Annotated in this window: 56 protein-coding genes, 5 tRNA genes and 1 pseudogene (2 of these 62 only partly in view); 40 read left to right on the top strand and 22 right to left on the bottom strand. The window is 62.4% G+C overall.

Annotated features, from left to right (window positions below; all coding sequences use genetic code 11):
- Positions 1-1722, top strand: partial view of a PqiB family protein gene (locus NP552_RS13980; protein WP_213606315.1) — the 3' portion only. 579 nt of this gene lie to the left of the window's left edge; the window shows 1722 of its 2301 coding nt (coding positions 580-2301); its start codon lies off the left edge, out of view; the stop codon is at positions 1720-1722.
- Positions 1723-1865: 143 nt separating this feature from the next.
- On the opposite strand, the gene rpsT is transcribed toward NP552_RS13980, so the two are convergent.
- Complete coding sequence (rpsT, locus tag NP552_RS13975) at positions 1866-2144, bottom strand: 30S ribosomal protein S20 (RefSeq protein ID WP_043860304.1); 279 nt, start codon at positions 2142-2144, stop codon at positions 1866-1868.
- A gap of 251 nt (positions 2145-2395) precedes the next feature.
- Between rpsT and murJ the strand changes: the two genes are divergently transcribed.
- From murJ to ispH, 6 genes are all read left to right on the top strand, one after another.
- Entirely contained in the window at positions 2396-3934 is a 1539-nt protein-coding gene (gene murJ, locus NP552_RS13970; protein WP_043860305.1) for a murein biosynthesis integral membrane protein MurJ, read from the top strand.
- A 118-nt stretch (positions 3935-4052) separates the two neighbouring features.
- Positions 4053-5003, top strand: coding sequence for a bifunctional riboflavin kinase/FAD synthetase (gene ribF / locus NP552_RS13965; RefSeq protein ID WP_054914919.1), 951 nt, complete (start codon positions 4053-4055; stop codon positions 5001-5003).
- Positions 5000-7831 (top strand): isoleucine--tRNA ligase, encoded by a 2832-nt coding sequence (ileS, locus tag NP552_RS13960; protein ID WP_043860307.1) that lies wholly within the window; start codon positions 5000-5002, stop codon positions 7829-7831. The genes ribF and ileS overlap by 4 nt, the downstream gene beginning before the upstream one ends.
- Positions 7824-8339 (top strand): signal peptidase II, encoded by a 516-nt coding sequence (gene lspA / locus NP552_RS13955; RefSeq protein WP_043860308.1) that lies wholly within the window; start codon positions 7824-7826, stop codon positions 8337-8339. Before ileS ends, lspA begins: the two co-directional genes overlap by 8 nt.
- Complete coding sequence (gene fkpB, locus NP552_RS13950) at positions 8332-8769, top strand: FKBP-type peptidyl-prolyl cis-trans isomerase (RefSeq protein WP_054914918.1); 438 nt, start codon at positions 8332-8334, stop codon at positions 8767-8769. Before lspA ends, fkpB begins: the two co-directional genes overlap by 8 nt.
- A gap of 14 nt (positions 8770-8783) precedes the next feature.
- Entirely contained in the window at positions 8784-9731 is a 948-nt protein-coding gene (ispH, locus tag NP552_RS13945) for a 4-hydroxy-3-methylbut-2-enyl diphosphate reductase (RefSeq protein ID WP_043860310.1), read from the top strand.
- Here the strand turns inward: ispH and NP552_RS13940 are convergent.
- Positions 9720-10196, bottom strand: a complete 477-nt coding sequence (locus NP552_RS13940) for a GspH/FimT family pseudopilin (RefSeq protein WP_229589858.1) — start codon at positions 10194-10196, stop codon at positions 9720-9722. The two genes, ispH and NP552_RS13940, sit on opposite strands and share 12 nt — an antisense overlap.
- A 137-nt stretch (positions 10197-10333) precedes the next feature.
- Between NP552_RS13940 and NP552_RS13935 the strand changes: the two genes are divergently transcribed.
- Genes NP552_RS13935 through thiO form a run of 5 tightly spaced genes read left to right on the top strand, consistent with a single transcriptional unit; the run spans position 10334 to position 13440 of the window.
- Positions 10334-10681, top strand: a complete 348-nt coding sequence (locus tag NP552_RS13935; RefSeq protein ID WP_274096833.1) for a type IV pilus modification PilV family protein — start codon at positions 10334-10336, stop codon at positions 10679-10681.
- The gene (locus NP552_RS13930; protein WP_054914916.1) at positions 10678-11382 is read left to right on the top strand and encodes a PilW family protein; all 705 of its coding nucleotides are present in this window, start codon (positions 10678-10680) and stop codon (positions 11380-11382) included. The genes NP552_RS13935 and NP552_RS13930 overlap by 4 nt, the downstream gene beginning before the upstream one ends.
- A complete protein-coding gene (locus NP552_RS13925) occupies positions 11379-11891 on the top strand; it encodes a pilus assembly PilX family protein (protein ID WP_274096832.1) in 513 nt (170 codons plus the stop codon). The genes NP552_RS13930 and NP552_RS13925 overlap by 4 nt, the downstream gene beginning before the upstream one ends.
- An 11-nt stretch (positions 11892-11902) precedes the next feature.
- A complete protein-coding gene (locus NP552_RS13920) occupies positions 11903-12313 on the top strand; it encodes a type IV pilin protein (RefSeq protein WP_054914914.1) in 411 nt (136 codons plus the stop codon).
- A 29-nt stretch (positions 12314-12342) separates the two neighbouring features.
- Positions 12343-13440 carry a glycine oxidase ThiO gene (gene thiO / locus NP552_RS13915; protein ID WP_274096831.1) on the top strand — a complete coding sequence of 366 codons (1098 nt, stop codon included), beginning with the start codon at positions 12343-12345 and terminating at the stop codon, positions 13438-13440.
- Positions 13441-13480: 40 nt separating this feature from the next.
- Here thiO and NP552_RS13910 read toward each other — a convergent pair whose 3' ends face one another.
- Both NP552_RS13910 and NP552_RS13905 read right to left on the bottom strand, forming a co-directional pair.
- A complete protein-coding gene (locus NP552_RS13910) occupies positions 13481-13717 on the bottom strand; it encodes a PP0621 family protein (RefSeq protein ID WP_043860316.1) in 237 nt (78 codons plus the stop codon).
- Positions 13718-13815: 98 nt separating this feature from the next.
- Positions 13816-14838 carry an outer membrane protein assembly factor BamD gene (locus NP552_RS13905; RefSeq protein ID WP_043860317.1) on the bottom strand — a complete coding sequence of 341 codons (1023 nt, stop codon included), beginning with the start codon at positions 14836-14838 and terminating at the stop codon, positions 13816-13818.
- 150 nt (positions 14839-14988) lie between these two features.
- Here NP552_RS13905 and rluD point away from each other — a divergent pair, with 150 nt between their 5' ends.
- The 7 genes from rluD (at position 14989) to NP552_RS13870 (ending at position 20100) form a co-directional block, all read left to right on the top strand.
- Positions 14989-15951, top strand: coding sequence for a 23S rRNA pseudouridine(1911/1915/1917) synthase RluD (gene rluD, locus NP552_RS13900; protein ID WP_043860318.1), 963 nt, complete (start codon positions 14989-14991; stop codon positions 15949-15951).
- Positions 15948-16688: a peptidoglycan editing factor PgeF gene (gene pgeF, locus NP552_RS13895; RefSeq protein ID WP_274096830.1), complete on the top strand. Its 741-nt coding sequence runs from the start codon at positions 15948-15950 to the stop codon at positions 16686-16688. The genes rluD and pgeF overlap by 4 nt, the downstream gene beginning before the upstream one ends.
- A gap of 125 nt (positions 16689-16813) precedes the next feature.
- Positions 16814-19378: an ATP-dependent chaperone ClpB gene (clpB, locus tag NP552_RS13890; protein ID WP_043860320.1), complete on the top strand. Its 2565-nt coding sequence runs from the start codon at positions 16814-16816 to the stop codon at positions 19376-19378.
- Positions 19379-19680: 302 nt separating this feature from the next.
- A tRNA-Asn gene (locus NP552_RS13885) sits at positions 19681-19756 on the top strand.
- A gap of 10 nt (positions 19757-19766) precedes the next feature.
- Positions 19767-19843 (top strand) — tRNA-Pro (locus NP552_RS13880).
- A gap of 5 nt (positions 19844-19848) precedes the next feature.
- Positions 19849-19924: transfer RNA gene (locus NP552_RS13875), tRNA-Lys, on the top strand.
- 99 nt (positions 19925-20023) lie between these two features.
- Positions 20024-20100, top strand: a tRNA-Pro gene (locus tag NP552_RS13870).
- Between the two features lie 227 nt (positions 20101-20327).
- Here the strand turns inward: NP552_RS13870 and NP552_RS13865 are convergent.
- From NP552_RS13865 to NP552_RS13855, 3 genes are all read right to left on the bottom strand, one after another.
- The gene (locus NP552_RS13865) at positions 20328-21623 is read right to left on the bottom strand and encodes an NAD(P)/FAD-dependent oxidoreductase (protein ID WP_043860321.1); all 1296 of its coding nucleotides are present in this window, start codon (positions 21621-21623) and stop codon (positions 20328-20330) included.
- Positions 21624-21713: 90 nt separating this feature from the next.
- Positions 21714-21887, bottom strand: a complete 174-nt coding sequence (locus tag NP552_RS13860; protein ID WP_043860322.1) for a DUF3094 family protein — start codon at positions 21885-21887, stop codon at positions 21714-21716.
- Between the two features lie 168 nt (positions 21888-22055).
- Positions 22056-22685 carry a DUF1780 domain-containing protein gene (locus tag NP552_RS13855; RefSeq protein WP_043860323.1) on the bottom strand — a complete coding sequence of 210 codons (630 nt, stop codon included), beginning with the start codon at positions 22683-22685 and terminating at the stop codon, positions 22056-22058.
- 129 nt (positions 22686-22814) lie between these two features.
- On the opposite strand from NP552_RS13855, the gene NP552_RS13850 reads away from it, so the two are divergent.
- Complete coding sequence (locus NP552_RS13850) at positions 22815-23504, top strand: energy-coupling factor ABC transporter permease (protein WP_254996759.1); 690 nt, start codon at positions 22815-22817, stop codon at positions 23502-23504.
- On the opposite strand, the gene yacG is transcribed toward NP552_RS13850, so the two are convergent.
- From yacG to NP552_RS13830, 4 genes are read right to left on the bottom strand one after another with little or no spacing between them, the layout of a single operon-like run.
- Positions 23501-23704, bottom strand: a complete 204-nt coding sequence (gene yacG, locus NP552_RS13845) for a DNA gyrase inhibitor YacG (protein WP_043860325.1) — start codon at positions 23702-23704, stop codon at positions 23501-23503. The two genes, NP552_RS13850 and yacG, sit on opposite strands and share 4 nt — an antisense overlap.
- Positions 23701-24324: a dephospho-CoA kinase gene (coaE, locus tag NP552_RS13840; RefSeq protein WP_123752881.1), complete on the bottom strand. Its 624-nt coding sequence runs from the start codon at positions 24322-24324 to the stop codon at positions 23701-23703. The genes yacG and coaE overlap by 4 nt, the downstream gene beginning before the upstream one ends.
- Complete coding sequence (locus tag NP552_RS13835; RefSeq protein WP_236176795.1) at positions 24321-25190, bottom strand: prepilin peptidase; 870 nt, start codon at positions 25188-25190, stop codon at positions 24321-24323. Before NP552_RS13835 ends, coaE begins: the two co-directional genes overlap by 4 nt.
- A gap of 2 nt (positions 25191-25192) precedes the next feature.
- On the bottom strand, positions 25193-26401 hold the full coding sequence (locus NP552_RS13830; protein WP_254996752.1) for a type II secretion system F family protein: 1209 nt from the start codon (positions 26399-26401) through the stop codon (positions 25193-25195).
- Between the two features lie 228 nt (positions 26402-26629).
- Here NP552_RS13830 and NP552_RS13825 point away from each other — a divergent pair, with 228 nt between their 5' ends.
- From NP552_RS13825 to NP552_RS13815, 3 genes are all read left to right on the top strand, one after another.
- Entirely contained in the window at positions 26630-27058 is a 429-nt protein-coding gene (locus tag NP552_RS13825; protein ID WP_274096829.1) for a pilin, read from the top strand.
- A gap of 56 nt (positions 27059-27114) precedes the next feature.
- A tRNA-Thr gene (locus NP552_RS13820) sits at positions 27115-27190 on the top strand.
- Positions 27191-27316: 126 nt separating this feature from the next.
- The gene (locus NP552_RS13815; RefSeq protein WP_274096828.1) at positions 27317-28213 is read left to right on the top strand and encodes an FRG domain-containing protein; all 897 of its coding nucleotides are present in this window, start codon (positions 27317-27319) and stop codon (positions 28211-28213) included.
- Between the two features lie 62 nt (positions 28214-28275).
- On the opposite strand, the pseudogene NP552_RS13810 reads toward NP552_RS13815, so the two are convergent.
- A pseudogene (locus tag NP552_RS13810) lies at positions 28276-28942 on the bottom strand (transposase).
- A 140-nt stretch (positions 28943-29082) separates the two neighbouring features.
- Entirely contained in the window at positions 29083-29790 is a 708-nt protein-coding gene (locus NP552_RS13805) for a hypothetical protein (protein ID WP_274096827.1), read from the bottom strand.
- Positions 29791-30089: 299 nt separating this feature from the next.
- Between NP552_RS13805 and NP552_RS13800 the strand changes: the two genes are divergently transcribed.
- The 3 genes from NP552_RS13800 to NP552_RS13790 all read left to right on the top strand — a co-directional run bounded on the left by NP552_RS13800 (position 30090) and on the right by NP552_RS13790 (position 38841).
- Positions 30090-34016 (top strand): NACHT domain-containing protein, encoded by a 3927-nt coding sequence (locus tag NP552_RS13800; protein ID WP_274096826.1) that lies wholly within the window; start codon positions 30090-30092, stop codon positions 34014-34016.
- A gap of 263 nt (positions 34017-34279) precedes the next feature.
- The gene (locus NP552_RS13795; protein WP_274096825.1) at positions 34280-38050 is read left to right on the top strand and encodes a hypothetical protein; all 3771 of its coding nucleotides are present in this window, start codon (positions 34280-34282) and stop codon (positions 38048-38050) included.
- A gap of 530 nt (positions 38051-38580) precedes the next feature.
- Entirely contained in the window at positions 38581-38841 is a 261-nt protein-coding gene (locus tag NP552_RS13790) for a hypothetical protein (RefSeq protein ID WP_100633453.1), read from the top strand.
- A gap of 151 nt (positions 38842-38992) precedes the next feature.
- Here the strand turns inward: NP552_RS13790 and NP552_RS13785 are convergent, their stop codons facing one another.
- The gene (locus tag NP552_RS13785) at positions 38993-39238 is read right to left on the bottom strand and encodes a helix-turn-helix domain-containing protein (RefSeq protein ID WP_054914897.1); all 246 of its coding nucleotides are present in this window, start codon (positions 39236-39238) and stop codon (positions 38993-38995) included.
- 127 nt (positions 39239-39365) lie between these two features.
- Here NP552_RS13785 and NP552_RS13780 point away from each other — a divergent pair, with 127 nt between their 5' ends.
- The 10 genes from NP552_RS13780 (at position 39366) to arsH (ending at position 47474) form a co-directional block, all read left to right on the top strand.
- On the top strand, positions 39366-39578 hold the full coding sequence (locus tag NP552_RS13780) for a hypothetical protein (RefSeq protein ID WP_274096824.1): 213 nt from the start codon (positions 39366-39368) through the stop codon (positions 39576-39578).
- A 212-nt stretch (positions 39579-39790) separates the two neighbouring features.
- The gene (locus NP552_RS13775) at positions 39791-41236 is read left to right on the top strand and encodes a DUF6765 family protein (RefSeq protein ID WP_078479485.1); all 1446 of its coding nucleotides are present in this window, start codon (positions 39791-39793) and stop codon (positions 41234-41236) included.
- Positions 41237-41380: 144 nt separating this feature from the next.
- Positions 41381-41950 (top strand): TetR/AcrR family transcriptional regulator, encoded by a 570-nt coding sequence (locus NP552_RS13770; protein ID WP_043860443.1) that lies wholly within the window; start codon positions 41381-41383, stop codon positions 41948-41950.
- 58 nt (positions 41951-42008) lie between these two features.
- Positions 42009-42854 carry an SDR family NAD(P)-dependent oxidoreductase gene (locus NP552_RS13765; protein WP_274096823.1) on the top strand — a complete coding sequence of 282 codons (846 nt, stop codon included), beginning with the start codon at positions 42009-42011 and terminating at the stop codon, positions 42852-42854.
- 61 nt (positions 42855-42915) lie between these two features.
- Complete coding sequence (locus NP552_RS13760) at positions 42916-43773, top strand: SDR family NAD(P)-dependent oxidoreductase (protein ID WP_274096822.1); 858 nt, start codon at positions 42916-42918, stop codon at positions 43771-43773.
- Between the two features lie 41 nt (positions 43774-43814).
- Positions 43815-44513 (top strand): epimerase, encoded by a 699-nt coding sequence (locus NP552_RS13755; protein WP_274096821.1) that lies wholly within the window; start codon positions 43815-43817, stop codon positions 44511-44513.
- A 98-nt stretch (positions 44514-44611) separates the two neighbouring features.
- Positions 44612-44959, top strand: coding sequence for a metalloregulator ArsR/SmtB family transcription factor (locus NP552_RS13750; protein ID WP_043860440.1), 348 nt, complete (start codon positions 44612-44614; stop codon positions 44957-44959).
- Positions 44960-44974: 15 nt separating this feature from the next.
- Positions 44975-46258 (top strand): arsenic transporter, encoded by a 1284-nt coding sequence (locus tag NP552_RS13745; protein WP_274096820.1) that lies wholly within the window; start codon positions 44975-44977, stop codon positions 46256-46258.
- 31 nt (positions 46259-46289) lie between these two features.
- Positions 46290-46760 (top strand): arsenate reductase ArsC, encoded by a 471-nt coding sequence (locus tag NP552_RS13740; RefSeq protein ID WP_236176807.1) that lies wholly within the window; start codon positions 46290-46292, stop codon positions 46758-46760.
- A gap of 12 nt (positions 46761-46772) precedes the next feature.
- The gene (gene arsH, locus NP552_RS13735; RefSeq protein ID WP_274096819.1) at positions 46773-47474 is read left to right on the top strand and encodes an arsenical resistance protein ArsH; all 702 of its coding nucleotides are present in this window, start codon (positions 46773-46775) and stop codon (positions 47472-47474) included.
- A gap of 27 nt (positions 47475-47501) precedes the next feature.
- Here arsH and NP552_RS13730 read toward each other — a convergent pair whose 3' ends face one another.
- Together NP552_RS13730 and NP552_RS13725 are read right to left on the bottom strand one after the other, a co-directional pair.
- A complete protein-coding gene (locus NP552_RS13730; RefSeq protein WP_274096818.1) occupies positions 47502-48275 on the bottom strand; it encodes a ParA family protein in 774 nt (257 codons plus the stop codon).
- A gap of 109 nt (positions 48276-48384) precedes the next feature.
- Positions 48385-48954: a TetR/AcrR family transcriptional regulator gene (locus NP552_RS13725; protein ID WP_229589874.1), complete on the bottom strand. Its 570-nt coding sequence runs from the start codon at positions 48952-48954 to the stop codon at positions 48385-48387.
- A 138-nt stretch (positions 48955-49092) separates the two neighbouring features.
- On the opposite strand from NP552_RS13725, the gene NP552_RS13720 reads away from it, so the two are divergent.
- The 3 genes from NP552_RS13720 (at position 49093) to NP552_RS13710 (ending at position 51059) form a co-directional block, all read left to right on the top strand.
- Positions 49093-49881, top strand: a complete 789-nt coding sequence (locus tag NP552_RS13720; RefSeq protein WP_123752871.1) for an SDR family NAD(P)-dependent oxidoreductase — start codon at positions 49093-49095, stop codon at positions 49879-49881.
- 90 nt (positions 49882-49971) lie between these two features.
- Positions 49972-50112: a nucleotidyltransferase family protein gene (locus tag NP552_RS13715; RefSeq protein WP_123752893.1), complete on the top strand. Its 141-nt coding sequence runs from the start codon at positions 49972-49974 to the stop codon at positions 50110-50112.
- A 14-nt stretch (positions 50113-50126) separates the two neighbouring features.
- Complete coding sequence (locus NP552_RS13710) at positions 50127-51059, top strand: alpha/beta hydrolase family protein (RefSeq protein WP_123752870.1); 933 nt, start codon at positions 50127-50129, stop codon at positions 51057-51059.
- A gap of 42 nt (positions 51060-51101) precedes the next feature.
- Here the strand turns inward: NP552_RS13710 and NP552_RS13705 are convergent, their stop codons facing one another.
- The 4 genes from NP552_RS13705 to NP552_RS13690 all read right to left on the bottom strand — a co-directional run bounded on the left by NP552_RS13705 (position 51102) and on the right by NP552_RS13690 (position 53116).
- Positions 51102-51443, bottom strand: a complete 342-nt coding sequence (locus NP552_RS13705; protein WP_043860432.1) for a HopJ type III effector protein — start codon at positions 51441-51443, stop codon at positions 51102-51104.
- Positions 51436-51732, bottom strand: coding sequence for a DUF1244 domain-containing protein (locus NP552_RS13700; RefSeq protein ID WP_123752868.1), 297 nt, complete (start codon positions 51730-51732; stop codon positions 51436-51438). Before NP552_RS13700 ends, NP552_RS13705 begins: the two co-directional genes overlap by 8 nt.
- Positions 51733-51758: 26 nt before the next feature.
- A complete protein-coding gene (folM, locus tag NP552_RS13695; RefSeq protein WP_054914885.1) occupies positions 51759-52457 on the bottom strand; it encodes a dihydromonapterin reductase in 699 nt (232 codons plus the stop codon).
- A gap of 86 nt (positions 52458-52543) precedes the next feature.
- Entirely contained in the window at positions 52544-53116 is a 573-nt protein-coding gene (locus tag NP552_RS13690; protein ID WP_043860429.1) for an antibiotic biosynthesis monooxygenase, read from the bottom strand.
- A 229-nt stretch (positions 53117-53345) separates the two neighbouring features.
- Here NP552_RS13690 and NP552_RS13685 point away from each other — a divergent pair, with 229 nt between their 5' ends.
- Positions 53346-54296 (top strand): MerR family transcriptional regulator, encoded by a 951-nt coding sequence (locus NP552_RS13685; RefSeq protein WP_043860428.1) that lies wholly within the window; start codon positions 53346-53348, stop codon positions 54294-54296.
- Positions 54297-54381: 85 nt separating this feature from the next.
- Here the strand turns inward: NP552_RS13685 and NP552_RS13680 are convergent, their stop codons facing one another.
- Together NP552_RS13680 and NP552_RS13675 are read right to left on the bottom strand one after the other, a co-directional pair.
- Positions 54382-54990: a hypothetical protein gene (locus NP552_RS13680; protein ID WP_043860427.1), complete on the bottom strand. Its 609-nt coding sequence runs from the start codon at positions 54988-54990 to the stop codon at positions 54382-54384.
- A gap of 69 nt (positions 54991-55059) precedes the next feature.
- On the bottom strand, positions 55060-55219 hold the final stretch of the coding sequence (locus NP552_RS13675; protein ID WP_078479492.1) for a PAS domain-containing protein. The gene runs 302 nt beyond the window's last position; only the last 160 of its 462 coding nucleotides appear in the window; its start codon lies off the right edge, out of view; it ends in the stop codon at positions 55060-55062.

The raw sequence follows: 55219 nt of genomic DNA, 5'->3' as shown, positions 1-55219 counted from the left end.
GACCAGGGTACGGTCGAGATCAAGGTGTTCATCGAGCCGGGCTATGCCGACCTGGTGCGCAAGCACACGCGTTTCTGGAACGCCAGCGGCGTGAGCATCGATGCCAACCTGTCGGGCGTGAAGGTGCGCAGCGAGTCCCTGGCCAGCATCGTTGCCGGCGGTATCGCATTCGCTACCCCCGAGCACCGCAAGGACAGCCCGCCCACCGACCCGAACCTGCCGTTCCGTCTTTTCGAAGACTTCGACGCCGCCCAGGCGGGTATCCGGGTCAAGGTCAAGCTGAGCGACTTCGAGGGCCTGCAGGCGGGCCGTACGCCGGTCATGTACAAAGGTATACAGGTAGGTTCGCTGAAAGCCCTGAAGGTCGATGCCGACCTCTCCAGTGCCATGGCCGAGCTGACCCTGGACCCGCTGGCCGAGGACTACCTGGTCGAAGGCACCCAGTTCTGGGTGGTCAAGCCGTCGATCTCCCTGGCGGGTATCACCGGCCTGGAGGCGTTGGTAAAGGGCAACTACATTGCTATCCGTCCCGGCGACAAGGGCGCCTCGCCTCAGCGTGAATTCGAAGCCCGGGCCAAGGCCCCGCCCCTCGATCTGAAGGCGCCCGGCCTGCACCTTGTGCTGTTCAGCGACAACCTGGGCTCGCTCGAGGTTGGCAGCCCGATCCTGTATCGGCAGGTAAAGGTGGGTAGCGTGCAAAGCTACCAGTTCTCCAGGAAGCAGCAACGCCTGCTGATTGGCGTGCACATCGAGCCCGAGTACGCCAACCTGGTCAATGGTTCGACGCGTTTCTGGAACGCCAGCGGCATTACCCTGACTGGCGGCCTGTCGGGCATCCAGATCAAGAGCGAGTCGCTGCAGAGCCTGATGGCCGGTGGCATCGCCTTCGATACGCCGAAACAGAATGTACCGCTCAAGCGTCGTATCCCCACCTTCCGCCTGCTGGCCAACCAGGAAGCGGCGGATCGCAAGGGCACCAGCATCACCATCAAGGTGGACCGTGCGGACGGCCTCAAGGTCGGCACCCCCATACGCTTCAAGGGGCTGGATGTCGGCAAGGTCGAAGCGGTGGACCTGGCGGAGGACCTGCAGTCGGTGACGATCAAGGCGCAGATCACCGAGGTGCCCGAGCGTATTGCGCGTGTGGGCACGCAGTTCTGGGTAGTCAAGCCGGCGCTGGGTATCGTCAAGACGGCCAACCTGGAGACGCTGGTCACCGGTCAGTACCTTGAAGTGCAACCGGCGGCGAAGAATCAGGGCCCGCAGCGCAACTTCGTGGCCTTGCCCGAGCCACCGGACCTGACCGCTCGCGAGGCTGGCCTGCCGGTGGTGCTCAGCGCTGCTCGACGCGGGTCGATCAAGGTCGGTGTGCCGGTCACCTACCGTGAAGTGCCGGTGGGCAAGGTTACGGGGTACGAACTGGGGCAGACAGCGGATCGCGTGTTGATCCATATCCTGATCGAGCCACGCTACGCCTCGCTTGTGCGCGGTGGCAGCCGTTTCTGGAACAGCAGTGGCTTCGGCTTCGATATCGGCCTGTTCAAGGGCGCTACGGTGCGTACCGAGTCGCTGGAGACCCTGATCGAGGGTGGCATTGCCTTCGCCACGCCAGACGGCGACAAGATGGGCAACGCAGCGTTGCCGCAGCAGACCTTTGCCCTGTTCGACAAGGCCGAGGACGAATGGCTGCAATGGGCGCCGAAGATCCCGCTCGGCAAGTAGGCAAGGCATAGCCCTTCGCCGACCAGGCCGTCTCCTGCAGGAGTCAGCCTGGTCGGCGAAGGGAGCGGCCCTGTCTTCCCGCCATCATCAAATCGCAGGCAATAAAAAACCGACCCTAGGGTCGGTTTTTTAACAAGCGTCGCTTAGGCAGCTGCAGCAATCTTCAGTGCCTTGATGTGGCCATTCAGACGGCCTTTATGGCGAGCAGCCTTGTTCTTGTGGATGATGCCTTTATCGGCCATGCGGTCGATAACTGGAACAGCCAGGATGTAAGCAGCTTGCGCTTTTTCGGCGTCTTTTGCGTCGATGGCCTTGACTACATTCTTGATGTAGGTGCGAACCATGGAACGCAGGCTGGCGTTGTGGCTGCGACGCTTCTCAGCCTGTTTTGCACGTTTTTTGGCGGAAGGTGAGTTGGCCACCGTCGAGCTCCTCGAAAGACTTGGTAAATAGCAAACAAAATAGGCCGCGAATCATGCCGATGAGTTGATCGGTTGTCAAGGGCGCTTGTTAGGTTCCGCTGAGCGGTCGATTCGCTGGAGGGGATGATTCCCTTCTGGCGCATGACCTGTAAACTCGGGAGTTTTGCTCTGTCTGCTTTGCGCGGCAGAGTATCGCATACTTGGATGCCGTTTAGGCCTCTCCTTCATCCATATGGCATGAAAATCTTTCGATGAATCTCCTCAAGTCCCTGGCTGCAGTCAGTTCCATCACCATGGTGTCGCGCGTGCTGGGCTTTGTCCGCGATACCATCCTGGCGCGCATCTTCGGCGCCGGTGTTGCCACCGACGCCTTTTTCATTGCCTTCAAGCTGCCCAACCTGCTGCGGCGAATCTTTGCCGAGGGGGCGTTTTCTCAGGCGTTCGTGCCGATCCTGGCCGAATACAAAAGCCAGCAGGGCGAGGAGGCGACCCGCACCTTCGTGGCCTATGTCGCCGGCCTGCTGACCCTGGTGCTGGCGGTGGTCACGGCGCTGGGGATCCTGGCCGCACCCTGGGTGGTGTGGGTCACCGCGCCGGGCTTCGTCGACAGCGCCGAGAAGTTCGAGCTGACCACCGACCTGCTGCGTGTGACCTTTCCTTATATATTGCTGATCTCGCTGTCGTCCCTGGCGGGCGCCATCCTCAATACCTGGAACCGTTTCTCGGTACCGGCCTTCGTGCCGACCCTGCTCAACGTCGCGATGATCTTCTTCGCGCTGTTCCTCACCCCGTACTTCGATCCGCCGGTGATGGCCCTGGGCTGGGCGGTACTGGCCGGCGGCCTGTTGCAGCTGCTGTACCAGCTGCCGCACCTCAAAAAGATCGGCATGCTCGTGCTGCCCCGCCTGAACCTGCGCGATACCGGGGTATGGCGCGTGCTCAAGCAGATGCTGCCTGCCATCCTCGGGGTGTCGGTAAGCCAGATCTCGCTGATCATCAACACCATCTTCGCCTCGTTTCTGGTGGCCGGCTCGGTGTCGTGGATGTACTACGCCGACCGCCTGATGGAGCTGCCCTCCGGGGTGCTGGGCGTGGCGCTGGGCACCATCCTGCTGCCGACCCTGGCCAAGACCTACGCCAGCAAGGATCGCCACGAGTATTCGCGCATCCTCGACTGGGGCCTGCGCCTGTGCTTCTTGCTGGTGTTGCCTTGCACCTTTGCCCTGGCAATTTTGTCCGAGCCACTGACGGTGGCCCTGTTCCAGTACGGCAAGTTCACCGCCTTCGATGCCGCCATGACCCAGCGCGCGCTGATCGCCTACTCGGTCGGCCTGCTCGGCATCATCCTGGTCAAGGTGCTCGCCCCTGGCTTCTATGCCCAGCAGAACATCCGTACACCGGTAAAGATCGCCATCTTCACCCTGGTGGCCACGCAACTGCTCAACCTGGTGTTCATCGGCTACCTGCAGCATGCCGGGCTGGCCCTGGCGATCAGTGTCGGCGCCTGCCTCAATGCCGGCCTGCTGTACTGGAAGCTGCGCCAGCAGAACCTGTTCGAGCCGCAGCCGGGCTGGACCGCCTACCTGCTCAAGTTGCTGGTGGCCGTACTGCTGATGGCCGGTGTGCTGGTGGCCGGCATGTGGTACATGCCTGCCTGGGAGCAGGGGCACATGCTCGAGCGGTTCCTGCGCCTGGGCGTACTGATTGGCGCAGGCGTGGTGACCTATTTCGGTTGCCTGTACCTGTTTGGTTTTCGTCCACGGGACTTCGCCCGCAAGGCGCTGCACTGATGGCCGGCGCGGGTCAGGCGTCGGTTTTGTGTTTTAGACGCCCTGGCATCGCGCTGCTGCCTGTCGTCGGCGGCCGGGTGTGGTTATAATCGACCACTTTATGAGCAAGAAGCGCGTTATGCAGCTGGTTCGAGGCCTTCACAACCTTCGCCCCGAGCATCGGGGCTGTGTTGCCACTATCGGCAACTTCGACGGTGTTCACCGCGGTCACCAGGCTATCCTGGCGCGTTTGCGTGAGCGCGCGGTAGCGCTGGGCGTACCCAGCTGCGTGGTGATTTTCGAGCCACAGCCGCGTGAGTACTTTGCACCGGACACCGCGCCTGCGCGCCTGGCCCGCCTGCACGACAAGGTCGCCCTGTTGGCCGCCGAAGGCATCGACCGGGTGCTGTGCCTGGCGTTCAACCAGCGCCTGTGCAAGCTCAGCGCCGCCGAATTCGTCGACACCATCCTGGTCGACGGCCTGGGCGTGCAGCACCTGGAGGTCGGTGACGACTTCCGGTTCGGCTGCGACCGGGTGGGTGACTTCACGTTCCTGCAGCAGGCCGGCCTGCGCCACGGCTTCACCGTGGAAGCGGCGCAAACCGTGGAGCTCGAGGGCCTGCGGGTCAGCAGCACGCAGGTGCGCGAAGCACTGGCGCGTGCCGACTTTGCCGTGGCCGAGCGTCTGCTGGGCCGCCCGTTCCGCATCCGCGGCCGGGTGCTGCATGGGCAGAAGCTGGCGCGCCAGCTGGGTTGGCCCACGGCCAACATACAACTCAAGCGTCATCGCGTACCGCTCACCGGGGTGTACCTGGTCAGCGTCGAACTCGATGGCCAGGCGTGGCCGGGTGTCGCCAACATCGGCGTGCGCCCCAGCGTTGCAGGTGATGGCCGCGCCCACCTGGAAGTGCATCTCCTGGATTTTGCCGGCGATCTGTATGGCCGGCGTCTCACGGTGGAATTCCACCACAAGCTGCGCGATGAGCAGCGATTCGCCTCCCTGGAGGCGCTGAAGTCGGCGATCGATGCGGATATCGCCGCCGCACGTGCCCATTGGCACGGTCAACCGCTAACGAAGAGCCTGAAATGACCGACTATAAAGCCACGCTAAACCTTCCGGACACCGCCTTCCCGATGAAGGCCGGCCTGCCACAGCGCGAACCGCAGATCCTGCAGCGCTGGGACAGCATTGGCCTGTACCAGAAGCTGCGCGAAATTGGCAAGGATCGTCCGAAGTTCGTGCTGCACGACGGCCCGCCCTACGCCAACGGCAAGATCCACATCGGTCACGCGCTCAACAAGATTCTCAAGGACATGATCTCGCGGTCCAAGACCCTGGCCGGCTACGATGCGCCGTACGTGCCGGGTTGGGACTGCCATGGCCTGCCGATCGAGCACAAGGTTGAAGTGACCCACGGCAAGCACCTCACCGCGGACAAGACCCGCGAGCTGTGCCGTGCCTACGCGGCCGAGCAGATCGAAGGGCAGAAGAAGGAATTCATCCGCCTGGGCGTGCTGGGTGACTGGGACAACCCCTACAAGACCATGGACTTCGCCAACGAAGCCGGCGAAATCCGTGCCCTGGCCGAAATGGTCAAGCACGGTTTCGTGTTCAAGGGCCTCAAGCCCGTGAACTGGTGCTTCGATTGCGGTTCGGCCCTGGCCGAAGCCGAGGTCGAATACGCCGACAAGAAGTCCCAGACCATCGACGTGGCCTTCAACGTGGCCGACGAAGCGCGGCTGGCCCAGGCCTTCGGCCTGTCGTCGCTGGCCAAGCCCGCCGCCATCGTGATCTGGACCACCACCCCGTGGACCATCCCCGCCAACCAGGCGCTGAACGTGCACCCCGAGTTCAGCTATGCCCTGGTGGACGTCGGCGACAAGCTGCTGGTGCTGGCCGAAGAGCTGGTCGAAGCCTGCCTCAAGCGCTACTCGCTGGAAGGTTCGGTGATCGCCACCGCGCCGGGCTCTGCACTGGAGCTGATCAACTTCCGTCACCCTCTGTACGATCGCCTGTCGCCGGTCTACCTGGCCGAGTACGTCGAGCTGGGCGCCGGTACCGGCGTGGTCCACTCGGCCCCGGCCTACGGTGAAGACGACTTCGTGACCTGCAAGCGCTACGGCATGGTCAACGACGACATCCTCACCCCGGTGCAGAGCAACGGCGTGTACGTCGACTCGCTGGAATTCTTCGGTGGCCAGTTCATCTGGAAAGCCAACCCGCACATCGTCGACAAGCTCGCCGAAGTGGGCGCGCTGATGTTCACCGACACCATCAGCCACAGCTACATGCACTGCTGGCGCCACAAGACCCCGCTGATCTACCGCGCCACCGCGCAGTGGTTCGTGGGCATGGACAAGCAGCCTGACAGCGGCGAAACCTTGCGCAAGCGCGCCCTCAACGCCATCGAAGAAACCAAGTTCGTGCCGGCCTGGGGCCAGGCGCGCCTGCATTCGATGATCGCCAACCGCCCGGACTGGTGCATCTCGCGTCAGCGCAACTGGGGTGTGCCGATCCCGTTCTTCCTGCACAAGCAGACCGGCGAACTGCACCCGCGCACCGTCGAACTGATGGAGCAGGTGGCCCAGCGCGTCGAGCTCGAGGGCATCGAAGCCTGGTTCAAGATGGACGCCGCCGAACTGCTCGGTGACGAAGCCGGCCAGTACGACAAGATCGCCGACACCCTGGACGTGTGGTTCGACTCCGGTACCACCCACTGGCACGTGCTGCGTGGCTCGCACAACATCGGCCACGAAAGCGGCCCGCGCGCCGACCTGTACCTGGAAGGTTCCGACCAGCACCGCGGCTGGTTCCACTCCTCGCTGCTCACCGGCTGCGCCATCGACGGCCATGCGCCGTACCGCGAGCTGCTGACCCACGGCTTCACCGTGGACGAGAACGGCCGCAAGATGTCCAAGTCGCTGGGCAACACCATCGAGCCGCAGAAGGTCAACGACACCCTGGGTGCCGACATCATGCGCCTGTGGGTATCGGCCACCGACTACTCCGGCGAGATGGCGGTTTCCGATCAGATCCTGCAGCGCAGTGCGGACGCCTACCGGCGCATCCGCAACACCGCGCGCTTCCTGCTCTCCAACCTGTCCGGCTTCGACCCGGCCCGCGACCTGCTGCCGGCCGACGACATGCTGGCGCTGGACCGCTGGGCGGTCGACCGTACCCTGCTGCTGCAGCGCGAGCTGGAAGAGCACTACGGCGAGTACCGTTTCTGGAACGTCTACTCCAAGATCCACAACTTCTGCGTGCAGGAGCTGGGCGGTTTCTACCTCGACATCATCAAGGACCGCCAGTACACCACCGGCGCCAACAGTGTCGCGCGCCGCTCGTGCCAGACCGCGCTGTACCACATCAGCGAAGCGCTGGTGCGCTGGATCGCACCGATCCTGGCGTTCACCGCCGACGAGCTGTGGCAGTACCTGCCGGGCGAGCGCAACGAGTCGGTCATGCTCAACACCTGGTACCAGGGCCTGACCGAGCTGCCAGAAGGCATCGAGCTGGACCGCGCCTACTGGGACCGCGTGATGGCCGTCAAGGCTGCGGTCAACAAGGAGCTGGAGAACCAGCGTGCGGCCAAGGCCATCGGCGGCAACCTGCAAGCCGAAGTCACCCTGTTCGCCGATGAGGCCCTGAGCACCGACCTGAACAAGCTGGGCAACGAACTGCGGTTCGTGCTGATCACCTCGGCAGCCAGCGTGGCGCCATTCGTCGAAGCCCCGGCCGATGCCGTGGTTACCGAAGTGGCCGGCCTCAAGCTCAAGGTGGTCAAGTCGGGTCACGCCAAGTGCGGCCGTTGCTGGCACTTCCGCGCCGACGTGGGCGTGAACCCGGAGCATCCGGAAATCTGCGGTCGTTGCGTCGACAACATCAGCGGCAAAGGTGAGGTGCGTCACTATGCCTAACCCCAACGTGGGGCGCTTCGGGCGCCTCGCCTGGCTGTGGCTGAGCCTGCTGGTACTGGTCCTGGACCAGGCCAGCAAGCACTACTTCGAAGGTGCGCTGAGCCTGTACCAGCAGATCGTGGTCATCCCCGACTACTTCAGCTGGACCTTGGCCTACAACACCGGTGCGGCCTTCAGCTTCCTGGCCGACAGCTCCGGCTGGCAGCGCTGGCTGTTCGCCCTGATCGCCCTGGTGGTCAGTGCGGTGCTGGTGGTGTGGCTCAAGCGCCTGGGCCGCGACGACACCTGGCTGGCCGTTGCGTTGGCCCTGGTGCTGGGCGGTGCGCTGGGCAACCTGTACGACCGCATCGTGCTCGGGCATGTGGTCGACTTCATCCTCGTGCATTGGCAGAACCGCTGGTACTTCCCGGCCTTCAACCTGGCCGACAGCGCCATCAGCGTGGGCGCCGTGATGCTGGCGCTGGATATGTTCAAGAGCAAAAAGTCCGGAGAACCCGTCCATGACTGATACCCGTATCGGCCAGAACACCGAAGTCACCCTGCACTTCGCGCTGCACCTGGAAAACGGTGATACTGTCGACAGCACCTTCGAGAAGGCTCCGGCGGTGTTCAAGGTCGGCGACGGCAACCTGCTGCCGGGCTTCGAAGCCGCGATCTTCGGCTTCAAGGCCGGCGACAAGCGCACCGTCAGCGTGGCACCGGAGAACGCCTTCGGTCAGCCGAACCCGCAGAACGTGCAGATCATTCCCCGCTCGCAGTTCCAGGACATGGAGTTGTCCGAAGGCCTGCTGGTGATTTTCAACGACGCGGCCAACGCCGAGTTGCCCGGCGTGGTGAAGGCGTTCGATGACGCGCAAGTGACCATCGACTTCAACCACCCGCTGGCCGGCAAGACCCTGAACTTCGAGGTGGAAATCCTCGCAGTCAAGGCCCTTTGAGCCAGGAGTCAGCCATGCAGATCAAACTCGCCAACCCACGCGGCTTCTGCGCCGGCGTGGACCGGGCGATCGAAATCGTCAATCGCGCCCTCGAGGTGTTCGGCCCGCCGATCTATGTGCGTCACGAAGTGGTGCACAACAAGTTCGTGGTCGAAGACCTGCGCGCGCGCGGGGCAATCTTCGTCGAAGAGCTCGACCAGGTGCCCAATGACGTCATCGTCATCTTCAGTGCTCACGGCGTTTCCCAGGCCGTGCGCCAGGAGGCGGCGGGGCGCGGCCTCAAGGTCTTCGACGCGACCTGCCCGCTGGTGACCAAGGTGCACATCGAGGTGGCCAAGTACAGTCGCGATGGCAAGGAATGCATCCTGATCGGCCACGAAGGGCACCCCGAGGTCGAAGGCACCATGGGCCAGTACGACGCCAGCAACGGCGGTTCGATCTACCTGGTCGAAGACGAAGAGGATGTCGCCAACCTGCAGGTTCGTGACCCCGAACGCCTGGCCTTCGTGACCCAGACCACCCTGTCGATGGACGACACCAGCCGCGTCATCGATGCGCTGCGCACGCGCTTCCCCAGCATTGGCGGGCCGCGCAAGGACGACATCTGCTACGCCACCCAGAACCGCCAGGATGCGGTCAAGCAACTGGCTGACGAGTGCGACGTGGTACTGGTGGTGGGCAGCCCGAACAGCTCCAACTCCAACCGCCTGCGTGAGCTGGCCGAGCGCATGGCCACCCCGGCCTACCTGATCGACGGTGCAGAAGACATGCAGCGCAGCTGGTTCGACGGTGTCGAGCGTATCGGCATCACCGCCGGCGCCTCCGCCCCCGAAGTGCTGGTGCGTGGTGTGATCGCGCAGTTGCAGGAATGGGGCGCCACAGGTGCCGACGAGCTCGATGGTCGCGAAGAGAATGTAACGTTCTCGATGCCCAAGGAGCTGCGGGTGCGTTCACTGATCTGACCCGGCGGCCGCGCACAGCGGCTGATCGGTGGCGAGGTGGCGCAGGCTGACCCGCCCGGTGCGTGACAGCACCACCTGATGCAGGCTCCGGGTTCCGGGACTTTCGCACACGTGCAGGGTCCCGGCCTGGAACGCACCGCCCGCCTGCAGCGGTACCCCCAGCCCGCTGAAATGCACCTGCCGCGCCAGCGGCTGATTGCCCACCACACGAACCTTCCCGCTGGCACGGTACTCGTGCAGCAAGCCTTCATCGTCGGCGCTCATTCGCCATCCCTTGCTCCAGTCGCCCTCCAGGGCCGTCAGGCTGACTCGCTGATTGCGCAGCAGGGCTTCGCTGCGGGCGCTGCGCAAGGCCTGGGCAAGGTTCTGCGCGCTGGCCTCGCGCTGTAGGCTCACGCTCATGGCGCTGTAGGCCGGCAGCCCTAACTGCGTCAGCGCCGCGATCAGCCCCAGCGCATACATCATTTGTATCAGTGTTACGCCCTGTTGCCCCATCGTGCATCCCTCCCTGGAAGTGCTTCTCTGTAGATTCAGTGCCGCTCGGTTGGGCGTCCAGTCGGCCGGGTAGGCAATCACATGGGGAAATTTCGCAGGAGGCGAACATGGCCAGGAGGCTGCAGCAGGGCATGACCCTGATCGAAGTGATGGTGGCGCTGCTGGTGCTGTCACTGGGGGTAATGGCGGCGGCTGCGCTGCAAGGGCGGGCGTTGCACGGCACCGACGGCGCGCTGCGTACCACCCAGGCGCTGTACCTGGCCCAGGCCCTGCTCGAAGGCGCGCGCGCTGCGGGCGGGCTGAGGGTGGGGGAGGCCAGCGCCTTGCAGCGCGAGCTGGTAAAGGTGGCCGGCGCGTCCGCGCAGGCACAGGTGCGCCAGGCGGGCAATGGGCTCGCACTCGACCTGCACTGGCAGGGCGGTGGCCTTGCTGTGCAGGGGCAGGTGGGGCCATGAGGCGCGACACCGGTTTCGGCCTGGTCGAGGCGCTGCTGGCGTTGAGCCTGGGCGTGCTGCTGGTGCTGGCCGGCAGTCGCCTGTTCATCGGTGCGCTGCAGGGGTGGCAGGCGCAGGGCGCACTTGCGCAGTTGCAGGAGGATGCGCGCTTTGCGCTGCAGCGCATGGCCCGTGACATCCGCATGGCCGGTGCATTCGGCTGCCTGCGGCGCGAGGCGATCAGCTTTGCCGACCCTGCCATTGCCGCGGCATTTGCCCTGCCGATCAGTGTCAGCCTCGAGCCTGACGGCACCCTGCGCAGCCTGAGCCTGGTTGGCGTGCAGGGTGGGGAGGCCGGTGGCCCGCCCAACTGGACGCTGCTCACCGACTGCCTGAGCACCGCCCAGGTGCAGGCAGGCGAGCGCTTGCCCGGGCCACACCAGTTCGCCTTGCCCGTTCGTCAGCAGGTGTACCGCCTGGTGGACGGGCAACTGCTGCTCACCAGTGGGGGCAGCCACGCGGTGCTGATCGAACATGTCAGCCGGCTGCAGGTTGACCTGGGCGTGGCGGGCGAGGGCGGTGAGCTGGCCTGGATGACTGCGGTGCCCGACCCTTCGCGCATTCGCAGCATCCGCCTGCGCCTGACCCTGGACGACCCCGCTGAACGGGTGCGCGCGCAAACCTATCAGATGGTCGCCGCCGTGCGTAACCGCCTGCCATGAAGCTGCAACGGGGCATGGCGCTGCTGGTGTGCCTGGTGCTGATGCTGCTGTGCGGCCTGCTGGGTGTTTCGGTGCTGCACAGTGCCGCCTTGCAGGCACGCATGGCCGGCAACCTGGTGATGGCATTGCAGGCGTTCGAAGCGGCGGAAACCACGTTGCGGCTCGCCGAGGCCCGTGTGCTGGCGGGGCTTGAGCCACCGGGCCCGTGCGTGTACTGCCTGCCGCCGCCGGAGGCACCCAGGGTACGCGCCGCCGGTGTGCAGAGCGGGGCGGGGCCAAGCTCCGGGCTGGGCTGGCAGGCGCAAGGGCCTGGCTTCTTCCTGGTACAGAACCTGGGCCGCAGCTCGCGCCCCGCGCGGCTGCCCGACGGCCTTGAGGTGCAGCTGCTTCGGGTGACTGCCGTGGGGCGTCAGCAGCAGGCGCGGGTGGTGCTGGAGAGCGTGCTGGCGCAGCCATCGGTGTCGGCTGCGTGGCCGGCGCAACGTATCTTGTGGCGGCAGATCCACTAGGGGCGCACAACATGCCGCGAACTCATCAGGGCCTGAGCCTGATCGAACTGTTGATTGTCGTCGCCGTGGTCGGCATTCTGGCGGGCATTGCCTACCCCAGCTACCGCGACACGGTGAAAAGAGCCGCACGCAGCGAGGTCGTGGGGCTGCTGTTCGACAGTGCGCAGCACCTGGAGCGCCACCGCGCCCGCACGGGCCAGTATGCCGATACCGACGCCGTGATCACCCCGTTGCCCCCTGGCACAGGCCATTACAGCCTGCACGCCAGCCGCGAGGCCGAGGGTTTCAGCCTGCTGGCCCGGCGTCACGCTGGCGGGCTGATGGCCGGCGACGCCTGTGGCGACTTCGAGCTCGATCACCAGGGTGTGCGCGGCAACCCCGGTGCCAGCAACGAGGCGGACGGGGGTTGCTGGGGTAACTGACGTCTTTCATTCGGGTACTGGACCAATAGATGACCAAGCAAGTAGTGATTGTCGGCGGTGGGGTGATCGGCCTGCTGACTGCGTTCAACCTGGCGGCCGATGTCGAGCAGGTGGTGGTGTGCGACAAGGGCGCGCTCGGGCAGGAGTCTTCCTGGGCCGGGGGCGGGATCGTGTCGCCGTTGTACCCGTGGCGCTACAGCCCGGCGGTTACTGCACTGGCGCATTGGTCGCAGGACTTCTATCCGCAGCTGGGCGAGCGTCTGTTCGCCAGCACCGGTGTAGACCCCGAGGTGCATACCACCGGCCTGTACTGGCTGGACCTGGACGATGAAGCCGAGGCGCTGGCCTGGGCGGCCCGCGAGGGACGCCCGTTGAGCGCAGTGGATGTGGCCCGCGCCTATGCGGCGGTGCCCGTGCTGGGGCCGGGTTTCGAGCGGGCCATCTACATGGCGGGTGTGGCGAACGTGCGCAACCCGCGCCTGGTCAAGTCGCTCAAGGCGGCGTTGCAGGCCCTGTCGAACGTGACCCTTCGCGAGCATTGTGAAATCACCGGGTTCAGCCGCGAGGGCGAGCGTATTTGCGGCGTTGAAACCGTCGATGGCCCGATCCGCGCCGACCAGGTGGTGCTTACGGCGGGGGCCTGGAGTGGCGACCTGCTGCGCCCGCTGGGCCTGGAGCTGCCGGTGGAGCCGGTGAAAGGGCAGATGATCCTGTTCAAGTGCGCGGAAGATTTCCTGCCGAGCATGGTGCTGGCCAAGGGGCGCTACGCGATCCCACGGCGTGACGGGCACATTCTGGTCGGCAGCACACTGGAGCATGCAGGCTATGACAAGACGCCCACCGAAGCGGCGCTGGCGAGCCTGAAGGCCTCGGCCATCGAATTGCTGCCGGCGCTGGCCGATGCCACGCCGGTCGGGCATTGGGCTGGGTTGCGGCCTGGCTCACCGGAAGGTGTGCCGTACATCGGCCAGGTGCCCGGGCATGAAGGCTTGTGGTTGAACTGCGGGCATTACCGCAACGGGCTGGTGCTGGCGCCGGCGTCCTGCCGGTTGTTCGCCGACCTGCTGCTGGGGCGTGCGCCGATCATCGACCCGGCGCCGTACGCGCTGGGGCCGCGCCTGCTGTAACAGCAGGCATCTGGAAGCGGCCTGGCCGGCGAAGGGGCCCTCAGCCCTGGCGGGTATCGTTGGGCCCCTGCTCCAGATGCGCCGGGCTGCAATACCACAGCTGGCCCCGGTGCAAGGCACGGTCGGTGGGCAGGTGCACGCCGCAATGGGCACAGCGCACCATCTTCAGCGGGTCATCGAGGGTAGGGCGAGTATCGGCAGCAGTGCCGGCCTTGAACTTGCGCCACAACCAGAACGCAGCAGCAATCAGGGCAATCCAGAGAATTAGGCGAACCATGGTGTCCAGCTTTGTCGAATGAAGAGCCCCCAGTTTAGGGCCTGGCAACAAAAAAGGGAGGCCATCAGGCCTCCCTTTTTCATTCACCGCATGGCGTGTCAGTCGAATACGCCAAAGGTCATGTAGCTGAACCACGAACGGTCTTCGTTGTTGCCTTCGGCTTCGTGGTTTTCTTCTTCGATCACGTCGCCATTTTCGTCCTTGGGCAGCAGTTCCTGCGGGATCGCGTCTTTGGCGTCCTGATACTGCTTCTGCACGTCCTGGTTGGCGCGGGTCTGGCCTGGCGGCAGCGGCGGCGCGCTGGAGATCAGGCCCAGGGTGGCCTTGGACAGCCACGAGCGGTTGTCCGCCTCGTCCTGCTGCGGCACGAACTGGCCGTCTTTCAGGCTCGGGTGATCGGGGTAGTTGAGTTTCAGGGTTTCCAGGCTGGTGGCTGCCAGTTCGTCCAGGTGCAGACGCATGTAGGCTTCGGTCATCACCGCCAGGCCGTCACCGACCGATGGGGTTTCCTGGAAGTTTTCCACCACGTAGCGGCCACGGTTGGCAGCGGCAACATACGCCTGACGGGTCAGGTAGTAGTCGGCCACGTGGATCTCGTAGGAGGCCAGCAGGTTGCGCAGGTAGATCATGCGCTGCTTGGCGTCCGGTGCGTAGCGGCTGTTGGGGAAGCGGCTGGTGAGCTGGGCGAACTCGTTGTACGAGTCACGCGCTGCGCCCGGGTCACGCTTGGTCATGTCCAGCGGCAGGAAGCGCGCCAGCAGGCCGCGGTCCTGGTCGAACGAGGTCAGGCCCTTCAGGTAATAGGCGTAGTCGACGTTCGGATGCTGCGGATGCAGGCGGATAAAGCGCTCGGCAGCCGACTTGGCAGCCTCGGGCTCGGCGTTCTTGTAGTTCGCGTAGATCAGCTCCAGCTGCGCCTGGTCGGCATAGCGGCCGAACGGGTACCGCGACTCCAGGGCCTTGAGCTTGGAGGTGGCGCTGGTATAGCTGTGGTTGTCCAGGTCGGCCTGCGCCTGCTGGTACAGCTCGGTTTCGCTGAGGTTTTCGTCGACGACTTCCTTCGAAGAACAAGCAGCGGTGAGTCCGAGGATGGCGATCAGCAGCAGGTGTTTCACTTGCATGGCGGCTTGCGTCCCTATGACGGCTGCTGTCTTGGGCGAGGCCGTCCTGTTATGATGAGCACCCCGTTGGAACCCTCGGGGCAAAAGACGCCGTATTTAACCACAAGCGTGCAGCTGAAACCAAAGGCTGTGCCTCCGCCTGATTCGAGCATGTCCGAGAAAATTGAACTTCGCGCAGAGGTACCGTCCGAATTGGGCGGGCAACGCCTCGACCAAGTCGCCGCCCAACTGTTTGCCGAGCACTCGCGCTCGCGCCTTTCCGCCTGGATCAAAGAAGGCCTACTGACCGTCGATGGCAACGTCGTGCGTCCGCGCGACATCGTCCATGGCGGCGCCCTGCTGGCGCTTGACGCCGAGCAGGAAGCCCAGGGCGAGTGGGTGGCGCAGGACATCGAACTGGACATCGTCTACGAAGACGAGCACATCCTGGTCATCAACAAGCCGGCCGGGCTTGTGGTGCACCCGGCTGCCGGTCATGCCGACGGCACCCTGCTCAATGCCCTGCTGCACCACGTGCCGGACATCATCAACGTGCCGCGCGCCGGCATCGTGCACCGCCTCGACAAGGACACCACCGGTCTGATGGTGGTGGCCAAGACCATTCAGGCGCAGACCCAGCTGGTAGCCCAGTTGCAAAGTCGCAGCGTCAGCCGCATCTATGAATGCATCGTGATCGGCGTGGTTACCGCAGGCGGCAAGATCAACGCCCCGATCGGTCGTCACGGCCAGCAGCGCCAGCGCATGGCGGTGATGGAGGGCGGCAAGCAGGCCGTCAGCCACTATCGCGTGCTCGAACGCTTCCGCTCGCACACCCACGTGCGCGTCAAGCTGGAAACCGGGCGTACCCACCAGATCCGCGTGCACATGGCCCACGTCAACTTCCCGTTGGTCGGCGACCCGGTGTACGGCGGGCGCTTCCGCATCCCGCCGGCGGCCAGCGTGACCATGGTCGACGCGCTCAAGACCTTCCCGCGCCAGGCCCTGCACGCACGCTTCCTGGAGCTGGATCACCCGGTGACCGGTGAGCGCATGGGCTGGGAGTCGTCCCTGCCGGACGACTTCGTGTGGCTGCTGTCGCTGCTCAAGCAGGACCGCGAGGCCTTCGTCGGATGAGCCCGCTGACGCACCACCTGCTGACCCCCGACTGGCCTGCGCCAGCCTGGGTCAAGGCGTGCGTCACCACCCGGGGCGGCGGCGTGAGCCAGGCGCCCTACGATTCGTTGAACCTGGGCGACCACGTCGGTGACGCCCAGGCCGCAGTGGCCGAAAACCGTCGGCGCCTGACCGCGCAGTTCGGCATCCAGCCTGCCTGGCTCAAGCAGGTGCACGGCATCGATGTGGTCGAGGCCGACCCGGCGCTGGTTGCCGAAGCCGACGCCAGCTGCACCAGCACCCCCGGCATCGCCTGCACGTCCATGACCGCCGACTGCCTGCCGGTACTGTTCTGCGACCGCGCCGGCACCCGCGTGGGCGCTGCCCATGCCGGCTGGCGCGGGCTGGTGGGCGGTGTGCTGGAGGCCACGCTCGATGCGCTGGGCGTACCGGCCAGCGAGGTGCTGGTATGGCTGGGCCCGGCCATCGGGCCCCAGGCGTTCGAGGTGGGCGGCGAAGTGCGCGAAGCCTTCATGACCGTTCATCCGGAAAGTGCCAGCGCCTTCGTGGCGGGGGCGCAGCCCGGCAAGTTCATGGCCGACATCTATGCACTGGCGCGCATTCGCCTGGCGGCCCGTGGCATCACTGCCGTGTATGGCGGCGGCCTGTGCACCGTGAGCGACCCACGCTTCTATTCCTACCGTCGCAGCCCCGTTACCGGGCGCTTCGCTTCGCTGATCTGGCTGGCGCCTCGCTGACCTGGATCAAGCCCGCTACGCTTGAATCTTCCACAATCACCCTTATCTATAGGGGTATCTCAGGCAGGTTTTTCTTCATCAGGTGTGTCCATCGCTCCGGCCTGCCCATTAAAGGAAGGTAAGTTATGCGAATAGACCGTTTGACCAGCAAGCTGCAACTGGCGTTATCCGACTCCCAGTCCCTGGCGGTTGGCATGGATCACCCCGCGATCGAGCCTGCGCACCTGTTGCAGGCGCTGATCGACCAGCAGGGTGGTTCGATCAAGCCCCTGTTGATGCAGGTGGGCTTCGACGTCAACAGCCTGCGCAAGGAACTGGGCAAAGAACTCGACCAGTTGCCAAAAATCCAGAACCCTACCGGCGACGTCAACATGTCGCAGGACCTGGCACGCCTGCTCAACCAGGCCGACCGCCTGGCCCAGCAGAAGGGCGACCAGTTCATCTCCAGCGAGCTCGTGCTGCTGGCGGCCATGGACGAGAACAGCAAGCTCGGCAAGTTGCTGCTCGGCCAGGGCGTGAGCAAGAAGGCGCTTGAAAACGCCATCAGCAACCTGCGCGGCGGCGAAGCGGTGAACGACCCCAACGCCGAGGAATCGCGCCAGGCCCTGGACAAGTACACCGTCGACCTGACCAAGCGTGCCGAAGACGGCAAGCTCGACCCGGTGATCGGCCGTGACGACGAGATCCGTCGCACCATCCAGGTGCTGCAACGCCGTACCAAGAACAACCCGGTGCTCATCGGTGAGCCTGGCGTGGGTAAAACTGCCATCGCCGAAGGCCTGGCCCAGCGCATCATCAATGGCGAAGTGCCCGATGGTCTGAAGGGCAAGCGCCTGCTGTCGCTGGACATGGGCGCGCTGATTGCCGGCGCCAAGTTCCGCGGCGAGTTCGAAGAGCGCCTCAAAGGCCTGCTCAACGAGCTGTCCAAGCAGGAAGGCCAGATCATCCTGTTCATCGACGAGCTGCACACCATGGTCGGTGCAGGTAAAGGCGAAGGCTCGATGGATGCCGGCAACATGCTCAAGCCTGCGCTGGCGCGCGGCGAGCTGCACTGCGTCGGTGCCACCACGCTGAACGAGTACCGCCAGTACATCGAGAAGGATGCGGCGCTGGAGCGTCGTTTCCAGAAGGTATTGGTAGAGGAGCCGAGCGAGGAAGACACCATCGCCATCCTGCGTGGCCTCAAGGAGCGTTACGAGGTGCACCACAAGGTGGCGATCACCGACGGTGCGATCATTGCCGCGGCCAAGCTCAGCCATCGCTACATCACCGATCGTCAGTTGCCCGACAAGGCCATTGACCTGATCGACGAGGCGGCCAGCCGCATTCGCATGGAGATCGACTCCAAGCCCGAGGTGCTCGACCGTCTGGAGCGTCGCCTGATTCAACTGAAGGTGGAATCCCAGGCGCTGAAGAAGGAAGACGACGAGGCGGCCCTCAAGCGCCTCGAGAAGCTGACCGAGGAGATCGTGCGGCTGGAGCGTGAGTACTCCGACCTGGAAGAGATCTGGACCTCGGAAAAAGCCGAAGTGCAGGGCTCTGCGCAGATCCAGCAAAAGATCGAGCAGTCCCGTCAGGAGCTGGAAACCGCCCGCCGCAAGGGCGACCTGAGCCGCATGGCCGAGCTGCAGTATGGGGTGATCCCGGACCTGGAGCGCAGCCTGCAGATGGTCGACCAGCATGGCAAGGCCGAAAACCAGTTGCTGCGCAACAAGGTGACCGAGGAAGAGATCGCCGAGGTGGTGTCGAAGTGGACCGGTATCCCGGTATCCAAGATGCTCGAAGGCGAGCGCGAAAAGCTGCTGAAGATGGAAAGCCTGCTGCACCAGCGCGTGATCGGCCAGGAAGAGGCCGTGGTGGCCGTGGCCAACGCGGTGCGTCGTTCGCGGGCCGGGTTGTCCGACCCTAACCGGCCAAGTGGTTCGTTCCTGTTCCTGGGCCCTACCGGTGTGGGTAAAACCGAGCTGTGCAAGGCGTTGGCCGAGTTCCTGTTCGACACCGAAGAGGCCATGGTGCGTATCGACATGTCCGAGTTCATGGAGAAACATTCCGTGGCGCGGCTGATTGGTGCACCGCCAGGCTACGTGGGCTACGAAGAGGGCGGCTACCTGACCGAAGCCGTGCGGCGCAAACCCTATGCGGTAGTGCTGCTGGACGAGGTCGAGAAGGCCCACCCGGACGTGTTCAACGTGTTGCTGCAAGTGCTTGAAGACGGTCGCCTGACCGACAGTCATGGCCGTACCGTGGACTTTCGCAACACGGTGATCGTGATGACCTCCAACCTGGGGTCGGCACAGATCCAGGAACTGGTGGGTGATCGCGAGGCGCAGCGCGCTGCGGTGATGGACGCGGTGGGTTCGCATTTCCGCCCCGAGTTCGTCAACCGTATCGACGAAGTGGTGGTGTTCGAGCCTCTGGGTCGCGACCAGATCGCCGGTATCACCCAGATCCAGCTGTCGCGTCTGCGCAGCCGTCTGGCCGAACGCGAGCTGAGCCTGGAGCTGAGCCCCGAGGCCCTCGACAAGCTGATCGCGGTCGGTTACGACCCGGTGTATGGCGCACGGCCGCTGAAACGGGCGATCCAGCGCTGGATCGAGAACCCGCTGGCGCAACTGATTCTGTCGGGTCAGTTCATGCCGGGCAGCAGCATCACCGCCAAGCTGGAGGGCGAAGAGATCGTCTTTGCCTGAGTTTTCGGCGGGTTACGCTAAGGCCTCGATTTTCGAGGCCTTTTTTCTTTGCATTTTGCTTCGAGTGCTTGTAAAGTGCGCCCCGCTGTATGTCACCCCGCAGGTTTCCGGCAGAAGTGGGAATCTGAAAAAAAGTTGCAAATCAGTGTGTTGAATGCAAATTAAGGGTTGACAAGGGTTTTGAAGATTGTAGAATAGCGCGCCTCAGAGACATGAACGCAGCGATGCACAAGGTCGAAGAGTTCGAAGCGGTAGCGATACAGTTTTCGAAATTGCAGCAAGTTGTACTTGAAATTGATAGTTCCGCGATAGCTCAGTCGGTAGAGCAAATGACTGTTAATCATTGGGTCCCAGGTTCGAGTCCTGGTCGCGGAGCCAAATTTCAAACCGGGGTATAGCGCAGTCCGGTAGCGCGCCTGCTTTGGGAGCAGGATGTCAGGAGTTCGAATCCCCTTACCCCGACCATATTTGGGTCGTTAGCTCAGTTGGTAGAGCAGTTGGCTTTTAACCAATTGGTCGTAGGTTCGAATCCTACACGACCCACCATTTTTGAATCCGGTTCGCTGGGTTTGAATCTTAAAAGGTTGGTACGCCATTAGCGTCCAGCCATTAAAAAAGGCACCTTAATCGGTGTCTTTTTTTTACCGGGGTATAGCGCAGTCCGGTAGCGCGCCTGCTTTGGGAGCAGGATGTCAGGAGTTCGAATCCCCTTACCCCGACCATCTTCAGAAAAAGGGCACCTTGCAAAAGGTGCCCTTTTTCGTTTGCGCGGGGTTTAGCGCGTGTGCAGCCAGCTGGCGGTACTGCCTATGCCCAGTACCTCCTGCAGGGGGCTGTAGTGCGCGCATCCGCGCCTCGTCGAAATACAGCTCGCTCCGGGTCAACCGCACGCCAGTGGCCTGGCGCCCATCCGGCCCCGGCAGGGCGCCGGGGCGGACGGGGGTAGCCGTCAGTGCAGCTTGAGGCGGGGTTCGGTACCGCGGCCGATACGGCTGCCGAGCATCAGCATCAGCGTGCGGAAGGTGCCATACAGCGCCATCTGGTGCATGCGGTACAGCGACACATAGAACATCCGCGCCAGCCAGCCTTCGAGCATCACACTGCCGGTGAGGTTGCCCATCAGGTTGCCCACTGCCGAGAAGCGCGACAGCGAAACCAGCGAGCCGTAGTCGCGGTACGCGTAGGTGGGCAAAGCCTTGCCCTCCAGGCGCGCCTTGAGCCCTTTGGCCAGCAGCGAGGCCTGCTGGTGGGCGGCCTGGGCGCGCGGCGGCACATTGCGGTCGCTGCCCGGCTGCGGGCAGGCGGCGCAGTCGCCGAACGCGAAGATGTCATCGTCCAGGGTGGTCTGCAGGGTAGGGCGCACCACCAGTTGGTTGATGCGGTTGGTTTCCAGCCCGTCGATGTCTTTGAGAAACGCCGGTGCGCGGATACCGGCCGCCCACACCTTGAGGCTGGCGTGGATCACCTCGCCGTTGGCGGTCTTGAGCGAGTCTGCGGTGACCTCGCTCACCGACGCGTTGGTCAGCACCGTCACGCCGAGTTTTTCCAGGGTTTTGTGCACCGGCACGCTGATGCGCTCGGGCAGCGCCGGCAACACCCGTGGGCCGGCCTCGATCAGGGTGATCTGCATGTCCTTGGGCTGGATGCGGTCCAGGCCATAGGCTGCCAGTTCGTGGGCGGCATGGTGCAGCTCGGCCGCCAGCTCCACGCCGGTGGCACCGGCACCCACGATCGCCACGCTGATCTTCTCGCTGGCAAGGTCGCCGGCGTGGGCGCGCAGGTAGTGGTTGAGCAACTGCTGGTGGAAGCGCTCGGCCTGCTTGCGGGTGTCGAGGAACAGGCAATGCTGCGCCGCACCCAGGGTGCCGAAGTCGTTGGTGTTGCTGCCTACCGCGATCACCAGCGTGTCATACGCCAGGGTGCGCGCCGGCAGCAGCTCGCGGCCATCCTCGTCGAGGGTGGCGGCCAGCTGGATCTGCTTGCTCGAACGCTCCAGGCCGCTCATGCGCCCCAGCTGGAACTGGAAGTGGTTCCACTTGGCCTGGGCCACGTAGTTGAGCTCGTCTTCGGAGGAATTGAGCGAACCGGCCGCCACTTCGTGCAGCAGCGGCTTCCAGATGTGGGTCAGGTTGGCGTCGACCAGGGTAATCGCGGCAGTGCCGCGCTTGCCCAGGGTCTTACCCAGGCGGGTCGCCAGTTCCAGGCCGCCGGCGCCGCCGCCGACAATCACGATACGGTGAGTCATGGGGATATCTCATAAGGTTTGCGGAATTCTGGGTTGGGTCCTGAGTGGCCGGCCGCGCAGGGCGGGCGGTTTGGGCGAGCGCAAGGCAGCTCATAGCACCAGGTGGCTCAGGAGGCGGCTCAACAGGCCAAGGCTGATCGTCACGCCCACCACCAGAGCAAGGAGCAGCCATGGCCTGAAAGGCTTGCGCTCGACTTGGTGTTGGGGGGCACGCAGGTATTCATCGACTCGTCGCTGGTCTTCGGGGTTCAGGCGGCTGGTCATGGAGGCCTCGTCAGGTAGACGCATGTGACTGTGGGAACGCTACAGTGTTCACTGTAGTCCGTCGCCAAAGGCTTACCTGGGGGATCGAAGCGCTCGTGACAGCGAATGATTGCGCTTTGTATCACCCGCGCCGCATTTATGCCATCCCGCTTTGGCAGGGGGCGGCGATCACAGGCTGATCCCCACGTCGAAGACGATGCTGCGCCCCAGGTTGGCGCGCAGAAAATCCGGCGCATCGGGGTGGGCGAACAGCACCCGGGCGAAGGTCGGGCCCACCAGCGACAGCGAGCGCCAGCCCTGGCGCAGGTATTCGGTAGGCGGCGGGAAGTGGCTGTTGAGGTCGAGCACTTCGCGCTTGAGGCTGGCGAAGGCAATGATGTCCAGTTCGCCCAGGTCCAGGTTGCGTTCGCGGTAGTTGTGCGACTTCTTGCGCAGGGTGGGGGCCAGGCGCTGCAGCAGCTCCTGCGCACTGATGCGTCGCGGCCGGGCCTCGCGCCTTACCAGCTGCGCAAGGGAGAACGCGCTGCGCCGGCGCTGCAACTCTTCGCGCCATTCGTCGTTGAGCCGGCGCCCTTCGTCGAGCACGAAGAACACCTCGAAGGCGGCATCGCGAAACAGCACGTCGGGTGGTTCCTGACCGGCGGCGGTGAAGTCCTCGCTGCGATAAGGGATGTTCAGGCCTTGCAGCAGGCGCTGGCATACCCAACGCTCGCGCTCCCATTTGCGGGCATTGGACAGGAACGCATTGGCTTGTTCGGCCTGAATGGTTAGCAGGCGCAGGTAGTCTGAGTCATCCATGGGCACAAGCTTAGCGCCCAAATCATGACAACGCTGCATTCCAGGCCCGGTGGATGGCGGCAACAGGCCGTGGAACGGTGTGTAGAATGAACAATCGTCGGGCGCAATGCACACAAGGGGCAGACAGCCGTGATTGGCGCACAAGTGTTATCGGAACAAAGCCTGCTGCTGGGCTGGCTGTGCTACGTGCCGCTGCTGCTGTGGGCGGTGTGGCGCGCGCCGTGGGTCGAGCTGTTCACCGACCGGCGGCGCCAGCACCTGCTGTTCGGCACCATCTTCGCGCTGTTCGCGTTATGGCTGGTACGTCGCGACTTCGACACCGGCGTGTCGTACCACTTCATCGGCATGACCGCCGTGACCCTGCTGCTGGACTGGCCGCTGGCAATCGTCGGTGGCCTGGTGGCGCAGGTGGGGCTGGTGGCGCTGGGGCGTCAGGACCTGGCGGCGATGGGCGTCAACGGCTTGCTGCTGATTGGCCTGCCGGTGCTGGTGACGGAGGGGGTGGCCATACTGGTGGAGCGTGCACAGCCGAAAAACCTGTTCGTGTACATCTTCTGTTCGGGATTTTTCGCCGCCGCGCTGGCGACCTTGCTGTGCCTGCTGGCCAGCCTTGGCTGGCTGTGGCTGGACGGTATCTTCGTGATGCCCGAATGGCTGTCGGACTTCATCGGCTACCTGTGGCTGATCATCTTCCCCGAGGCCTTCATCAACGGCATGGTAATCAGTGCGCTGGTGGTGTTCTGCCCCGAGTGGCTGGAAACCTTCAACCGGACCCGCTACCTGCAGGCCCCGTGGAAGGACGACGAACCGCGCAGTTAGTGTTCGCGCGGGTTGAAGTCGCCGGAGAACAGCTCGTCTTCGGCATCCGGTGCCACCGGAATCTTGTGCTCTTCAGCGGCCCAGGCACCCAGGTCGATCAGCTTGCAGCGGTCGGAGCAGAATGGCCGGTAGGTATTTGTGGCACTCCATTCAACAGGGGCGCCACAGGTCGGGCAGTCTACGGTCAGGGGTTGGCTCATGGTTGGCCTCCACGCAAAGTCAGGTAAAAGTGATGCAGGCGGTCGACCTCCGAATGCAGCCAGGCCAGGTCGCGGTCGTTGACGATCACGTCGTGGGCATGGCGCAGGCGCTCTTCGCGGCTGGTCTGCGCCTTGAGAATGGCCTGCACCTGTTCGGGGCTGGTCTGGTCGCGCTGCAGTGTACGTTCGATCTGCAAGGCCTGCGGCGCGTCGATCACCAGCAGGCGCTGGGTGCGCTGATACTGGCCCGACTCCACCATCAGCGGTGAAACGAACACCGCATAGGGCGACTCGGCCTTGGCCAGGTAGCTGAAGATCTCCTGGCCGATCAGCGGGTGCAGCAGGGCTTCCACCCAGCGGCGTTGCGCCGGGTCGCTGAAGATCAGCTGGCGCAGGGCGGCGCGGTCCAGTTGCCCGTCGCTTTGCAGCACGCCGGGGCCGAAATGCTCCACCAGGCTGGCCAGCGCCGGGCGCCCGGGCTCGACCACCCAGCGTGCGGCCTGGTCGGCATCCACCAGGTGCACGCCCAGCTCGATGAAGCGTTGCGCCGCGGCGCTCTTGCCACTGCCGATGCCACCGGTGAGGCCGAGAATCCAGGGTGTGAAGGCGGGTGTGGTCATTGCAGTCCGGCAAATTGCAGATAGGAAGTGGTCATTTGACCACCCCAGAGCAGCGCGATCCAGCCCGCAATGGCCAGATAGGGCCCAAACGGAATCGGCGTGCTCGCCTGCTGGTTGCGCAGGCGCAGCAGTACCAGGCCCAGCAGCGCGCCCACCAACGAGGCCAGCAGCAGCGTCAGCGGCAGGATCTGCCAGCCGCCCCAGGCGCCGAGCATGGCCAGCAGCTTGAAATCGCCATAGCCCATGCCCTCCTTGCCGGTGACCAGCTTGAACAGCCAGTACACCGTCCACAGGCTCAGGTAGCCGGCCACGGCGCCCCACAGCGCCTGGTCCAGCGGCACGAACACCTCGAAGGCATTGAGTATCAGGCCCAGCCACAGTAGCGGCAGCACCAGCACATCGGGCAGCAACTGGTGCTCGATATCGATCAGGCTCATCGCCAGCAGGCCCCAGCTCAACAGCATGAACGCCGCCGCGCTGGCGCTGAAGCCGAAATGCCAGGCCGCGAACAGGCCAAGCCCTGCGCAGGCCAGCTCCACCAGCGGGTAGCGCGGGCTGATCGGTGCCTTGCACGCCGAACAGCGCCCGCGCAGGCACAGGTAACTCAGCACCGGTATGTTCTCCCACGCGCGGATGCGGTGCTGGCAGTGCGGGCAGTGGGAGTGGGGCAGCATCAGGTCGAAACGTGGCTCGGCCGGGCTGGGCAGCTCCAGCACTTCACGGGCCTCGCTGCGCCATTGGCGCTCCAGCATCATCGGCAGGCGATGCACCAGCACATTGATGAAGCTGCCCACAATCAGGCCAAGCAACAGGGCGACGCATTGGTAGGCCAGCGGCTGGCGGGCCAGGGTTTCGAACAGGTCCATAGTCAGATCACATCGCCCAGCTGGAAGATCGGCAGGTACATGGCGACCACCAGGCTGCCCACCACCAGCCCGAGAATCAGCACGATCATCGGCTCCAGCAGGCTGGCCAGGTTGTCGAGCCATTCGTCGACGGCCGTTTCGTGGTGGCTGGCGATCCGGTCGAGCATATCGTCGAGCGTGCCGGATGTCTCGCCAATGGCGCACATCTGTACCGCCAGGCACGGGAACAGCGGCTCGTTGCGCATCGCCGCGCTCATCGACAGGCCGTTGCCGATGGCCTGGCGCAGGCGCAGCACGGCCTGCTCGTACAGCGTATTGCCGCACGCGGCGGCCACCGGCCCCAGGGCTTCGGTGAGCGGTACGCCGGCACTGAACGACGTCGCCAGGGTACGCGCAAAACGAGCCAGCGCCGCATGCTGCATCACCGGCCCCAGAACCGGCATGCGTAGCGCCTGGCGCAACATCCATAAACGCACCGCCTGCTGACGCTCGAAGGCGCGGCGCAGGGCAAATCCCGTGGCCAGCATTACCCCAAGCACCCACAGCAGATACTGCCCCAGCCAGTCGGCCAGGTTGATGACACCCTGGGTGAAGGCCGGCAACGGCGCGCCGAAGCCTGCAAACATGGCCTGAAACTGCGGTACCACCTTGAGCAACAGCAGCGCCGCCACCCCCAACCCCACCAGCAGCACCAGCGCGGGGTAGACCATGGCCTTCTTCAGCCGGGCCCGTAGCGCCTGGCGTTTTTCCTGCAGTGTTGCCAACTGGTCGAGCAGGCTGTCCAGGCAGCCGGTTTGCTCACCCACGGCCACCAGGTTGCAATACAGGCTGTCGAACTGGCGCGGGTGCCTGCGCAGCGCATCGGCCAGGCCGCAGCCGGCGGCGATATCGTTTTTGAGGGTGCCCAGCAGGCGGCGCAGCGGTGGGTTGTTGATGCCTTCGGCGATCATGCCCAGCCCTTGCAGCAGCGGCACGCCGGCCTTGAACAACGTTGCCAACTGGCGGCTGAAGCGGGTGATGTCCTGGGCGCCGAGCGAAGCGGGCAATTGCAGGGTAGTACGGCGTGCCGCGTTCACCTGGGTTGGGCGAATGCCGCGACCGCGCAGCAGCGCCTTCACCAGCGCACTGTTCTGCCCGCTGCTGTGCCCACTCACGTGGGTGCCGGTGCGGTCGATGCCTTGCCAGGCATAGGTTTTTGTCTTGTGGTTCATCGCTACCTCCATGCAGCGGTGGACAGTCACAAACCCTGTAACAGCTTCAGGGTGATAGGCCCGGGCAATCCCGCCCGGTGGCCACTAGAGTAGTCGAGCGCGGTGCTGGGTTAAGCACCCGCAGGGTGACAAAAGGTGTCTGTTCGGGCCTACTGGCGCGCTGGTCTGCGGCGGTGTCCGTGGCGGTGTCCGTGGCGGGATTTGTGAGTTTTTGCGAGGGGAGTGCCCATGAAGGGACAGCGCGGTATTACATTGATCGAGTTGATGATCGTGGTGGCGATCATCGGCATTCTGGCGACCATTGCCATGCCCATGTACACCAACCACCAGGCGCGGGCCAAGGCCACCGCGGCGCTGGCTGAGGTGTCGGCATTGAAGACGGCCTTCGAAGTGCAGATCAACCAGGGCAAGGACGTGGCCGATGTCGTCGCCCTTGGCGGCCAGCCGACCACGGCCAACTGCACCTTGAGTGCGCGGGGCGTGGCGGCGACTGGTGTGGGCACTCTTGCATGCGTGCTGGTGGATGCGCCGGCGCCGGTGGCGGGCAAGCACCTGACCTGGGCCCGTTCGGCCACGGGCTGGGCGTGCAGCACAGATATCGAGGCCGACCTGGCCCCGGCCGGGTGCACCGCGGTGCAGGCGAGTGGTGGGCAATAGCTGTTGATAAACAGTGATTTGCGAAAGCGTGGCGGCAATGGTAGCGTTGTCGCCACGCCGGTGTAGCTCAGTCGGTAGAGCAGCGCACTCGTAACGCGAAGGTCGCAGGTTCGATTCCTGTCTCCGGCACCAGTAAATTCAAGGGTTACAGGCGTTTTCCTGTGATCAATATGTCGCTCGTGACAGCAGGGTGACAGCAAAAAGCCCCGCATACCTCATTGGATGCGGGGCTTTTTCGTGTAATCGGATATACCTCAAATGGCAAAGCACGATAGGTTCACTGAGCACTTCTATCAGACCGCTGAGGAGCTCTGGCAAGCGCTTTCACCCACACATGAATTCAAAAAGGGTCATGAGGACTTTGTGTACCGAGGGCAGGCTGATGCCAGGTGGGGATTGCTTCCAACCATCTTACGCCCGCGCAACGTGCCGCCGATTGTGTCGTACACAGAGATGGTTGACGCCTCAGACATGGTTTTTTACGAGCTAGCGATTCTCCAACGATTCGCTAAGCACTGTGATGATGTGGGTATTCCCATCCCCAACGATTCCCAGTCCTTCAGAAAGACCATCCTAGACACCCAAACCGCAGACCGTTTCTACAAAGATCCTTCGCTATGGCCTAATCCTGAGATTTTAGATTTCATGGCCATGGCGCAGCATCACGGGGTGCCGACACGATTGCTTGATTGGACGACTAGATCATTCACTGCTGCCTATTTTGCGGCCAGCAGTGCCATCGCTCGTTTCAGTGAGTGGGGGGCAGACGATAGGCTGGTTATCTGGGCTATGGATCGTGTAGGGATCAATCTGCATAGCCGGATTGTGCTTCATCATGCTCCCGGAGCAGTCAGCAGGCACCTCGCCGCTCAAGGCGGGCTTTTCACGGTTCATCCTCACACATGCGTGGAGGGTGGAAGCTTCGTCATTGAGGGCCTGGAAACACTGCTGGAGGACATTGATAGCACACCGTTCCTCAAGCTCACATTACCGGTGTATGAAGCAGCGCGCCTGCTTCATCTCTGCTCTCGCGCTGGATTCAATGCCGCCACTATCTATCCAACGGCAGACGGAGCGGGCCGTGCGGTTCTGGATGACATGAATACTGAAGGGGCGCGGACAAGATGGAACATCGATTCCATTAGAGTTCGCTAGGAAGTGATGTCTCGGATTCGCATGACGGTGGTGGTTGAGCAGTTTGAATCGCCCCGGATTCTCTAGACACCTTGCAAGCTCATTGCGTAACGCTTTTCAAACTCTACCGGTGACAGCTGATTGTTGAAACCATGGCGGCGTTTTACGTTGTAGAACATCTCGATGTAATCGAACACATCACTCCGAGCATCTTCCCGCGTGGTGTAGATTTTTCGCTTGATCCGTTCCCGTTTCAGAAGCTGGAAAAAACTCTCGGCCACGGCGTTGTCATGACAGTTGCCTCGGCGACTCATGCTGGCAACCAAATTGTTTGCCTTCAAAAAGCTGCGCCAATCGGAGCTGCTGTACTGGCTGCCTTGATCGGAATGAACCATTACCTCTTGACTTTCAGCGTCAGGCAAAGCCATCGAATCGAATAGTCGCCCGCGCGCTGCTTGATAAAGGCGTACTTCAGCCGCACTCCTTGGCAAAGTACGCGGCGGCCTTTTTTAAGATGTCTCGCTCTTCAGTGACGCGCTTGAGTTCAGCTCGCAGACGACGCAGTTCAGCGTGCTGATCGTCGTCTTGCTGCCGTTCTGCTTGAGGTTTGCTGTAGCGCTTTATCCAGGCATAGAGGCTATGCGTCGACACGCCAAGACGCGCCGCCACATCAGCGACAGGCAGCTTCTTTTCGGTCACTTGATTGACCGCTTGGATTTTGAATTCTTCGGGATAACGTGGGTTGCTCATTGCACCTCCTGATTGGCCTCAGTTTAAGGCAAAGAGGTGTCTACCAAACCCGGGACGATTCAGCTGCCCTCCAGGAAGGGCGGCTATGGGTCGATAGCTGTCTCTCACAGCTCCGCCCCTGAGCTAACGAGCACTCATGGTTACGCAAAGGCGGACTCAAAATCACTGAGCGCCTGGTTTACCTTGTATCGAAGCATCAGCGATGCAGAAAGTTTCACCATCGCTTCGAACAAGACATGCCCTGATTCGATCTCACATTGCCCAACGCAACGCCCGCCATACTCACCAGGCTCGTACGCGTAGACTGTGTAGAAAACCCTGGCAGACTTACGGTTCAATCCCGCAGTAATATGTGTGACGGTCCCAGCCATCACAGTTGAGTCAGGATGTGAAAACTCCAAGACGTCGTCAAACGGAATAAACATAGCCGAAGCGGACATCACAAAGAGACTCGCGATATCTAATGCTTCTTCAACTTTTCCAAGCTCAGGCGTTGCGTACTCATGCTCAAGAATATTTCTCATATCGACGACTTTGCGCAACAAGCTTGGTGCCATTAGCCCGAGCGCCCTGACACGTTCGATTTTTTTGGGCACGTTCCATCTAAGTGGCTGGTAGCCAAAAGAGATCAACAACTGATCGAGCTGGCTGACAATGGCACGTTTCGCATTGGTCGTTGCGTTGACAAGAGCCGCCAAGCCGCCCCGTTCAAAATCGTCCTCCGCCAATGATAGGAACTCGGCCGGTGGAGTCTTCAAGTCAGCCATTCCAAAACTGCCACCGCCCAACGCAATCTCACACTTGCTCATATCAAATTTATGAGCGACACAAAACTCTTTGATATCCATCTCACTCCAGCCTATTGCTAGGTAAAAGAAACAGTCTATCAGCGCCGACGTACGTTTAACTCAGTCGACGGTAGCCGACAATGAGAAAGCGCGCGCCATGCGAAACCCAGGTGGCAAGCGCCTTCGGAGGTGCCCGCAATGCTGCGCCGGCAGCTATCAGCTAAGGGCGGTCGTGCGCGATACTGAGGCTGCTCAGTGGAGAATTTTAGATTTCATCAGGATAGTATCTGGCTAGCTAGGCAGGCTCCAAGTGAGGCTTCGGTAAGACGTGAGTGAATGCGCATTTGTTGGTGCACGAGATGATTGAGCGGACGCTATGGTGTGAAACCGAAAATGGCCGAACCAAACTGCCTCAGGGCGAGTTGCGAAAACGGGCCGAACCATTGCTCATTCTCGGTGAAGCGGGCATGGGAAAGTCGTATCTGCTTGAATGGTTTGCAAATGCTCCAGGCCATGCACGCTGCACCGCTCGTCAACTGATCAATCGTCATGACCCGAGAACACTACTAGGTGACGCCACGACTCTGGTGATTGATGGGCTTGATGAAGTGAGCGCCCAAAAAGAGGGCGATGCAGTGGACCTAGTGCTACGCCAGCTCGGACGACTAGGCTGCCCTCACTTCGTTCTATCGTGCCGTGTCGCGGACTGGCGTAGCGCCACTGGGCTAGAGGCTATTCGCGAGCAATATCCAGAGGAGCCGCTGGAGCTGCATCTTGAGCCCTTTGATGATACTGACGCAGCAACCTTTCTAAGTGCCTCGCTCGGGACCAAGATCGCCGAGACGGTGGTCGAACATTTCAACATTCGCGGTCTCAACGGACTACTTGGCAATCCGCAGACTCTCGAACTCATCTCCCGGGTCGCCGGTTCGGGAAATCTGCCTGAGACACGTAGTGAGCTCTTCAGCCGAGCAGTTGAGGTACTGCGGGTCGAGCACCGGGATGCAAAGGCCTACGGTCAGCTCGCACGAGAAGTAGGGCTTGACGCTGCGGGTGCTGCATTTGCTGGCTTGATCCTTACTGGCAGTGAAGCCATCGTCCGAACCTCCGCAGCCAACTCCGCTGAAGGCGAGTTGCACCTCGCCGATATTTCCTGTCTCCCTCAGGGAGCATCCATAGGGGACATGCTTGGCACACGGTTGTTCAGAGCCGATGGTGCTGATCGCTTTGGATATCTACATCGCCGTGTCGGTGAATATTTGGGGGCTCGATGGCTTGCGAAGCAGGCTGATACCCCGGCTAAACGCAGGCGCCTCTTATCAATGTTCCACAGTCATGGTCTCGTGCCGGCAAGTCTACGTGGCATTCATGCGTGGCTCGCTCATGATCCGGCACTTGCTCACGCGGTGATCGCCGCTGATCCAATGGGCGTGATCGAGTACGGTGATACAGACGATTTAACGGTTGAGCAAGCTCGCTCACTAATAGGGGCACTAGAGCTACTGGCAACGGACAGTCCTCGTTTTCGCGATTGGGGACCCTATTCTGTGCGTGGAATCATACAGCCCGAGCTAATCGAAGAAATACGGCGACTGATTACCGTACCGGAAACACCGTTCGCTCTACGCCTTCTTGTGCTCGAAGAGGTCAAAGGAAACAAGATTTCTTCAGCGTTAGCAGATGATTTGCGGAGGATCGTTCTCGACCCACAGGCGATTTTTGCGAGCCGGAGAGCCGCAGGTGGGGCGCTTTCTGAGCTAGATGGTGAAGAAGATTGGTCGACTATTCTCTCCACATTACACAGTTATGACGATGAGCTCTCGATTCGACTGGCAATCGAGCTGATCGAGGACATTGGTTACGAGCTGATCCACGATAACCTTGTAGTCGACCTTGTAGTTGCTCATGCCCGAAATGACGGTCGCACGATTGGCGTGTTATCAGGCCTAAAGAGGCATCTTCCTGATCTTAGGATTGAAGGTATCCTTGACCGTTTAGCCATGGTGGCAAAGACGCTTGGTAATCGGTACGAACGCCCCGGAAATTACGCCCTAACCGATTTCGCATATCACCTGATCGCACGTGCCGTGGCGGTGGGTGGCGTCACGGCCGAAAAAATTTGGTCTTGGCTAGAACCGTTTGATGCCAGCGTCGGATCCCAGCGCGAATCTCGTCAGCAACTAGATGCCCTCATCCGGGGCGATGTTTGTTTTCGCCAGGCCATACAGCGCTACGTACTGTTCGAACGGCCTAGTGATCAAAGTCCTTGGCAGCTGGCCTGGGAATTGAACCGGCGGTCCTCCGGTTTTGCGGCGACCACCGCTGACGTCGTTGCGTTACTTGAGGTGCTTGATCCTTCAGATCACAGCGATGAACGTTGGCGCGATTTGGTTCAGCTCACTCCGCACGACGATGAAATAGGTGCCGAGGTTCGTGCAGCCGCAAGGCCATTCGCTGCACACTGTCCTGACCTATTGAACTGGATCGAAAGGCTTGCCAAGCCGGTTATACCCGAATGGAAGATCGAGCAAGCTGAAAGCGAACGTATCCGTCAAGAAAAGCAAGCTGCCGCGCACTCCCAGCACCGAAAGATATATGCGACTTGTATCGATCAAATGGGTGTAGGCGACTTCGGAACAATCATCGATCCGGCCAAAGCCTATCTCAATCTGTTTAATGATGTCGGAGACGATGTGCCTGCCCACGAGCGCGTTGGTCAATGGCTTGGCGACGATATCGGGGATGTTGCGCATGTGGGGTTCGAAGCATTTATGGTGCTTGAACCAGCCACGCCCTCAGCGCACGAGATTGCGGAAAGCGTTGCACAAGGTCAGTACTACGAAGCTGGCTACATTATCGTTGCTGCGCTCGCCGAGCGCTTTCGGAAAGGCGTAGGGTTCGATGATCTTTCTGATGAGCGCCTGATGGCGGGGCTGTTTGTACTGCGCCGAACTTGCATCGACGACCACGCAGGGATTGTCGGTCTCAGAGAGGCGATCGAGGCCGCTATCCAGGCTCGCGGCGGTTGGGGGGATGCAATGCGGCTCTACCATGAACCTCAGCTTCAAGCGCGCTGTGAATCAGTAGACGGCCTCTATGCACTTGTGCGAGATGAACGTCATGCAGAACTTGCTGCTGAGCTTGCTGCCGAATGGCTAAAGCGCTTCCCAGATCTTCCGGTCGGACCGGAAGCAGAGTTGATCAATCGGCTTATCCGCTCGGGACGATTCGAGGTATTACGGCGCGTTGCCGTTGGTCGCGTAAAGCTGACTGACGATGAGCGTAGGCGCAACTGGGATACGATTGGCCTTGTCGTCGATTTTGAGCAGACGGCTGCGCGGCTGAGTGTTTCCCAGATTGAATCAGAGCTGCTCTGGCATTTGCGTGATTCCACAGGTGGACATTCTGACGACGGTTCCTATGTTGCTCTGGAGCCAGCGCAGCTTGAATGGATCATCACTACATTCCGCCCGCGTTGGCCAATGGTTAATCGTCCAAGCGGGACTACTGGGGGCAATACTAATCCCTGGGATGCGAGTAATCATCTGATCCATCTAATCCGTCGTCTAGGCAATGATACCAGCGAAGATGCAATCGCTGCGTTGATGCGCTTGAGGAGCGCGCCAACCGACGGTTACACCGAGTCGATGAAGATTGTTGTCGCAGAGCAAGCACGCATCCGTGTCGAATCATCTTATGCTCCTCCTGCGCTTGAAACGATCAATGCGATTACACGTAATCTTCTTCCTGTATCCGCCGCTGATCTGCAGGCGTTGGTGCTCGAAGAACTTTCGATCGCCCAAGCGAAGGTCAAGAGCGACGATGCCGAATCATGGCGTGGCTTCTATGATGACAACGGTACGCCGTTCGCGGAGGAACGCTGTCGTGATCATCTTCTTGGGCTGCTTCGCCAAGGATCGAAAGAGATCACGTTTGATCCTGAGGCGCATGTCGCTGCAGACAAGGAAGTCGATATTGCCTGTTCAGCGGGTGCACTTAGAATACCGATCGAAGTGAAGGGGCAGTGGCACCCAGAACTCTGGAGAGGTGCAGACATGCAGCTTGATGCACTCTACACCCGAGATTGGCGAGCAGAGGGTCGTGGCATCTATCTCGTCCTCTGGTTTGGCGATCAGAATCTGCCGAACAAGTGCCTTAAAAAACCAGGGCGAGGTACGGAGCCACCTCAAACAGCGAATGAGTTGCGGGAGATGCTCATTACCGGAAGCAAATCAGTACGTGAGGGACGTTTGATTGTTTTTGTGCTTGATCTAGTGCGCTCTTAGCCGAAAGTCAGCAAGATGGCGGGAGTTAGGACAACCGTTGCCTGATGTGCCGAATGTTGAACGCCCTAGATATGGGTAGACGGAGCCGAATCACAGTGTGAATACCGCTGGGTGAAGACCTATACGACATCATATTCCTGGCGCCCCCTGTTCCATAACTTGCACTGCCGGGGGTAATGTCTTCACGAAATGTCGTCTTCTAGTCGCCGCTTGGAGCGAATGCTCGACGAATTGTTTTTGGCCATCGGAAAGGGAGGTTTGGTTTGGCGACAAGAGCTGGCTCTCATGCGGGACGTGGGTTCCGCTATCAGGATGCGGTTGCGGCAAGCCTTGCTGTGGAAAACTTCTTCGGCCAGCTTGGTTACGGCAGTGTCGTCCCTGAAGGGGGTGACGATCTTGAGGCCCGGACGGCCAGCGCTAGAACACTCGTGCAGGTCAAGTCACGACGCGACCACATGGGGCCGTTTTCAGCTCGTTCAGTGGCGGGCTTCGTCACGAAAATGTGGGAAGGAGAAGGGCTTCCTGGCGACCAATTTCTGCTGGTGCTCGAAAGTAACATTGGCGAACGTCGTACTGCCATCCGCCAGTTGCAGGACCTTTCCGCCTATCCGACCGTCGTAGCCCAGCTGAAGGGACGCAAGGGGCTGGCTGGCCTCATTGCGCGAACCAAGGTGCTTGTGCTGCCTGACCCTCGCGGAAGCGCTTTAGCCCAGATTTCGGCTAGGCAGGCCTGCACGGCCTTCGAAGCCGAGATGTACTTCGCGGACCTCTTGGGCGTGGTGGGGCATCTTTCTGATGTAAATGGTACTCGGCCGGAGAGCGCCTATCTTGGGCTTGCAGTATCTGATGTTCAGCAGCGGTTCGATGCGCTACAGCCGCTTTTGACCTCAGCACTAGTCGAGGCAGCGCTAACTGAGGGCTTGTGTTCAGCTGTGGACTTCCTGACTCCTGATGAGGATCCGCAGTTCTACCTGGGTGTCGATGCGCAGGCATCACATGTAGCCGCAGGACTTGTTGTGGAACGCCCTGAGCTCCGTGCAGCCGTTCTCCAAGGACTGGAAAACCGCAGAAACGCGCTCATTCACGGTGCTTCCGGCTCAGGAAAGTCAGCAGTTCTTTGGGAAGCCGCGTATGCCAGTCGCCACGTAGTGCGTTGGTTTCAGATTCATCGTCTGCCGCCGACAGCAGTTGCGTCACTTGTCCAGCTTGCGCGCTCCAGACGAGCGACTGCAGATGCGCCCGTCGGCTTCATCATCGATGACGTGGGCCGAGGTTTCTCGGAGGGTTGGACCGCGTTGACTGCGGAGGTAAATCGCGCTCCCGGGCTGCTGCTTTTGGCATCTGTGCGAGAGGAGGATCGCTATCCGCTGGTAGATAACCGTCGCGCTTCCCAAGTCAAGGTTCAGGGTGACGACACTCTTGCTGAACGAGTGTGGCGAGAGTTGAGGGATAGAGGGCAAACCGCTTGGCAAGGATGGCGAGAACCTTGGGCGCTGGCGGCTGGTCACCTACTTGAGTACACCCACGTGCTTACCCAGGGGCATCGATTGAGCGAGACGCTGCACGCGCAGATTGCTGCGCGGATTAACGACGTCACTCGACACGACGAACTGGATGTCTTGAGGATGGTGGCTTGCGTGAACGCCACGGGTTGCGGTGCCGATGTATCAGAATTGCCTCGCGTCTTGTCCAAATCAGCGACCACGGTCTCGCTAGCGTTGACCAGACTCAAGGATGAGCACCTGGTTCAAGACACACATGACGGCAGGATCGTGGGGCTGCATGAGTTGAGATCTGCAGAGCTACTTCGTCTGTCTCACGAGTTCGCGCTGCCTTTGTTGTCGACTACGGTCGCAACTGCAGTTTGGCTGGTGCCGGCATCCGAGATGTCTCGGTTCCTTGAGCGCACGCTTTCTAGGCATGAGGGATGCGATGACGAGGTAATTGAAGGCCTGGCACTTAGATTGGAGGCAGCACCGACAACGGCGCTTCTCAGCGCGATTCTGATAGGGCTGGATCACACGAACGCGCATCGGGTGATCGAACGATGGCTCCAGACCGCCGAAGCACTAGCAATGGCGAAGTCGTTGCTGGGAACGCCTGCTGGACTTGCGATTGGCGACGTCGAGCCACCAGATATCGGTCCGATAGTCTCGGTATCTCGACGCTTTACTGAAATCAGGACTGAGGTCATCGCTTCAGGTTTGACCGCTCTCTTTTTGGCTCGGTTAGCTCCAAGCGATTTGCGCCGCACGCTCCAGGCGGCGAGCAGCATGGGGGACTTGACTCGGCTCATGGCTTCGCTACTCGGCCAAGTCATCCCGGCTTCGCACTTGAGGGAGTTGGCCAAACTTTCCCCTCCGCTGGTCGACACGGACTTTCAAGCCATAGTTTCGCTACTAAGAGTTACAGCAAGGGTCGACAGGGCGCTGGCGATCAGTTGGGTCGATGCAGTAGGGCAAGAGGTGTTGTTCCAGCGCTTCTCCGACCATGTCGCATGGGCTGAGGCGCCGCGTCTGAGCCCATGCGAGGAAGGTAAAGAGGTTCGCTCAGACTTCTGGTATGTAGCAACCTCCGTGCAAACCGACCTTAATCACGAGGTGTATCAGACTTGTGAGACCTTGCTGGCGCTGACACCTGCAGCAGATATTGTCTCCAGCAACGCGCTTGGAGCTGACGGGAGCATCGTCCGGTCCACAATTGGAGGCTACCCGCTTGCTTGCAAACGCATGCCCAGGGCGAACGTTCCCGCGCCCGAACAGGTTGCCCGAAATCGTGCGTGGCTGGCCATTCTCAACGCCGAATTAGCTGCTAATAGTTACACCGCATATCTAGCGCAATGCCTGGATCTGCTCAATTTGCTCGTCCCGAACCTCAGAGCCCTGCTTGACGGGCAGTTCAGAGGGAAGACTGATACGAAGGCACTCAGCGTTTTGGGGCGCGTATACGACGTTGCTATCAGCTTGGTGGCGCCGCAGGAGGAGCAGCCAACTGCTAAGGTTCAGAGCCTGTCGAGGCTGCCATCGATCCTGTCCAGTTGCTCCACGGACCTCGTCCGGAGGTTTCTTGCGCTGCCGCAGGGTGCTCCGGCCTACATGGGGTGGCTTGCAAACCTAAAGGAAAGCATCACGATTGCGGCGTCCGAGGAGTCATGGGATGTGTTGTCAATCGAGGCTCCGAAAGAGTTGGATGAGCTACGACGCCTCGTGGAAATGTTTCAGACCATGGCCGGTGAGTCTGAGAAAAGAGGGATTCATCCGTTCCTCACCCACCGCTGCCAGACGGCCCCAAAGGGAAGTGCGCTTGGCAAAGCTGCACTTGCCGCGCGCCGATATCGCGAGGCCGAGTTCAATAACTTGGAAGGTAGACTAAGGGCCGAGTTGACCGCAATAAGCCCTGGCATCGGCGTTCATCTGCTGCCTGAGGCTACCATCCCCGGGGTGTGGCCGCCTGCGGATGTGTTGGTCACGTTGCCTGTGAACACCGATGGAACAGGCGTGGATCTAGAGAGTGTCTGGGCAGTCTGGCGCGCTCTCGTTGATGACGGGCGCAAGATTTGCGTCCTGCCGGTCATGAACAAGCTCGGATTGACGAATCTCGCTACATCTGGCTTCGACAGTCTGTTCCCGGTCCTACCAAATGAACTGGCGCAACCCTGGTGTACCGCCGCAGGACTCCAGTCAGCTCCGCTAGATTCGCTTAACGTATTTACTCGTCTCACCAACCCATTGGCAGAGCTCCAAGGCATTGATGCGTATTGGTGCAGCAAGGGAACCAGAATGCCCGAGGAGGAACGCATTTATAGGGCGATCTTTGAGACTCTCGACGAAGCGAGGGAGGCCTGGAGCAACTTGGCGCTCACGGATGACATCAAGGGGGCTGGCCTGCAACTCGTGGATGCCGCTCTTCAAGGTGAACTCTCGATTGCGAATGCCGCTGCAAGGCTGCTGCACGGCGAGCGGACCCAGACTATCGAAGCCATCGAGTCATTCGTCCTAGGACTTACGGTGTTCGACTGTCAGCGCAGTGCATAAGCTCGGCAATGACAACTATGATGAACGCCCTCGGGCTGAAGGTGGGTGCTCGGCGGAGCACTTTGAATTCCTTCCAGACTGGTCTGCCGCAAGGCAGGACTTTTTCACGATGGTTCGCCACCAGGAAATAGGCTGAGGATAATTTTAGAGATAATGAGTCATACACTGAAGAACAAAATCCATTGAATTCAGCCTCTTCCGCGTTGATACGATTCCTGTCTCCGCATCAGATATCAGATGTCCAGGAATCCAAGACTGTCTACTAACACCTAACAAAGCCCGCCTGGTGCGGCTTTTTTTTCTATCTTCCTCATTCCCTCTTAAGGAATAGGACGTTGCGGCCAAAATGCCTTACTCGGACTAGCGAGGGCTCGTCAGCTTGGCCAAGCAGGCTCCTGGCCCGGCCATAGGCCGCTCCGATGTCAACGTCTAGCTAGGTCGCGGTGTTGGCTCGGAGCCGGCGTTTTGACAAGTTGCTCACCACGAACTTCACTCCAGTGATCGCACATTCGAAAGGCAGAGGGGGCAGCATGGTTTGGGAACTCAGGCATGACCCAGACGAATACATCTCGATTATTGCTGAAGTCTTTTACGATCCTGCCCGCCGCAAGAATGGCGTCCGTCCTGCGAGTGGCGAACCCTTCCCACAGAACATGAAGATCGAGTGCGCGCGGAAGATCAGGGACTACCCGGTCGGCACGAAGGTGAAACTGCGAGTCGTGGAAACCACCAAGGAGGACAGTCGCCCGTTCCTCTACAGCAGCTACAAATGGAAGCATGAGCTTGTGTAGGTATCCTGTCGGCGTGTCGCTGGCGTCGATATTACCAGCCAATGTCGGGCGAGGGTGGTGGAGTAAACCCCTTCAGGATGGCGTTGTTACGCTAGGAATGGCTTTCGGAGTCGTATTACAAAAACACCACTACATCGATCAGTGGCTAACTCTAAAGACTCGCATCAACTAATAGCTCAGAAGGCTTGCACCCCACCGCAACTGCAATCCGCAAGATGTTCAGGAACGTGACGTTCCTTTCCCCTCGCTCGATTTTCCCCATATGCGAACGGTCCACGCCTGCCGCGTCGGCCAGCGCTTCCTGGGACAGCGCAAGCGCCAGGCGTCGAGCCCGGATCGCTGCGCCGAGCTTTTTCAGACTGCCATCGGTATCGAGGGTTGCGGAGATTCTTGCCATGGAAAGAATCGTCCCGTTATGATGCCTATATGACCACGGTATTTACGGCCCATTCGCGCATTGCCTGGTGGCCTATACCGAGCTTCTTCCCCCTCCCTATCCAGCAAGCTGTGAAGCAGGTATCCCCATGACCGACCAAGAACGCTTGTCCACCATCCAACGCTACGCCTGGACCCTCGAACTACTCGGTGAAGCGCTCGTCCAGCATGACGAGGTGCTGGAGTGCGAACACAACCCGCAGCTGAGCTTTCGCAACACGGCGGGTATTCATCAGGCCATTCGGATCATCAGCCAGTTGGCCAGTGAGCAGTGTGGAAAGTTGCTCAAGTCTGACGACTGATTATTGAGCGCAGACTGGCTCCATTGGCCATGAATTTAAATAGAACCGCTCTATATCGCCATGCCTATCAAACCGCACTTTCCCAACGTTAATACACGAAATAAAAATAACAATTATCATTGACTAATGGCCATTTGACACTATTTAAAGCTGTGCCTATAAACCCTTGCGGTCTTTTTTTGTTAAACAAAAACTGTTTAGGGGAAAGCGGCATGGATCAGGATTTTCACTTCTACGGTACTTACCACTCAGCACTGTGTGGCGGCTTCAACAAGGACGATGCAACCCTTATTGCCAAGGCAGCCAACTTCATCGACTTCTTCAGCGAGAGCACCTATGCCTCTTACTGGAGCCTGGTCAGCGACACCCAAAAATCTGCCAAGTACAACGTCGTCGCCAAGATGGACAACCCTCGCTACACCTACCAGGGCGGGCTGCTGGGCACGATGGGGGAGCCTGAAGATGGCCTGTGGTGCTCGTACCACTTCATCCCCGGCAACTACAACGACCCGGCCGGCACGCCCAGCCGAGAAGAAACCCATGGCGCCGAAGTGGCCAACTACCTGCCCAAGTTCATCAAGCGCGACACCTTCGGCGGCGAGCAGATACTGAGAAAGTACAACGCCAGCAAGGTGAAGGATCTGCAATACGGCAAGATGCTCAACCGGCCGCAAAGCGCACTCTCGCGCAGGCTTGTTCAAGATGCCGTGCTCTGCGCCACCGATGACGACCGGCTGGAGAAGATCATCAGCCTGGCCATCGGCGGGGCAGAGGTGCTGAAGGACAACCGTGCAGACGTGCTGCGCAGGTTCAGGCTGATCCTGCTGGGGGTCAGGGCGCATGTGATCGCCGACACCTGGGCCCACCAGGACCACTGCGGCCTCGACAACGTGATGAACACCTACTGGGATGCGGACTACGACCCGGACTCCTGGGAATGGTCCAAGATGGGCTACGGCCCACAGGCCATCTACTACATGGACGGCTCGTCGAAAAACTGGAACAGGAAAGTCCTGAAGTCATCCGACACTAAGGGCGTGCCGTTCGCGAACCCCAACTTCGAAGCGGCCCCCAGCGGTACCAGTTATCTGGGCCACGGCTGGCTCGGGCACTTCCCCGACTACAGTTTCGCCAAGTTCAGGTACAAGCCTTGCTGGTCCAACCCCAAGCAGATGGTCGAGCGCGATAACCCCAAGGAATATGAATCCGCCTGGCTCGAGTTGACCAGTTTGTTTTGCCAGGTAAAAACAGGCAGGAAGTTGCAGTTGGATGACCGCATCAAAGACGAAATGAGCAAAGCCCGCCAGGCCATCGAGGCCCCCTGCGACCTTACCAAGGGCACCTCGGGAAGAAAGAGTTCGGAGCTCGCCTGGAAGCGCATTCTTACCGAAAAGCCAAGTTCGGAAATCAATGTGGACCTGGAGCCCGATACCCATGCGGTTCTGGATGGCATGGTCCAGATCAGTACCGAGATCCATCGCTTCGGCACCAACTACGTGAATATCCAAAGCGATCTGTACCTGTTCCAGATTGCCGCCGACTATCACTTCCAGTTCGTGAAGCACTACGTCCAGACCAACGATATCTATCACTTCACAAGCTCGTGGTCGCGGCAGCGGAGTACGTTGTCGGACGCCATCGTGAACCTGTTCGAGTAGCGCCGGATAACGGCTATCAACCCCCCGGCGCGATGCCGGGGGGCTTGCCGTTCGGCACCGTCGCGCCATCCACCCCTTGCATTCGCCCAAGGGTCAGGAATATAGTTGACTGATTACTCAGTCTTCTTAAGCGAACCTCCCTCCATGGCACGTCCCCTCAGCCCCGAAAAACGTGAAGCCTTGCTGTTGTCGGCGATGCAGGCAGTCGCCGAGCTGGGCGTGATGGCCAGCACGTCGAGCATCGCGCGGCGCGCCGGGGTTGCCGACGGCACCTTGTTCACCTACTTCAGCAGCAAGGAGGTGCTGTTCCAGGAGCTCTACCTGCACCTCAAGCAAAGCCTGGTGACGGCCATGATGTCGGACTTCCCGGCCCAGGCCGACTACCGCCAGCGCATGGAGTACATCTTCAATCGCTATGTCAGCTGGGGCCTGAACAATGCCCTGGAGCGCGTGGTGCTGGCACGGCTGTCGGCGTCGGGGCAGGTAACCGCAGACACCCGCGCACTGGGCGCGCAGCCGTTCCAGGCCGTGTCCAGGACGATGGAGGGCGGGGTAGAGGACGGCGTGCTGATCGATGCCCCGATCAGCTTCATTTCTTCCGTGATCGAGAGTATCGCCACCACCACCATCGAACACATCGAGAAGTCCCCGGAGGAGGCCGACAGCCACCGCCAGCTGGGCTTCCATATGCTGTGGCGCGCCATTACGGCGTAAAAGCCTTGCCTTTTAACTGAGTGATTAATCACTCACAATTTGTAACAGGAGTATCTTCATGGCTGTTCAAAAGTGGTTCATTACCGGTGCTTCGGGTGGCCTGGGCCTGGCCCTTACCGAAAAGGCGCTGGCCCAAGGGCATACCGTGGTCGCCGCAGTGCGCCGTGTGGAGGCGATGCAGGCGTTGCAACAGGTGTATCCAAAGCGCCTTCATGTGGAAGCGCTCGACGTGACCGACCGCGAACAGGTACGCGCCGTTGCTGCCCGCCATCCCGATGTGGAGGTGGTGGTCAACAACGCGGGCGGGGCGGTGATCGGTGCGATGGAAGAGATGACCGACGCCGAAGTCGAGCAGCAGATCGCGCTCAACCTGATGGCGCCGATACAGGTCACCCGCGCCTTCATGGCGGCGATGCGCGCACAGCAGCGCGGTACCTTCATCCATGTCAGCAGTGTCGGCGGCCGCACCGCCTACCCGGGCGGCTCGCTGTACCACGCGGCCAAGTACGGTCTGGAAGGCTTCGCCGAAGCGGTGGCGCAGGAGCTGGCCGAGTTCGGCATCAACACCCTGATCATCGAGCCAGGCTCGATCAAGACCGGCTTCGTGGCCAACATCCGCTGGACCGAGCAGCTCGAGGCCTACAAGGGCAGTGCGGTCGGCAACCTGCGCGGGTGGATCGAACAGCATGGCGAAGACACCGCCTCGGGCGACCCGCTGAAAATGGCCGACGCCATCTACACCCTCAGCCAGATGCAGAAACCGCCGCTGCGCACCGTGCTCGGCGGGGATGCCTATGCGGCGCTGGAGGCCGGCTATGCCCGCAGCCTGGCGGACATTCAGGCACAGAAGGCGCTTGCCGAGTCGGTGATGCTGGAAGGCAAGGCCGGCTTTCGGCCCGAGTGAGCAGCCCCCTCTTTTACGTTGCCCATGCGCCGCGTCGGCGCTTTGAAAAGGTTGAATGATCATGTCTGAAGTCTGGTTGATTACCGGTGCGTCCCGAGGCCTGGGGCGCGCCATTCTGGAGGCGGCGCTGCACAGCGGCGCCAAGGTGCTGGCCACTGCACGCGACATCACACGCTTCGTCGAGCTGCAGGCGCAGTACGGCGCCAACCTGGCCACGTTCGAACTGGACGTGACCGACGAACAGCAGGCCAGGCACGCCGTGGCCGAGGCCGTGCGCCGTTTTGGCCGGCTGGATGCGCTGGTCAACAACGCGGGCTTCGGCCATATCCAGCCGTTCGAGCACATCCCCACCGATGATTTTCGCGCCGAGGTCGAGACCAATCTGTTCGGCGTGGTCAACCTCACCCGTGCGGCCATCCCGGTGATGCGCGCCCAGGGCCGCGGCCATATCTTTCAGGTGTCATCGGCCGGCGGTCGCATCGCAAGCCCGGGCCTGTCGGCCTATCAGGCGGCCAAATGGGCCGTGGGCGGGTTCAGCGACGTGGTCGGCAAGGAGGTCGCGCCGTTCGGCATCCAGGTGTGCACCCTGGAGCCCGGCGGCATGCGTACCGACTGGGGCCACCAGGCCCGCAGCACGCTCACCGAGCTGGCCCCGGACTACATGGCGTCGATGGCCGCGTTCAAGGCCTTGATCGAGTCCTACGTGGGCAACGAAGTGGGCGACCCCGAGCGCATTGCGCAGCTGATCGTGGCGCTGGCCGCTCGTGAAGGGCTGCCGTCGCGTCTACTGTTGGGGTCGGACGCCTTGTATGTGGTGGAGGTGGAAGAGGCCGCCCGCAGCGAAGCGATGCAGCGCTGGAAGCCGGTCAGCCTCGCGGCCGATTTCGGCACGGCACCGCCGCAATGGCCGTCGGCATGAAGCCGGCGCACCCTTCAGACTGAGCGAGGCCAGCCTACGCCATGAACATAGTGATCTTTGGTGCATCCGGCATGATCGGCAGCGGGGTGCTGCGCGAATGCCTGGCGGCGCAGGATGTGGAGTCCGTTCGCTTGATCGGGCGCTCACGCCTGAACGCCCAGCACCCCAAGCTCCGACAGGTGGTCAGGCCGGCCTTCGCCGATAACCCGTCCACGCTGCTCGACGACGACCTGCGCGATGTGGATGCGTGTTTCTTCTGCCTGGGCGTTTCGGCGGCGGGCATGACCCAGGCGCAGTACACCCACATGACCTACCGCCTGACCCTGGCGGTGGCCCAGCGCGTGTGCGAGCTCAACCCGCATGCCACCTTCATCTACGTCTCCGGGGCGGGCGCCGACAGCAGCGAAACCAGCTCGACGATGTGGGCGCGGGTGCGCGGCATGACGGAGAACAGCCTGCTGCGCCTGCCGTTCAGGCGCGTGCACATCCTGCGCCCGGCGGTGATTCAACCGTTGCATGGGGCCACCTCCAGAACCCGCGCGTACCGTGTGTTCTACCGGTTCACCGGCCCGCTGCTGAGCCTGGCGCGTGCGCTGTTGCCCGAAAAGGTGCTGAGCACCGAGGTCATCGGCCAGGCAATGCTGTCGATCGCCCGCCATGGTGCCAGCCAGCCCGTGCTCGATTCGGCGCAGATCTACCACACGGCCTTGCGCGAAAAACCGGCCCCCAACGGCGGGTGACGCACTGGGGAGGTTGATGGCAGGCGCTGAAAAATCCGGTTGCAGATAACATATGGATATCCGTATATTCGGTTATCCATATGTAAGGGCCGCCCACAATGATTACCCCACCCGAGCTGTTCAAGAGCCTGGCCGACGAAACCCGCGCTCGCGCTGCGCTGCTGATCGCAGAGCAGGGCGAGTTGTGCGTGTGCGAGCTGATGTGCGCCCTGGGCGACAGCCAGCCCAAGATCAGCCGTCACCTGGCGCAGCTGCGTACCAGCGGCCTGCTGCTCGACCGTCGCCAGGGGCAGTGGGTGTATTACCGTCTCAACCCGCAACTGCCCGGCTGGGTGCACGACCTGCTGCAGGTGACGCTGCGCGCCAATGCCGACTGGCTCAAGGACAACACCACACGCTTGCACAACATGGACGGTCGCCCCGTTCGTGCTGCTGCCTGCTGCTGAGCCAGGAGCGCCCCGATGCTGACTGCCATCGCTGTTTTCCTGCTCACCCTGACCCTGGTCATCTGGCAACCCCGCGGCCTGGGCGTCGGCTGGAGCGCCAGCCTCGGCGCACTGCTGGCCCTGGCGCTGGGCGCGGTGTCGTTGCACGACATCCCCACGGTGTGGGCGATTGTGTGGAACGCCACCGCCACCTTCATCGCGATCATCGTCATCAGCCTGCTGCTCGACGAGGCCGGCTTCTTCGAATGGGCAGCCCTGCACGTGGCCCGCTGGGCGCGCGGCAACGGGCGCCGGCTGTTCGCCTTCATCGTGCTGCTGGGCGCTGCGGTCTCGGCGCTGTTCGCCAACGATGGCGCGGCGCTGATCCTTACCCCTATCGTCATGTCGATGCTGCTGGCGCTGCGTTTCTCCCCGGCTGCGACCCTGGCGTTCGTCATGGCCGCAGGCTTCATTGCCGACACTGCCAGCCTGCCGCTGGTGGTCTCCAACCTGGTGAACATCGTCTCGGCCGATTACTTCGGCCTGGGCTTTGGCGAATACGCAGCGGTGATGGTGCCGGTGAACCTGGTGAGTGTGGCGGCCACCTTGCTGGTGCTGTTTCTGTACTTTCGCCGCGACATACCGGTGGTGTACGAAGTACAGGTACTGAAAGCGCCGGTGCTGGCGATCCGCGACCGCGCCACCTTCCGCGTGGGCGGGGGCGTGCTGGTGGCGCTGCTGGTGGGCCTGTTCCTGCTCGAGCCGCTGGGCATCCCGATCAGCGCCGTGGCGGCGGCCTGTGCAGTGGTGCTGTTCATTGTCGCTGCGCGCGGGCATGTGATCTCTACCCGGCGCGTGCTGCGCGAGGCGCCCTGGCAGATCGTGGTGTTCTCGCTGGGCATGTACCTGGTGGTGTACGGCCTGAAAAACGCCGGCCTTACCGACCTGCTCACCCAGTTGCTGGACCGTCTTGCCGCCTATGGCGTGTGGAGCGCGTCGCTGGGCACCGGGCTGCTTGCCGCAGTGCTGTCCTCGGTGATGAACAACCTGCCCAGCGTGCTGATCGCCGCGCTTTCGATCCACGCCAGCGAAGCACAGGGTGTGGTGCGCGAGGCGATGGTCTACGCCAACGTCATCGGCTGCGACCTGGGCCCCAAGATCACCCCCATCGGCAGCCTGGCCACATTGCTCTGGCTGCATGTGCTGGCGCGCAAGGGTACGCGCATCACCTGGGGCTACTACTTCAAGGTCGGCCTGCTGCTGACCGTGCCGGTGCTGTTGATCACGCTTTCGGCCCTGGCCCTGCGCCTGAGCCTTTGACCATTCTGCCTGCCAAAGGGAGTACACCACCATGCGAGTTCTGTTCATGTGCACGGCCAACAGCTGTCGCAGCATCCTCTGCGAAGCGATGTTCAATCACCTCGCCCCGGCGGGCTTCGAGGCGTTGAGCGCCGGCAGCTTCCCCAGGGGGCAGGTGTTGCCGCGCAGTCTGCTGACCCTGCAGCAGGCCGGCATCAGCACCGCGGGCCTGAGCAGCAAGGGCAACGAGGCCTTCGCGGCCAACCCGCCGGATATCGTCATCACCGTGTGCGACAAGGCCGCAGGCGAGGCGTGCCCGGTGTTTTTCGGCCCGGCGCTCAAGGCCCACTGGGGCCTGGCCGACCCTTGCGAACAACCCGGCACCGACGACGAGGTGGAGGCGAACTTTCACCATGCGCTGGCGCGTATCGAGCGTCGCTGCCGGGCGTTTTTCGCGCTGCCATTCAGCCAGCTCGATGCCCACGCGCTCAAGCGTGAACTCGACCGCATTGCCACGCTCTGACCCGGAGGCCCCATGCACCACGACCTGCCCAACCTCGACCCGAGCCTGTTCGAAGGCCTGCCCACCGCCCTGCAGGCCGGCGAGCGAAAGCCGCGCATCCTTTTGCTGTACGGTTCCACCCGCGAGCGTTCCTTCAGCCGGTTGCTGACCGAGGAGGCCGCGCGCCTGCTCCAGTATTTTGGCGCCCAGACGCGCATCTTCGATCCCAGCGGCCTGCCACTGCCGGACGACGTACCGGTGGAGCACCCCAAGGTTCAGGAACTGCGCGAGCTGGTGCTGTGGTCCGAAGGCCAGGTGTGGTGTTCGCCTGAACGGCACGGCGCGATGTCGGCGGTGTTCAAGGCGCAGATCGACTGGGTGCCGCTGGCCCTCGGCGCCATTCGCCCCACCCAGGGCAAGACCCTGGCCGTGATGCAGGTGTGTGGCGGTTCGCAGTCGTTCAACGTGGTCAATCAGCTGCGCGTGCTGGGGCGCTGGATGCGCATGTTCACCATCCCCAACCAGTCGTCCGTGCCCAAGGCGTACATGGAGTTCGACGAGCAGGGCCGTATGAAGCCCTCGCCGTATTACGACCGGGTGGTGGATGTGATGGAAGAGCTGGTCAAGTTCACGCTGCTGCTGCGCGACAGCCAGGCGCACCTGGTGGACCGCTATTCCGAGCGCAAGGAAACGGCGCAGGCGTTGTCCGATCGCATGCGCCAGGCGTCGATCTGACGCCAGGGCGCAACCGGCGGGCAGCCCTCAGGCAGCCCGCTCCAGCGCCCCCAGCAGGTCGACGAATTCGCGTGACAGCTTGTGCCGCGGTGCCATGTGCACCAGCGGCACCGACAGCTCGTGGGATTCGCGCATCTTCACCGAGCTGCTCAGGTACACCGGCAGCACCGGCAGCCCCTCGGCCAGCAGTTCGTCCACCAGGCTCTGGTGCAGCGCGGTGCGCGCGACGAACTGGTTGGTCACCACGCCTTCCACCTGCAGCGACTCGTTGTGGTCCTGGCGCAGTTCTTCCACCTGCTCGATCACGCTGTACAGCGCCTGGCGCGAAAAGCTGTCGCAATCGAACGGAATCAGCAGGCGGTCGGCGGCCACCAGCGCGCTGAAGGTGTAGAAGTTCAGCGACGGCGGGGTGTCGATGTAGATGCGCTCGTAGTCTTCGGACAGTTCAACCAGCAGCTTGCGCAGCTTGTTGATCTTGAACTTGCTCTCCAGCTTGGGCTGCAGGTCGGCCAGGTCGGGGCTGGCGGTCACCAGGTCGAGGTTGTCGTAGCGGGTGGGGGTGATGCACACGCGCCCGCGCTTGCTGCCCGGTGCGCTGGAAAGGGTCTGCTTGAAGAAGTCGCTGATGCCGGCCGGGATGTCGTCGCCGAGCAGGCCGGTGAGGTAGTGGGTGGTGTTGGCCTGGGGGTCGAGGTCCACCAGCAGCGTCCGATACCCTTCGGCGGCGCTGACGGCGGCAAGGTTGCAGGCGATGCTGGTCTTGCCCACGCCCCCTTTCTGATTGAATACGACACGGCGCATTGAGTTTCGAGTCCTTGTCAAAGGCCCGCTGCAACAGGGCTGCAGCGGGAACAGCTTCCATACTATGACCAAAAGGTTGCAGTTTTAAGACAGCTACGGGGCGGGCACCTCAGTCGGCGAGCGGGGCAACGATGGCCTTGCGGCACACCTCGATGATTTCGTCGGCCAATGGCGCATCGTCCGGGCAGGCGCGCGACAGCATGATCGCGCCCACCGCCTGGGCAAAGCGCTCGATCATCCTGGCGCGTGCGGTGTGCGGGTCTTGATCGCCGTTTTCGGCACCTGCGTGCTCGGCCCGCTTGAGCAGGCCCTCCAGGCCGTCGGCAAAGGTCGCCTTGATTGCGGCCGGCTGGCGCGCCGCGTCGCCACACAGGGCGGCCATGGTGCAGCCGGTGCTGCGTGCATCGCGGTGTTCGCGCGACAGGTAACGCTGGAAAAATTGCGCCACGTCCAGCGCTTCTTCGGCGCTGGCAGTCTTGGCCAGCCCGCAGGCAGCAGCCTCGGCCATCAGGTCTGCCTTGGAGCCGAAGTGCTTGTAGAAGCCGCCGTGGGTAAACCCTGCCGCCGCCATCAGGTCTGCCACGCCCACCCCGTCATAGCCGCGCTCGCGAAACAGTTCGGACGCGGTCTCGACGATGTGCGCGCGATTGGCTTGCGCCTGTGCCTTGGTGACCCTCATGTGCAGATTCCTCGCTGCGTGTGCCGTCAGTCAGGGGCCCACTATACATTGATGTCAATCGTCATCAAAACCGTTGACGGTTAAGATTATGGTCATCATCATAGCGGCTCGTTACCCACCCATCGAGAGCGCAACCCCATGACTACCCTTGCCACTGTTCTCATCACTGGTGCTTCTTCCGGTATCGGCGCTACCTACGCCGAGCGTTTTGCCCGTCGTGGCCATGACCTGGTGCTGGTAGCCCGCGACAGGCCTCGCCTTGACGGGCTGGCCAGCCGCCTGGCCCAGGCTCACGGCGTGGCCGTCGAGGTGTTGCAGGCCGACCTGACCCTGGCCGAAGACCTTGCCAGGGTCGAAACCCGCCTGCGCGAAGATGCCCGCATCGGCGTCCTCATCAACAACGCCGGGGCGGCGCAGTCGGGGGCCTTCGTCGAGCAGAGCGCCGACAGCGTCACGCGCATCATCACGCTCAACACCCTCGCGCTGGCGCGCCTGGCCCATGCCATCGCGCCACGGTTGGCGCAGGCCGGGGAGGGGGCCATCGTCAATATCGGCTCGGTGGTAGGGCTGGCACCGGAGCTGGGCATGACGGTGTATGGCGCCACCAAGGCGTTCGTGCAGTTCCTGTCGCAAGGGCTGAGCCTGGAGCTCTCGCCCAGCGGCGTATACGTGCAGGCGGTGCTGCCTGCGGCCACGCGTACCGAGATCTGGGAGCGCTCGGGCATCGACATCAACACCCTGACGCAGGTGATGGAGGTGGACCACCTGGTGGATGCGGCGCTGGTGGGGTTCGATCGCCGCGAGGGCGTGACCATCCCGCCGTTGCATGACGACGCCCGCTGGACGGCCTTCCAGGCGGCGCGTCACACCCTGATCTCGGACATCCGCCAGGCCGAGGTGGCGGCGCGCTACACCGAGCTTGCCTGAGGCGGGCGCGGGCCGGCGCGCCGGTGATCGGCGGCCAGCGCCCGCGCAACCTGCCGGTGGCCGAACCCACAATGATAAGTCGCTGCGCCCCTGGGGCTGAATGACCTGTTCGGGCTGGTACTGCGCCGCACCGCGCGTTACGTTAGCCAGAAACAGACGGTCTACGCCTCGCGCATCACCCACAAGGGCTGGCCCACCCGCTGGCCGATGCTGCGCTGCGAAGGGCCCTGAAGGAGCCGGCACCGATGAATCAACCCCTCACCACCCAGGCGCCCAGCGTTGCCCAGCCGTTTCGCGAAGAGGCGGCAGACGGCTTCAGCCTGGGCGGCTTCACCTGGCGCCATGGCACGGCGGACCCCACGCGGGCGGTGGTCATCATCAACCCTGCCACCTCGGTGCGCTGCCGTTTCTATTCGCGTTTTGCCGACTACCTGTTCGCCCATGGCGCCGACGTGATCACCTACGACTACCGCGGCATCGGCGAATCGCGCCCTGCCGCCTTGCGGGGTTTTCAGGCCAGCTGGTCGGACTGGGGCCGGCTGGATTTCGAGGCGATGCTCCAGCGCGCCCGGCGCGAGTTTCCCGGGCAGCCCATCGATGTGGTCGGGCACAGTTTCGGCGGTTGCGCGCTGGGCCTGGCGGCGTCGGCGGCGAACATCCGGCGGGTGGTCACGGTGGGCGCGCAGTTCGCCTACTGGCGTGACTATGCCCCGGGCAGCCGCTGGCAGCTGCTGTGCAAATGGCACCTGGCAATGCCGCTGCTGACCCGCGTGTTCGGCTACTTTCCCGGCAAGCGCCTGGGCTGGATGGAGGACACCCCGGCCGGCGTGGTGCGCGACTGGGTGACACCCGCCGCCACCTATGAACAGCGGCCCAGCGGTCGCGCGCTGGGGGCGTTGGGCTTTGGCCAGGTGCAGGCCAGTATCCTGGCGATCAGCCTGACCGACGACCCGTTCGGTACGGTGCCGGCCATCGAGCGCCTGCTGGGCTACTTTACCGCCAGCGTGTGCACGCACCTGCGCATCGCCGCGCAGCAGGTCGATGCCAAGGGGGTCGGTCATTTCGCGTTCTTTCACAGCCGCTTTCAGGCGCAGCTGTGGCCCATTGCACTGGGCTGGCTGCGCAGTGCACAACTGCCGGCGCAGGTGCCCGGGCAGGTGATCGAACCCCAGGCATGAAAAAACGGCCCAGGTGGGCCGTTCTTGTGCAGCGGTGTGGCGTCAGCCCTTGCGTTGCAGCGGCGCGCCGGCGAACGTCACGCCGGCCAGGCCGTGCTGCATCAGCGCACGGATATTGGCGTGGTCGCTGCCCTCGGGGGTGGCCAGCACCGAGCGGTAGTGCTCGCCGAACGCCAGCAGCGCGTGCTGGTCGCTCAGGCCTTCGAGCAGTGCCAGGCCCAGGGTCTTGCACGACCCTTCGTTCTGCCCGGCGGCGTTTTCCACACCGCCATTGGTGAAGGCCTGTGGCTGGTAGGTGTAGCCCTGGGCGATGAACGCCAGCGTGTCGGCGAATACATGTTCGCCACTGTCGAGTTGGCTGCGCAGGGTGTTCAGGTCAGTCATGGGGTTTTCCTTTGGCGAATGCCGCTTGCTGTTCGGCGCTGGCTTCTTTCTGGTAATGGGTTTTCCACTCGGCGTAGGGCATGCCGTAGACCACTTCGCGGGCGTCATCCAGGCTCAGGTCGATCTGGCGCTCGTCGGCGGCGGCCTTGTACCACTTGGACAGGCAGTTGCGGCAGAAGCCGGACAGGTTCATCAGGTCGATGTTCTGCACATCGGTGCGCTCGCGCAGGTGCGCTACCAGGCGGCGAAAGGCCGCCGCTTCGAGTTCGAGTTGCTGTTGCGGGTCCATGGGGGTTCCCTTCACGGTGCAGCGGCTCATCCGGCCGCGATGCGGTTCTTCAAATGGCGGCCACCGTTGATGACCACGTTGCTGCCGGTGCTGTACTGGCTGTCGAGCAGGAACATCACGGCCTCGATCAGCGGCTGGGCACCGGGTTCGAATTCAAGCAGGGCCTTCTTCAGCGCCTGCTGGCGGTACTGCTCGTCGCCGTCTTCCTTGAAGATCAGCAGGCCGGGCAGGATGGCGTTGACGCGCACGCTGGGGGCGTACTTCTCGGCGAACGACAGCACCATGTTCTGCAACGCCGCCTTGGTGGCGGCATAGCCGATATGGCTCTTGCTGCCGCGCGAGGAGGTTTCGTCGCAGATGTGGATGATGTCCGACTTGTCCAGCTTGAGCAGTTGCTCACCCAGTGCCAGGTTCAGGTGGTACGGCGCTTCCACGTGCAACTTGAACATGGTGTTCAGGTTGGCCAGGTCATCGTCGAGCCACAGCGAGGCGTTGTGGATGATCGCCCGCAGGCCGTCATAGCGGCTGCGCAGGTGGTCGATCAGGGCCAGGCGGTCCTGCTCCAGGCACAGGTCGGCCTGGAACTGCACGATGTTCGGGTGGGGCGCCTGCGCGCTGATGCTGCGGCTGGCGCTGACGACCGTGTGGCCGGCCTGCGCCAGTTTGATGGCCAGCGCGAGCCCGACTCGCTGGCTGGCCCCGGTAACAAGAATTGGGCTGTTCATGTAATGGGCGGTCAACTTCAGATATTCGCTTGGGTAGGCCCCAGCATACCCGAACTCGCCGCCGTTGCACGCCCCGGGGCGCTGCGTCAGCGGGTGCCCACGGGCGGCGCGGCAACGCTCTGCGGGGCAGGCTTGGGGTGCAGCCAGCTGGCCAGCAGGTGGGTCGACAGCGGGATGAACAGGTAGACCATCAGCGGGGTCAGGGCCAGGGTGCTCAGCAGTACCCGTGGCACCAGGCCGAGCTCGCCCAGCCAGTGGCCAAACAGCAGGTTGAAGGCCAGCGACACCGGAAAGAACGCCAGCCAGATGGCCACGGCCTGTTTCCAGCGTGGTGGACGTTGTGCCAGGGCCGGGCCGAACCAGCCGTCGATGCCGCTGACCCGGTGTTCGTGGGGCTGCTGGAACAGGCCGTTACCGCGGGCCAGCCAGGCGCTGCGCGAGGCAGAAAACTCCCAGGCATGCAGGGTTTTCTCGTCGGCGAAGCGGAAGATGATCTGGAATTCGTCGTCGTTGGGCGGCGGGGCCAGTACGCCGGAACCCAGGTAGCCGGGAAAGTCGGTAGCCAGCTGTTCGCCTTCGCGCAGCCAGGCGATCAGGTCTTCGTAGCGACCCTCGGCAACGCGGCGCGCCACCATCAAGGTAACCGGAGGGGTAGACATCGTGTATCTCCTGGTAAAAACCGGCGCGGCGGGTAGCCACGGCCATGCAACGCTGCCCGGGGTGGTGGGTGGCGTTCGAGTGTTCGTGTGGGAACAAGCAAGGATTATTCCGCAAATAAGCTGACTCGTCAGTGCTGATGTGTCGGCTGCCCGGCGCATGGTGCTTGCGGCGGGCTGGTACAAGGGGAGTAGAATTGCCTTTCACTACGCAATCACGGTCTTTACGGCGATGATCGAGCCTGATTCGGCTTCCCTACCTGATGCTCCCCACCGCCAGGAGGAGCTTTTCCCCATCCGTGAAGTGGCGCGCCTGACCGGCATCAACCCGGTCACCCTGCGTGCCTGGGAGCGCCGTTATGGGCTGATCCAGCCGGTGCGCACCGAAAGTGGGCACCGCCTGTATTCCCAGGCCGACATCGATGACGTGCGCAGCATTCTGGGCTGGATCGAGCGCGGTGTGGCGGTGAGCAAGGTCGGCAAGATCCTTGCTCGCAACCAGGCGACCCAGCAGCAGGCCCCCTCGGCCCAGGCGCCCGGCACCCAGGCGGACTGGAAGCAGTGGCAGGTGCAGTTGCGCCAGGCCGTCAAGGCATTCGACGAGAGGCGCCTGGAGCAGGTGTACGGGCAGGTCTTCGCCAGCTATCCGCTGGTGGTGGTGTTCCAGGACATCCTGATGCCGGTATGGCACGACCTGTGCGCGGCCGGCGAGGCATTCGGTGCGCAGAGCGAGTGGCTGTTTCTCGATGGCTTCCTGCGTGCCCGGGCCTTGCAGCGCCTGCAACTGGCCCGCGAACAGCAGGAGGTAAGCGTGGTGCTGGCAGCGATGCCGGGGCACTGCCGCGAGCTTGAGTTGCTGGTGGCGGCCCTGATGCTGGGCAGCAGCGAGGTGGTGATCAGGGTGTTGGCCGTGGGGCAGCCGCTGGAGGAGCTGAGCCTGGTGTGCGAGCGCATGGCGCCGCAGGCACTGGTGCTGTTCTCCAACCATTCACCAACGGCCGAGCTGCCCAAGCGCTTGATGCGCCTGGCCCAGGGCCTGGACTGCCCGTTGCTGTTCGCGGGGGAGGCGGCGGAGCTGGCCCAGGATGCGCTGATGCGCTCGCAGGTGGCGTGCCTGGGCAGTGAGGGGCGCTTGATGCGTCGGCGCCTGCAGCAGTACCTGGCAGAGCACCTGGATACCTGAAACCCCTTCGCCGGCAAGGCCGGCTCCTGCAGGCAGTTGCAACCCTGCAGGGGCCGGCCTTGCCGGCGAAAGCCGCGCTGCGGTGTTAATCCGGATGCAATTCGGGATGCGCCAACCGGTGCTGGCGCAGGATGTACTGGCGCAACCGCTCGATCTCTTGGGGTTGGTGCTGGCTCAGCCGATACGCTGCCAGCCCGTCGGCCGTCTTGCGCTGCAAGGTGCCCTGCAGGTTGATCGGCGCGTCGGCCTCGGGGCTGAACCACAGGTTGAAGGTCTTGGGCGGCTTGCGATTGCGCGGTACCTGCACCAGCACACCGCGAAACGACATCTCGCACACCTTGAGGTCGGTGCTCAGGCCCAGCTCGTCGTCCAGCGCAACCGGCGGCTCCAGCGTGAGGCGCCAGGGGCGCATCATCGGCCCGTCTTCATAGATGCTCGGTGCGCCCAGTTGCAGGCTCACCGCATGGAACTCGTCTTCCACCAGCTGCAGCGGAAAACTCATCTGCTGGTTCTCGAAATTCGCCTGCAGGGTCACCTGCTCCTGGGCCACCAGCCGGGTCAACAGCTGCTGCACCTCGCTGCCGCCATCAAGGCGCAGGCTGGAGGTGACGTCCGTCAGGTTCAGCTGTGGCGAACGGTGCATGGTCTGAATGAAATCCAGCTCATCCTGGGTCAGGAGGGCATCTGATTGCATGGGCGAACTCGGCAATTTCAATCGGGAATCATTTCTTCGTGGGTGATGGACAACGATTCGCTGGCTTTGTTAAGACCGTCCGTCGGGTTTCTGCGCGTCGAGCAGGGCGTACGCCCGGGCCAGTTCCTGCTCCAGTTCCAGCACCCGCTGCTCGGCGGCCACCTGGCGGCTCACGTCCTTCTGGATACCGATGAAGTACTTGAGCTGGTCGGCCTCGTTGAACACCGGG

It is taken from the genome of Pseudomonas sp. 8209 (genome assembly GCF_028682105.1).
GTDB classification, from domain to species: domain Bacteria; phylum Pseudomonadota; class Gammaproteobacteria; order Pseudomonadales; family Pseudomonadaceae; genus Aquipseudomonas; species Aquipseudomonas palmensis.
Note: the sequence above shows the minus strand (reverse complement) of the source record. Positions and strands in the feature narration are given on the sequence as shown.

Bases quoted from the DNA above. Each gene is read 5' to 3' on its own strand.
- NP552_RS13705 (WP_043860432.1), bottom strand. From the start codon at position 51,443: ATGACTGACCTGAACACCCTGCGCAGCCAACTCGACAGTGGCGAACAT.
- rluD (WP_043860318.1), top strand. From the start codon at position 14,989: ATGTCCGAGAAAATTGAACTTCGCGCAGAGGTACCGTCCGAATTGGGC.
- NP552_RS13905 (WP_043860317.1), bottom strand. From the start codon at position 14,838: ATGCAAGTGAAACACCTGCTGCTGATCGCCATCCTCGGACTCACCGCT.
- NP552_RS13930 (WP_054914916.1), top strand. From the start codon at position 10,678: ATGAGGCGCGACACCGGTTTCGGCCTGGTCGAGGCGCTGCTGGCGTTG.
- NP552_RS13805 (WP_274096827.1), bottom strand. From the start codon at position 29,790: ATGGATATCAAAGAGTTTTGTGTCGCTCATAAATTTGATATGAGCAAG.
- NP552_RS13910 (WP_043860316.1), bottom strand. From the start codon at position 13,717: ATGGTTCGCCTAATTCTCTGGATTGCCCTGATTGCTGCTGCGTTCTGG.
- NP552_RS13865 (WP_043860321.1), bottom strand. From the start codon at position 21,623: ATGACTCACCGTATCGTGATTGTCGGCGGCGGCGCCGGCGGCCTGGAA.
- NP552_RS13785 (WP_054914897.1), bottom strand. From the start codon at position 39,238: ATGGCAAGAATCTCCGCAACCCTCGATACCGATGGCAGTCTGAAAAAG.
- NP552_RS13815 (WP_274096828.1), top strand. From the start codon at position 27,317: ATGGCAAAGCACGATAGGTTCACTGAGCACTTCTATCAGACCGCTGAG.
- NP552_RS13680 (WP_043860427.1), bottom strand. From the start codon at position 54,990: ATGCAATCAGATGCCCTCCTGACCCAGGATGAGCTGGATTTCATTCAG.
- NP552_RS13855 (WP_043860323.1), bottom strand. From the start codon at position 22,685: ATGGATGACTCAGACTACCTGCGCCTGCTAACCATTCAGGCCGAACAA.
- clpB (WP_043860320.1), top strand. From the start codon at position 16,814: ATGCGAATAGACCGTTTGACCAGCAAGCTGCAACTGGCGTTATCCGAC.
- NP552_RS13710 (WP_123752870.1), top strand. From the start codon at position 50,127: ATGAATCAACCCCTCACCACCCAGGCGCCCAGCGTTGCCCAGCCGTTT.
- NP552_RS13830 (WP_254996752.1), bottom strand. From the start codon at position 26,401: ATGAACCACAAGACAAAAACCTATGCCTGGCAAGGCATCGACCGCACC.
- NP552_RS13740 (WP_236176807.1), top strand. From the start codon at position 46,290: ATGCGAGTTCTGTTCATGTGCACGGCCAACAGCTGTCGCAGCATCCTC.
- murJ (WP_043860305.1), top strand. From the start codon at position 2,396: ATGAATCTCCTCAAGTCCCTGGCTGCAGTCAGTTCCATCACCATGGTG.
- NP552_RS13790 (WP_100633453.1), top strand. From the start codon at position 38,581: ATGGTTTGGGAACTCAGGCATGACCCAGACGAATACATCTCGATTATT.
- fkpB (WP_054914918.1), top strand. From the start codon at position 8,332: ATGACTGATACCCGTATCGGCCAGAACACCGAAGTCACCCTGCACTTC.
- lspA (WP_043860308.1), top strand. From the start codon at position 7,824: ATGCCTAACCCCAACGTGGGGCGCTTCGGGCGCCTCGCCTGGCTGTGG.
- NP552_RS13720 (WP_123752871.1), top strand. From the start codon at position 49,093: ATGACTACCCTTGCCACTGTTCTCATCACTGGTGCTTCTTCCGGTATC.
- NP552_RS13825 (WP_274096829.1), top strand. From the start codon at position 26,630: ATGAAGGGACAGCGCGGTATTACATTGATCGAGTTGATGATCGTGGTG.
- thiO (WP_274096831.1), top strand. From the start codon at position 12,343: ATGACCAAGCAAGTAGTGATTGTCGGCGGTGGGGTGATCGGCCTGCTG.
- NP552_RS13800 (WP_274096826.1), top strand. From the start codon at position 30,090: ATGATTGAGCGGACGCTATGGTGTGAAACCGAAAATGGCCGAACCAAA.
- NP552_RS13725 (WP_229589874.1), bottom strand. From the start codon at position 48,954: ATGAGGGTCACCAAGGCACAGGCGCAAGCCAATCGCGCGCACATCGTC.
- folM (WP_054914885.1), bottom strand. From the start codon at position 52,457: ATGAACAGCCCAATTCTTGTTACCGGGGCCAGCCAGCGAGTCGGGCTC.
- coaE (WP_123752881.1), bottom strand. From the start codon at position 24,324: ATGACCACACCCGCCTTCACACCCTGGATTCTCGGCCTCACCGGTGGC.
- ileS (WP_043860307.1), top strand. From the start codon at position 5,000: ATGACCGACTATAAAGCCACGCTAAACCTTCCGGACACCGCCTTCCCG.
- pgeF (WP_274096830.1), top strand. From the start codon at position 15,948: ATGAGCCCGCTGACGCACCACCTGCTGACCCCCGACTGGCCTGCGCCA.
- NP552_RS13940 (WP_229589858.1), bottom strand. From the start codon at position 10,196: ATGATGTATGCGCTGGGGCTGATCGCGGCGCTGACGCAGTTAGGGCTG.
- NP552_RS13760 (WP_274096822.1), top strand. From the start codon at position 42,916: ATGTCTGAAGTCTGGTTGATTACCGGTGCGTCCCGAGGCCTGGGGCGC.
- NP552_RS13750 (WP_043860440.1), top strand. From the start codon at position 44,612: ATGATTACCCCACCCGAGCTGTTCAAGAGCCTGGCCGACGAAACCCGC.
- NP552_RS13780 (WP_274096824.1), top strand. From the start codon at position 39,366: ATGACCGACCAAGAACGCTTGTCCACCATCCAACGCTACGCCTGGACC.
- NP552_RS13925 (WP_274096832.1), top strand. From the start codon at position 11,379: ATGAAGCTGCAACGGGGCATGGCGCTGCTGGTGTGCCTGGTGCTGATG.
- NP552_RS13775 (WP_078479485.1), top strand. From the start codon at position 39,791: ATGGATCAGGATTTTCACTTCTACGGTACTTACCACTCAGCACTGTGT.
- NP552_RS13745 (WP_274096820.1), top strand. From the start codon at position 44,975: ATGCTGACTGCCATCGCTGTTTTCCTGCTCACCCTGACCCTGGTCATC.
- NP552_RS13685 (WP_043860428.1), top strand. From the start codon at position 53,346: ATGATCGAGCCTGATTCGGCTTCCCTACCTGATGCTCCCCACCGCCAG.
- yacG (WP_043860325.1), bottom strand. From the start codon at position 23,704: ATGAGCCAACCCCTGACCGTAGACTGCCCGACCTGTGGCGCCCCTGTT.
- ispH (WP_043860310.1), top strand. From the start codon at position 8,784: ATGCAGATCAAACTCGCCAACCCACGCGGCTTCTGCGCCGGCGTGGAC.
- NP552_RS13700 (WP_123752868.1), bottom strand. From the start codon at position 51,732: ATGGACCCGCAACAGCAACTCGAACTCGAAGCGGCGGCCTTTCGCCGC.
- NP552_RS13935 (WP_274096833.1), top strand. From the start codon at position 10,334: ATGGCCAGGAGGCTGCAGCAGGGCATGACCCTGATCGAAGTGATGGTG.
- arsH (WP_274096819.1), top strand. From the start codon at position 46,773: ATGCACCACGACCTGCCCAACCTCGACCCGAGCCTGTTCGAAGGCCTG.
- NP552_RS13755 (WP_274096821.1), top strand. From the start codon at position 43,815: ATGAACATAGTGATCTTTGGTGCATCCGGCATGATCGGCAGCGGGGTG.
- NP552_RS13860 (WP_043860322.1), bottom strand. From the start codon at position 21,887: ATGACCAGCCGCCTGAACCCCGAAGACCAGCGACGAGTCGATGAATAC.
- NP552_RS13920 (WP_054914914.1), top strand. From the start codon at position 11,903: ATGCCGCGAACTCATCAGGGCCTGAGCCTGATCGAACTGTTGATTGTC.
- NP552_RS13835 (WP_236176795.1), bottom strand. From the start codon at position 25,190: ATGGACCTGTTCGAAACCCTGGCCCGCCAGCCGCTGGCCTACCAATGC.
- NP552_RS13770 (WP_043860443.1), top strand. From the start codon at position 41,381: ATGGCACGTCCCCTCAGCCCCGAAAAACGTGAAGCCTTGCTGTTGTCG.
- NP552_RS13690 (WP_043860429.1), bottom strand. From the start codon at position 53,116: ATGTCTACCCCTCCGGTTACCTTGATGGTGGCGCGCCGCGTTGCCGAG.
- NP552_RS13765 (WP_274096823.1), top strand. From the start codon at position 42,009: ATGGCTGTTCAAAAGTGGTTCATTACCGGTGCTTCGGGTGGCCTGGGC.
- NP552_RS13730 (WP_274096818.1), bottom strand. From the start codon at position 48,275: ATGCGCCGTGTCGTATTCAATCAGAAAGGGGGCGTGGGCAAGACCAGC.
- ribF (WP_054914919.1), top strand. From the start codon at position 4,053: ATGCAGCTGGTTCGAGGCCTTCACAACCTTCGCCCCGAGCATCGGGGC.